At 51.5% G+C, this 57671-nt stretch carries 52 protein-coding genes and 1 CRISPR repeat array (1 of these 53 running past the window's edge); of the genes, 29 read left to right on the top strand and 23 right to left on the bottom strand.

Annotation, left to right across the window (positions count from 1 at the left end; translation table 11 throughout):
* From fucP to ACFE8Q_RS27310, 4 genes are all read right to left on the bottom strand, one after another.
* Positions 1 to 591 carry the beginning of an L-fucose:H+ symporter permease gene (gene fucP, locus ACFE8Q_RS27325; protein ID WP_375448635.1) on the bottom strand. 696 nt of this gene lie to the left of the window's left edge, so 591 of the gene's 1287 nt are visible here — the first part of the coding sequence; its start codon is at positions 589 to 591; the stop codon falls past the left edge of the window.
* A 126-nt stretch (positions 592 to 717) separates the two neighbouring features.
* Positions 718 to 1500, bottom strand: coding sequence for an SDR family oxidoreductase (locus tag ACFE8Q_RS27320; protein WP_375448634.1), 783 nt, complete (start codon positions 1498 to 1500; stop codon positions 718 to 720).
* Positions 1501 to 1550: 50 nt separating this feature from the next.
* Entirely contained in the window at positions 1551 to 2375 is an 825-nt protein-coding gene (locus ACFE8Q_RS27315) for an amidohydrolase family protein (protein WP_375448633.1), read from the bottom strand.
* A 93-nt stretch (positions 2376 to 2468) separates the two neighbouring features.
* Positions 2469 to 3323: a fumarylacetoacetate hydrolase family protein gene (locus ACFE8Q_RS27310; protein WP_375448632.1), complete on the bottom strand. Its 855-nt coding sequence runs from the start codon at positions 3321 to 3323 to the stop codon at positions 2469 to 2471.
* Positions 3324 to 3436: 113 nt separating this feature from the next.
* Between ACFE8Q_RS27310 and ACFE8Q_RS27305 the strand changes: the two genes are divergently transcribed.
* Positions 3437 to 4126 (top strand): hypothetical protein, encoded by a 690-nt coding sequence (locus ACFE8Q_RS27305; protein ID WP_375448631.1) that lies wholly within the window; start codon positions 3437 to 3439, stop codon positions 4124 to 4126.
* Between the two features lie 30 nt (positions 4127 to 4156).
* On the opposite strand, the gene ACFE8Q_RS27300 is transcribed toward ACFE8Q_RS27305, so the two are convergent.
* Positions 4157 to 5059: a LysR substrate-binding domain-containing protein gene (locus ACFE8Q_RS27300; protein WP_375448630.1), complete on the bottom strand. Its 903-nt coding sequence runs from the start codon at positions 5057 to 5059 to the stop codon at positions 4157 to 4159.
* A 200-nt stretch (positions 5060 to 5259) separates the two neighbouring features.
* On the opposite strand from ACFE8Q_RS27300, the gene ACFE8Q_RS27295 reads away from it, so the two are divergent.
* The 3 genes from ACFE8Q_RS27295 to hemH are packed head-to-tail and all read left to right on the top strand — an operon-like array spanning position 5260 to position 8151.
* The gene (locus ACFE8Q_RS27295; RefSeq protein WP_375448629.1) at positions 5260 to 6024 is read left to right on the top strand and encodes a hypothetical protein; all 765 of its coding nucleotides are present in this window, start codon (positions 5260 to 5262) and stop codon (positions 6022 to 6024) included.
* Positions 6025 to 6054: 30 nt separating this feature from the next.
* Positions 6055 to 7026 (top strand): hypothetical protein, encoded by a 972-nt coding sequence (locus tag ACFE8Q_RS27290; protein ID WP_375448628.1) that lies wholly within the window; start codon positions 6055 to 6057, stop codon positions 7024 to 7026.
* Between the two features lie 48 nt (positions 7027 to 7074).
* Complete coding sequence (gene hemH, locus ACFE8Q_RS27285) at positions 7075 to 8151, top strand: ferrochelatase (protein WP_375448627.1); 1077 nt, start codon at positions 7075 to 7077, stop codon at positions 8149 to 8151.
* A 166-nt stretch (positions 8152 to 8317) separates the two neighbouring features.
* Here the strand turns inward: hemH and ACFE8Q_RS27280 are convergent, their stop codons facing one another.
* Positions 8318 to 8716: a Dabb family protein gene (locus ACFE8Q_RS27280; RefSeq protein WP_375448626.1), complete on the bottom strand. Its 399-nt coding sequence runs from the start codon at positions 8714 to 8716 to the stop codon at positions 8318 to 8320.
* Between the two features lie 102 nt (positions 8717 to 8818).
* Between ACFE8Q_RS27280 and ACFE8Q_RS27275 the strand changes: the two genes are divergently transcribed.
* A complete protein-coding gene (locus tag ACFE8Q_RS27275) occupies positions 8819 to 9853 on the top strand; it encodes a zinc dependent phospholipase C family protein (RefSeq protein WP_375448625.1) in 1035 nt (344 codons plus the stop codon).
* Positions 9854 to 9865: 12 nt separating this feature from the next.
* Here ACFE8Q_RS27275 and ACFE8Q_RS27270 read toward each other — a convergent pair whose 3' ends face one another.
* Positions 9866 to 10738 carry a sugar phosphate isomerase/epimerase family protein gene (locus ACFE8Q_RS27270; protein ID WP_375448624.1) on the bottom strand — a complete coding sequence of 291 codons (873 nt, stop codon included), beginning with the start codon at positions 10736 to 10738 and terminating at the stop codon, positions 9866 to 9868.
* A gap of 81 nt (positions 10739 to 10819) precedes the next feature.
* On the opposite strand from ACFE8Q_RS27270, the gene ACFE8Q_RS27265 reads away from it, so the two are divergent.
* From ACFE8Q_RS27265 to ACFE8Q_RS27240, 6 genes are all read left to right on the top strand, one after another.
* Positions 10820 to 12034 carry a class I SAM-dependent rRNA methyltransferase gene (locus ACFE8Q_RS27265; RefSeq protein ID WP_375448623.1) on the top strand — a complete coding sequence of 405 codons (1215 nt, stop codon included), beginning with the start codon at positions 10820 to 10822 and terminating at the stop codon, positions 12032 to 12034.
* Between the two features lie 131 nt (positions 12035 to 12165).
* A complete protein-coding gene (locus tag ACFE8Q_RS27260; protein WP_375448622.1) occupies positions 12166 to 13254 on the top strand; it encodes an AI-2E family transporter in 1089 nt (362 codons plus the stop codon).
* A 124-nt stretch (positions 13255 to 13378) separates the two neighbouring features.
* Positions 13379 to 14221, top strand: coding sequence for a sterol desaturase family protein (locus tag ACFE8Q_RS27255; protein WP_375448621.1), 843 nt, complete (start codon positions 13379 to 13381; stop codon positions 14219 to 14221).
* 97 nt (positions 14222 to 14318) lie between these two features.
* Entirely contained in the window at positions 14319 to 15413 is a 1095-nt protein-coding gene (locus ACFE8Q_RS27250) for a Gfo/Idh/MocA family protein (RefSeq protein ID WP_375448620.1), read from the top strand.
* A gap of 147 nt (positions 15414 to 15560) precedes the next feature.
* A complete protein-coding gene (locus ACFE8Q_RS27245; protein WP_375448619.1) occupies positions 15561 to 15803 on the top strand; it encodes a hypothetical protein in 243 nt (80 codons plus the stop codon).
* Positions 15804 to 16298 carry a GNAT family N-acetyltransferase gene (locus ACFE8Q_RS27240; RefSeq protein ID WP_375448618.1) on the top strand — a complete coding sequence of 165 codons (495 nt, stop codon included), beginning with the start codon at positions 15804 to 15806 and terminating at the stop codon, positions 16296 to 16298.
* A 5-nt stretch (positions 16299 to 16303) separates the two neighbouring features.
* On the opposite strand, the gene ACFE8Q_RS27235 is transcribed toward ACFE8Q_RS27240, so the two are convergent.
* The 9 genes from ACFE8Q_RS27235 to recG all read right to left on the bottom strand — a co-directional run bounded on the left by ACFE8Q_RS27235 (position 16304) and on the right by recG (position 24677).
* Positions 16304 to 16972, bottom strand: a complete 669-nt coding sequence (locus tag ACFE8Q_RS27235; RefSeq protein ID WP_375448617.1) for a hypothetical protein — start codon at positions 16970 to 16972, stop codon at positions 16304 to 16306.
* Positions 16959 to 17165 carry a XisI protein gene (locus tag ACFE8Q_RS27230; RefSeq protein WP_375448616.1) on the bottom strand — a complete coding sequence of 69 codons (207 nt, stop codon included), beginning with the start codon at positions 17163 to 17165 and terminating at the stop codon, positions 16959 to 16961. The genes ACFE8Q_RS27235 and ACFE8Q_RS27230 overlap by 14 nt, the downstream gene beginning before the upstream one ends.
* Positions 17166 to 17355: 190 nt before the next feature.
* Entirely contained in the window at positions 17356 to 17700 is a 345-nt protein-coding gene (locus tag ACFE8Q_RS27225; RefSeq protein WP_375448615.1) for an element excision factor XisH family protein, read from the bottom strand.
* A complete protein-coding gene (gene gpmI, locus ACFE8Q_RS27220; protein ID WP_375448614.1) occupies positions 17700 to 19277 on the bottom strand; it encodes a 2,3-bisphosphoglycerate-independent phosphoglycerate mutase in 1578 nt (525 codons plus the stop codon). Before gpmI ends, ACFE8Q_RS27225 begins: the two co-directional genes overlap by 1 nt.
* 131 nt (positions 19278 to 19408) lie before the next feature.
* Complete coding sequence (locus ACFE8Q_RS27215; protein ID WP_375448613.1) at positions 19409 to 19897, bottom strand: low molecular weight protein-tyrosine-phosphatase; 489 nt, start codon at positions 19895 to 19897, stop codon at positions 19409 to 19411.
* Positions 19898 to 20001: 104 nt separating this feature from the next.
* A complete protein-coding gene (locus ACFE8Q_RS27210) occupies positions 20002 to 20310 on the bottom strand; it encodes a septum formation initiator family protein (protein ID WP_375448612.1) in 309 nt (102 codons plus the stop codon).
* Between the two features lie 90 nt (positions 20311 to 20400).
* Entirely contained in the window at positions 20401 to 21678 is a 1278-nt protein-coding gene (gene eno / locus ACFE8Q_RS27205; RefSeq protein ID WP_375448611.1) for a phosphopyruvate hydratase, read from the bottom strand.
* A gap of 111 nt (positions 21679 to 21789) precedes the next feature.
* Complete coding sequence (locus ACFE8Q_RS27200) at positions 21790 to 22569, bottom strand: hypothetical protein (RefSeq protein WP_375448610.1); 780 nt, start codon at positions 22567 to 22569, stop codon at positions 21790 to 21792.
* The gene (gene recG, locus ACFE8Q_RS27195; protein ID WP_375448609.1) at positions 22569 to 24677 is read right to left on the bottom strand and encodes an ATP-dependent DNA helicase RecG; all 2109 of its coding nucleotides are present in this window, start codon (positions 24675 to 24677) and stop codon (positions 22569 to 22571) included. Before recG ends, ACFE8Q_RS27200 begins: the two co-directional genes overlap by 1 nt.
* A 157-nt stretch (positions 24678 to 24834) precedes the next feature.
* Between recG and ACFE8Q_RS27190 the strand changes: the two genes are divergently transcribed.
* The 6 genes from ACFE8Q_RS27190 (at position 24835) to ACFE8Q_RS27165 (ending at position 29914) form a co-directional block, all read left to right on the top strand.
* On the top strand, positions 24835 to 25737 hold the full coding sequence (locus ACFE8Q_RS27190; RefSeq protein WP_375448608.1) for a DUF1338 domain-containing protein: 903 nt from the start codon (positions 24835 to 24837) through the stop codon (positions 25735 to 25737).
* Positions 25738 to 25752: 15 nt separating this feature from the next.
* Positions 25753 to 25962: a hypothetical protein gene (locus ACFE8Q_RS27185; RefSeq protein WP_375448607.1), complete on the top strand. Its 210-nt coding sequence runs from the start codon at positions 25753 to 25755 to the stop codon at positions 25960 to 25962.
* Positions 25963 to 26109: 147 nt separating this feature from the next.
* Complete coding sequence (locus ACFE8Q_RS27180) at positions 26110 to 26325, top strand: hypothetical protein (protein ID WP_375448642.1); 216 nt, start codon at positions 26110 to 26112, stop codon at positions 26323 to 26325.
* Between the two features lie 6 nt (positions 26326 to 26331).
* Positions 26332 to 26757, top strand: a complete 426-nt coding sequence (locus ACFE8Q_RS27175) for a c-type cytochrome (protein ID WP_375448606.1) — start codon at positions 26332 to 26334, stop codon at positions 26755 to 26757.
* A gap of 92 nt (positions 26758 to 26849) precedes the next feature.
* The gene (locus ACFE8Q_RS27170; RefSeq protein WP_375448605.1) at positions 26850 to 27689 is read left to right on the top strand and encodes a sugar phosphate isomerase/epimerase family protein; all 840 of its coding nucleotides are present in this window, start codon (positions 26850 to 26852) and stop codon (positions 27687 to 27689) included.
* Between the two features lie 71 nt (positions 27690 to 27760).
* Positions 27761 to 29914 carry a S46 family peptidase gene (locus ACFE8Q_RS27165; RefSeq protein ID WP_375448604.1) on the top strand — a complete coding sequence of 718 codons (2154 nt, stop codon included), beginning with the start codon at positions 27761 to 27763 and terminating at the stop codon, positions 29912 to 29914.
* 95 nt (positions 29915 to 30009) lie between these two features.
* On the opposite strand, the gene ACFE8Q_RS27160 is transcribed toward ACFE8Q_RS27165, so the two are convergent.
* The 4 genes from ACFE8Q_RS27160 to ACFE8Q_RS27145 all read right to left on the bottom strand — a co-directional run bounded on the left by ACFE8Q_RS27160 (position 30010) and on the right by ACFE8Q_RS27145 (position 34992).
* On the bottom strand, positions 30010 to 31704 hold the full coding sequence (locus ACFE8Q_RS27160) for a S41 family peptidase (RefSeq protein ID WP_375448603.1): 1695 nt from the start codon (positions 31702 to 31704) through the stop codon (positions 30010 to 30012).
* Between the two features lie 111 nt (positions 31705 to 31815).
* Positions 31816 to 33783 carry an acetoacetate--CoA ligase gene (locus ACFE8Q_RS27155; protein ID WP_375448602.1) on the bottom strand — a complete coding sequence of 656 codons (1968 nt, stop codon included), beginning with the start codon at positions 33781 to 33783 and terminating at the stop codon, positions 31816 to 31818.
* 74 nt (positions 33784 to 33857) lie between these two features.
* Complete coding sequence (locus tag ACFE8Q_RS27150) at positions 33858 to 34448, bottom strand: YcxB family protein (RefSeq protein WP_375448601.1); 591 nt, start codon at positions 34446 to 34448, stop codon at positions 33858 to 33860.
* 121 nt (positions 34449 to 34569) lie between these two features.
* Positions 34570 to 34992 (bottom strand): DUF4783 domain-containing protein, encoded by a 423-nt coding sequence (locus ACFE8Q_RS27145; protein ID WP_375448600.1) that lies wholly within the window; start codon positions 34990 to 34992, stop codon positions 34570 to 34572.
* Between the two features lie 130 nt (positions 34993 to 35122).
* Here ACFE8Q_RS27145 and ACFE8Q_RS27140 point away from each other — a divergent pair, with 130 nt between their 5' ends.
* Both ACFE8Q_RS27140 and ACFE8Q_RS27135 read left to right on the top strand, forming a co-directional pair.
* Positions 35123 to 35626 (top strand): phosphoribosyltransferase family protein, encoded by a 504-nt coding sequence (locus ACFE8Q_RS27140; RefSeq protein ID WP_375448599.1) that lies wholly within the window; start codon positions 35123 to 35125, stop codon positions 35624 to 35626.
* Positions 35627 to 35632: 6 nt separating this feature from the next.
* Entirely contained in the window at positions 35633 to 36592 is a 960-nt protein-coding gene (locus ACFE8Q_RS27135; RefSeq protein ID WP_375448598.1) for an esterase-like activity of phytase family protein, read from the top strand.
* A gap of 119 nt (positions 36593 to 36711) precedes the next feature.
* Here ACFE8Q_RS27135 and ACFE8Q_RS27130 read toward each other — a convergent pair whose 3' ends face one another.
* Positions 36712 to 37014 carry a DUF4286 family protein gene (locus tag ACFE8Q_RS27130; protein ID WP_207331480.1) on the bottom strand — a complete coding sequence of 101 codons (303 nt, stop codon included), beginning with the start codon at positions 37012 to 37014 and terminating at the stop codon, positions 36712 to 36714.
* Positions 37015 to 37092: 78 nt separating this feature from the next.
* Between ACFE8Q_RS27130 and ACFE8Q_RS27125 the strand changes: the two genes are divergently transcribed.
* Together ACFE8Q_RS27125 and ACFE8Q_RS27120 are read left to right on the top strand one after the other, a co-directional pair.
* Positions 37093 to 37527, top strand: a complete 435-nt coding sequence (locus tag ACFE8Q_RS27125; protein ID WP_375448597.1) for a cytochrome B — start codon at positions 37093 to 37095, stop codon at positions 37525 to 37527.
* A 148-nt stretch (positions 37528 to 37675) separates the two neighbouring features.
* Positions 37676 to 39721 (top strand): IPT/TIG domain-containing protein, encoded by a 2046-nt coding sequence (locus ACFE8Q_RS27120; RefSeq protein WP_375448596.1) that lies wholly within the window; start codon positions 37676 to 37678, stop codon positions 39719 to 39721.
* 7 nt (positions 39722 to 39728) lie between these two features.
* Here ACFE8Q_RS27120 and ACFE8Q_RS27115 read toward each other — a convergent pair whose 3' ends face one another.
* Positions 39729 to 40730, bottom strand: coding sequence for a helix-turn-helix transcriptional regulator (locus tag ACFE8Q_RS27115; RefSeq protein ID WP_375448595.1), 1002 nt, complete (start codon positions 40728 to 40730; stop codon positions 39729 to 39731).
* Positions 40731 to 40847: 117 nt separating this feature from the next.
* On the opposite strand from ACFE8Q_RS27115, the gene cas6 reads away from it, so the two are divergent.
* A complete protein-coding gene (gene cas6, locus ACFE8Q_RS27110; protein WP_375448594.1) occupies positions 40848 to 41645 on the top strand; it encodes a CRISPR-associated endoribonuclease Cas6 in 798 nt (265 codons plus the stop codon).
* Positions 41646 to 41712: 67 nt separating this feature from the next.
* On the opposite strand, the gene ACFE8Q_RS27105 is transcribed toward cas6, so the two are convergent.
* Positions 41713 to 41856, bottom strand: coding sequence for a hypothetical protein (locus tag ACFE8Q_RS27105; RefSeq protein WP_375448593.1), 144 nt, complete (start codon positions 41854 to 41856; stop codon positions 41713 to 41715).
* A gap of 492 nt (positions 41857 to 42348) precedes the next feature.
* On the opposite strand from ACFE8Q_RS27105, the gene ACFE8Q_RS27100 reads away from it, so the two are divergent.
* Genes ACFE8Q_RS27100 through cas2 form a run of 7 tightly spaced genes read left to right on the top strand, consistent with a single transcriptional unit; the run spans position 42349 to position 50625 of the window.
* Positions 42349 to 44229, top strand: a complete 1881-nt coding sequence (locus ACFE8Q_RS27100; protein WP_375448592.1) for a hypothetical protein — start codon at positions 42349 to 42351, stop codon at positions 44227 to 44229.
* Between the two features lie 27 nt (positions 44230 to 44256).
* Positions 44257 to 45180, top strand: coding sequence for a type I CRISPR-associated protein Cas7 (locus tag ACFE8Q_RS27095; RefSeq protein WP_375448591.1), 924 nt, complete (start codon positions 44257 to 44259; stop codon positions 45178 to 45180).
* Positions 45177 to 46019: a type I-B CRISPR-associated protein Cas5b gene (cas5b, locus tag ACFE8Q_RS27090; RefSeq protein WP_375448590.1), complete on the top strand. Its 843-nt coding sequence runs from the start codon at positions 45177 to 45179 to the stop codon at positions 46017 to 46019. Before ACFE8Q_RS27095 ends, cas5b begins: the two co-directional genes overlap by 4 nt.
* Before the next feature lie 3 nt (positions 46020 to 46022).
* A complete protein-coding gene (cas3, locus tag ACFE8Q_RS27085; RefSeq protein WP_375448589.1) occupies positions 46023 to 48791 on the top strand; it encodes a CRISPR-associated helicase Cas3' in 2769 nt (922 codons plus the stop codon).
* A gap of 12 nt (positions 48792 to 48803) precedes the next feature.
* Positions 48804 to 49310, top strand: a complete 507-nt coding sequence (cas4, locus tag ACFE8Q_RS27080; protein WP_375448588.1) for a CRISPR-associated protein Cas4 — start codon at positions 48804 to 48806, stop codon at positions 49308 to 49310.
* Positions 49311 to 49344: 34 nt separating this feature from the next.
* The gene (gene cas1b, locus ACFE8Q_RS27075; protein WP_375448587.1) at positions 49345 to 50358 is read left to right on the top strand and encodes a type I-B CRISPR-associated endonuclease Cas1b; all 1014 of its coding nucleotides are present in this window, start codon (positions 49345 to 49347) and stop codon (positions 50356 to 50358) included.
* A 3-nt stretch (positions 50359 to 50361) separates the two neighbouring features.
* The gene (cas2, locus tag ACFE8Q_RS27070) at positions 50362 to 50625 is read left to right on the top strand and encodes a CRISPR-associated endonuclease Cas2 (RefSeq protein WP_375448586.1); all 264 of its coding nucleotides are present in this window, start codon (positions 50362 to 50364) and stop codon (positions 50623 to 50625) included.
* A 228-nt stretch (positions 50626 to 50853) separates the two neighbouring features.
* A CRISPR array of direct repeats spans positions 50854 to 57576; the repeat unit is 30 nt; unit sequence CTTCTAATCGTACCTGAGTGGAATTGAAAT.
* Between the last annotated feature and the right edge of the window lie 95 nt (positions 57577 to 57671).

Raw genomic sequence — 57671 nt, 5'->3', positions numbered from 1 at the left:
GTCTAGCTGGGTTGGCGTCATCGCCGCCAGTTCGCCCTGCGTGTGTTCGATACCGCTCAAGATTAGCTTCCCTCCTATTAGCGGAGCCAGAAACGAACCCAGCCCGTTGAACGACTGGCTCAGGTTGAGTCGCGTCGTAGCCGATTCAGGCGGGCCAAGCAGCGTTACGTATGGATTGGCCGCTGTTTCCAGAAACGCACAGCCCGACGCAATGATGAACAGTGCGCCCAGAAACAGCACATAAATTCGGGTATTGGCCGCCGGCACAAACAGCAACGCCCCCAGCGCGTACAAGGCCAGCCCCATCAGGATTCCCCGCTTGTAGCCGTACTTTTTCATAACCAGACCAGCCGGAATGGCCATCAGGAAGTAGCCCAGATACACCGCCGAATCGATCAGGGCCGACTGTAGATCAGAGAGTTGACACGCTTTCTTTAAGTGCGGAATCAGGATGGGTTCCAGGTTGTGGACGAAGGCCCACAGGAAAAACAGGCTCGTTACCAGCGCAAATGCCAGTGTATACGATTCGACCGGCGTTCCCGTCGGGGTGCCTGGTGGTTTAGAGGTAGGGGGTACAGGAATGGCAGCCATTTAAAAGGGAGTTTAGGAGATTAAGTCCTCCATCTTCTGTTCTCGGTCTTCTGTTGCGCTGCTGATTCAGAAATAGGTGTTTTAGCAGCGCAACAGAAGACCGAGAACAGAAGATGGAGGACATTTTTATGAAATAGACCGATCGAGGTGGGTATAGCCTCCGTCGACATAGACCAGTTGCCCGGTGGTATGGCTCGACTGCGATGACAGTAGAAACGCGACGGTGTTGGCCAGTTCGGTGGTAGTCGTCATACGCTGTTCGAGCGGAATTTTGCTGGTAATTTTTTTCAGCGTCTCGTCCGGGTCAGGCAGTGTTTTGATCCATTTTTCGTAAAGCGGCGTCCAAGATTCGGCCACGATCACCGCGTTTACCCGGATACCGTAGGGCAGCAGTTCCACCGCCCATTCGCGGGTGAGGGCATTGCGGCCACCGTTCGACGCTGCGTAGGCCGATGTGTTTCCCTGGCCCGTCGTAGCCACCTTGGAGCCAATATTCACGATGCTGCCTTTCGATGCTTTCAGCGCTGGCAACGCGTGGTGCGCCATGAGGTAGTAATGCACCAGGTTTTTGTGCAAGGAAGACATAAAACCTTCGTAACTACCACTTTCCAGGCCAACACCATCATTTTCACCCGCGTTGTTGACGAGCCCATCGATGCGGCCAAACTGGTTCATCACCTGTTCCACCGCCAGTTTACAAGCTTCCGGCTGGGTCAATTCGGCAACGACGCCAAAGGCCCGCCCGCCTGCTTCTTCGATGCTGGTAACGGTCGCGGTGTTATGGTCAGCACTGCGCCCTACAATGGCTACGATGGCACCTTCGGCCGCCAGCACCCGGCTGATACCTTCGCCAATACCCCGGGCACCGCCCGTAACGATGATTACTTTATCTGTAAAGTGTAGATTCATGATGTATAGGATGTCAGATACTGGATGCTGAAATCACAAAGTCTAAAATCTCATAATCCGTAAAATTTCACCGCGTTGCCGCCAAATACCTTGCTACGTACGTCATCCCCCCAGGGCAATACATACTCCTCAACTACGGTTTTTACCTGCGTGTAATCGGCGGCGACGAGGCAGACGGGCCAGTCGGAGCCGAACATGAGCCGATCGGGGCCAAACTGTTCGAAAACCACATCCAGATAGGGAAACAGGTCGGCTTTTTTCCAGTTTTGCCAGTCCGCTTCGGTCACCATGCCCGATACTTTGCAGGATACGTTTGGCTGTTTGGCGAGCTCGGCCATGAAGTTCGACCAGCGGTTTATTTCCTGTTTGCGAATCGCCGGCTTAGCCATATGGTCGATCACAAACTTCACCTCCGGCACCGCCCGTACCAGATGCAGAGCCGCCTTCAACTGCGCCGGATAGATCAGGATATCGTAGGTAAATCCAAACGCAGCCAGTTGCTTAATGCCTTTGATCACCTCGGGACGCATCAGGAACTCATCCGGTTCGGCCTGCGCTACATGCCGGAAACCGCGTATTTCCTCAAATTGCGAGTAGGCTTCCAGATGGTCATACAAGCCGGGCGACTGCAAATCGACCCAGCCAACTACACCCTTGACAGTATCGTAAGCCTGCGCCATACTGACTAGAGACATCGTTTCCTCGTCGGATTGCGACGCCTGTACCGCTACGCAACCGTCAATACCATTGGCAGCCAGTACCGGCTCCAGATCAGCGGGCAAAAAATCACGGCGAATCGTCGACATGTCGTCGGTGATCCAGCTATCGCGTTCGGGGTTATAGATCCAGAAATGTTGATGCGCGTCTATTGTCATGGTGTTACAATTATCAAGTGTCAATGACCAATTATCAGCTTTGCTGGTGCAACGGCAATGCCACGAAGCCGATAATTGGTCATTGATACTTGTTCATTGATAAGAGACGGCCAGTTGGCGTTGTTCGCCCAGGCCTTCGATGCCGAGTTCGACAACATCGCCGGGCTTGAGGTAGCGGGGTGGTTTCAGGCCGAGGCCAACACCCGATGGCGTGCCCGTCGAGATCACGTCGCCGGGTAGCAGCGTCATAAACTGACTAATGTAGCTGACCAGCGTAGGTACGTCGAAAATCATGTCGTCGGTGTTGGAATCCTGTAGTTTCTCGCCGTTCACCGACAGCCACAGGCCCAGCGCGTTTGGGTTAGGAACCTCCTCACGAGTGACCAGATAAGGTCCCATTGGCGCAAACGTGTCGCAGCCTTTGCCCTTGGCCCATTGTCCGCCCCGTTCCAACTGAAACGCCCGTTCGCTGTAATCATTCACCACGGCATAACCCGCTACATACTCCATCGCGGCATCGAGTTCAACGTAGCTGGCGCGTTTGCCAATGACCACGGCCAGTTCTACCTCCCAATCGGTTTTTTCTGATCGCTTCGGAAGCACGACATTGTCGTTTGGCCCGCAAAGCGAGGTTGTTGATTTGAAGAACAGAATGGGCTCTGCTGGCGGTGTAGCCCCCGTTTCAGCGGCATGTTTGGCGTAATTCAGGCCCACGCAAACGATCTTCGAGGGGCGTTTAATGCAGGGGCCAAACCGAGCATCGGCCGGTACGTGCGGGCAGGTGGCGGCGTGGGCCGTGAGCCAGTGGGCCAGTCGGTCGGGGCCGTTGGTGGCGAAGAATAATTCATCGTAATCGCCGCCGAAATGGCTGACATCAAGGTGGCTACCGTCCGGCATCAATACGCCGGGGTGCTCGTGGCCATCGGGGCCGAAGCGGAATAGTTTCATGCAAAAAGCTTTGCGGTAAAAGTAGCCAACCGGTACGCACTACTCCTATACAGCCAGCTACTTTTCGTACTGCTTTATATACGACCTGCCCAATATGACTCGTTGTTAGGGCAATGTCTTTACATCCAGCTACGTCACGCATTCCCTTGGCCACCGGTTTCTTCACCGTTTGCCTGCTCTTTGGGCTCTCCGCCTGCCAGCGTCCCGTTGCGCAATTTCAGCGCAGCAACCGGGTCATTTTTCACTCGCCTGTTGTCAAACCAGCCGATCGGGACGTACCTGATCGCGCAGCAACTGATTCCAGTGTCGATTCGGGCCATTATGCCGACCGGCAAACGCAGGCTATACCGGCCGACCGGGAACGTACCCAGACACCGGTTGCCTATGCCGAAGCCAGACCACCCGTTGAGTCGACGGAACAACCGACCAATGGGCCTGTTGGCAGCACGTACCCGACGGCCGAGCGCATCCGGCAGCACCAGAACAACGCCCGTCGTTTGCTAACCCCCGCCCCCGACACCGATACGCCGATTCCGGTGAGTGAACACCAGCCGGGACCGAAGCCCAAAAAAACATTACGGGAGATTCTCGGCCTGCCACCACGCAAGAAATTGAACTGGTGGCAACGCATTTCGTGGCAGCTAAAAGCCTCGGTCATTGTCATTCTGGTGGCCGTCGTATTCGCCATTCTGGGCATCACCGTGCTGGCCATCGTCTTCGGCATCATCGGCGCGTTGCTCCTGATCCGGGGCCTTAAGAAATCATTTAAGGTGAGACGCGGAATTTTTGGTTTGGGCGGATGAACAGGACATTGCCTGCGCAGGTACCTTTCGTCAGTCTTTCAACTCCGCTGGCAAATGGGTCAGAATTTCGCGCTTCAGAGCGTTAATCAGGCTTCGTTTCAGGAAACTCCGGTGCATAACCAGGCTAACGTCACGTACGGGCGCAACGCCCGAAAAGGTCCGCAGTCTTTTTTGCCGTTCCGAATCCAGATCGAGCGTGGCCAGATAAGGCAGCAGCGTAAATCCATCCTGCCGGTCAATGAGTTTAACCAGCGTTTCGAGCGAGCCCGTTTCATAGCGCAGGGCCGAATTTCCCTGAAAACCACCACCGCACAGATTGATTACCTGATCGCGAAAACAGTGCCCTTCCGATAGCAGCCATAGCCCTTCGCCCGTCAGGTCGCTGGGGTTGATCGTCTCTTTTTCCAACAGCGAATTTCCCTTCGCGGCATACACCATAAACGGCTCTTTGAACAGCGGAATATCGGTCATACTATTCTCGCGAAGCGGCGTTACCACAATACCCACATCGAGCAGGCCGGTTCGTAAGCGCTCCACAATCTGCTCGGTCAACAGTTCCTGCAACTGGATCGTGACGGACGGGTAACGCGCCATAAACGCGCCGATAAAGTACGGTAACAAGTACGGAGCCAGCGTTGGAATGATGCCCACCCGCAGTTCGCCGCCCACTTCATCGCGCGATTCTTTGGCCAGTTCAGGAATCCGGCGCGAAGCCTGCAACACCTCACGGGCCTGCGCCACAATGATTTGCCCCGTCTCGGTTGGCACCACCGGATGCTTCGACCGGTCGAAGATCAACACGCCCAGTTCATCTTCCAACTTCTGAATCTGCATACTCAGCGTGGGTTGCGTTACGTGGCAGTGGTCGGCAGCGGTAGCAAAATGGCGATGCGTATCAATAGCAACGATATAATCAAGTTGAGTAAGCGTCATGGATAGGCTACCTTCTGTTTACTGTTTAGTGTCTTCAGTTGCTTCGCTGTTGACACGCACCGACAAGTAGCGAAGCAACTGAAGACACTAAACAGTAAACTGTTCTATAGATAAATTCGATATAAATCTAAATCACATTGACTGAATAAATGCACCAAATCGACTTTCTTTGTTGTATCGTTCAAACCCCGTTATCATCGATGAGCACCTATCGCCCTCTACTACTGCTGCTTTTGCTGCTGACCTCGCCCCTGCTGGCGCAAAAGAAAATTAATAATCCCGCCGCCAAAGATTTCGATATGGCCGGTTCTGACGCCCGCGCCGTGCAGATCGCCGACGAGGTGATGGCCGCGCAGGGAGGTCGCAAAGCCTGGGACAATACCCACCACATTGCCTGGACGTTCTTCGGCGCCCGTCGACTGCACTGGGACAAGTATACGGGCAACGTGCGGGTCGATAACCTGAAGAATGACCAGACCGTTTTGCTGAACATTAACACGGATAAGGGTCGCGTTTTTCGGAACGGAAAAGAAGAAACCAACCCCGACAGCGTGGCAAAATTCGTAAAAGCCGCCAAAGGCGCATGGATCAACGATTCGTACTGGCTGCTGATGCCCTACAAACTCAAAGATTCGGGCGTGACGCTGAAAGACCTCGGCACCGCCAACACCGAAGCCGGCCAACCCGCCGACCTGATTCAACTGACGTTCAAGGGCGTGGGAAACACCCCCGACAACAAGTACCACGTTTGGGTCGATAAAACCACGCGGCTAGTGTCGCAGTGGGCGTATTACCCAAAATACACCGACGAAAAACCGGGCTTCGTTCTGCCCTGGACCGACTACCAGACGCTGGGCAAAATCAAATTGTCGGGCAAACGTGGCCCACGCGAACTGTCAGACATTAAGGTATACGACTCGTTATCTGACGCGATCTACGTGAATTTCGACCGGCCGAGCCTCTAAGGTTTCTGGTCTTACCGGTTGAAAAACGTGATGCTATCCCGTTCCTGTACTCTCTTTCTGGGTACGTTGCTCTGCTCCTCAGTCAGTTTCGGACAAACCGAATCAACGGCGCCGTTGAACCTCACGCTGGCGACGCCCGTTGATTCGGTCCGGTTCCAGAATCATCGCTACAACGAGTTTTACCGGGCCAATCGCGACTTTTCCTATATCTCGCCCAATGGCGAATTGGGAGCACCCAGCAAATACGTCATCAACGGCGAGCTGATTGCCAGTTATTTTCTGCTGGCAAGCCCGAAATCACGTCTGTCGATTGCCGTAACACAACGGTTTATGGCCCGGACCCGCACCGATCGGTCGTCGCCAATCCGCACGCCGAGCTTCCGGCTGGGGACGCAGGTGTTTTATCGGCTCAGTTCCAACGTGACGCGCTACAGGTACGTTGAAGCCCAGTTTTTTCATCACTCGAACGGGCAGGACGGAGATACCTTTCGGCCGAACGGCACCTACAATACAGAGACCGGCGATTTCTCGACCAACTACATCCAGGCAACGTATAACTGGGGCACACATTTCAGCCAGCGCCACGGCGCGTATTACAACCTGGGCTACCGCTGGCATGCACCGATTTTCAATAGTTCTGAAGGACTGACAGGTCACTACGGTTTCGGGCGCGTGCTGGGGCAGGCAACCTACCGGCTGCTGGCACGTACCCAGCCAGAACCGGTCTCGACCGTCACAACCGAGCGTATGCGGGTGACGCTGCAAGCCTCATATGCCGTCAATCAACTGGACGGCTGGTCGTTGACAGCCGCCCAACGCCGATTAAATGTTGAGCTTAGCGTTTGGTATATTCCTGCTTTTAGCCGTGATGCTGGTATTTTTGCCACGGCGGGCTATTACGGCGAAGACCCGTACAACATTTATTTCAACGATCGTTACGCGTTCGTTCGGCTGGGTATTGCGGCCGGTTTTACCCGCTATACCGACGAGCTTCGGAAGTGAACTGTACCCTACCGCAAACCGATTTCGGCCAAAAACCGTTACGAACTCATGGAAGCCACTGCTTTACAATCTCCCCATACAATAGCCACCGGAACAACGCCAAAGCCCTTCGGCAAAACTGGTGTTTTGCTGGTCAATCTGGGTACGCCCGATAGCCCGAGTGTACCCGACGTCAGGAAATACCTGCGCGAATTTTTGATGGATGGGCGCGTTATCGACATCCCCTATATCCCTCGTTTTCTGCTGGTTAACGGCATCATCGCGCCGTTTCGTGCGCCCAAGTCGGCGAAGATTTACCGCGAACTCTGGAATGAGAATGGATCACCGCTCAAACATTACGGGTATGTGGTTACGCGCCTGGTGCAGGAGCAACTGGGCGACGAGTATGTGGTTCGGCTGGCCATGCGTTACCAGAGCCCCAGCATCGACGCTGGTCTGGCTGAGTTCCAGAAGCTCGGTTTGAACGATATCGTGGTGGTGCCTTTCTTTCCCCAATATGCTTCGGCCTCGACCGGCTCGGTATACGAAAAGGTGATGGATATTCTGAAAACGTGGCAGGTAATTCCGCAGGTACGTTTTATCAACCGTTTTCTGGAGCATCCCAAGTTCATCGAGGGGTTTGTGGAACGTGGCCGGAAGTATATGAACGAGCGCGAGTATGACCACTACCTGTTCAGCTACCACGGCCTTCCCGAACGCCAGATTCGCAAAGGGGATGTAGATAAGACAGTTTGTAAATTCGGCGAATGCTGCGGCTCACTCCGCGCTGACAATCAGCACTGTTACCGGGCGCAATGTTTCGAAACTACCCGCCGCCTGGTGAAGGCGTTAGCCATTCCGGAAGGTAAATACACCACAAGTTTCCAGTCAAGATTAGGCAACGACCCGTGGATCAAGCCCTATACGGATGATGAGATAAAGCTGTTTGCGGGCAAAGGAATAAAGAGCGTGCTGGCTTTTTCGCCCGCGTTTGTGGCCGATTGCCTGGAAACGACTATCGAAGTGGGCGAAGAATACAAAGAGCTTTTCGAAGAACACGGCGGCGAGCACTGGCAACTCGTCGAAAGCCTCAACGACAGCCCTCTTTGGATCGAAGCCGTTGTTGATATGGTGAGGACGTGTTAAGGGTTCAAAGTTTAAAGGTCAAGGTCTAAAGTCCAACGTTGCTTTGCTAGTTAACCGACTTAACACCAGCAGAGCAACGCTGGACTTTAAACCCTTAGTCTGGATTTAGCCAAAATAAAAGGGCAGCCGATCAATCGGCTGCCCTTTTATTTTGGCTAAATCCAGACTAAGGCTGTATCTCTGCGTTCACTACTAACGTCTTATCCCAGCTTGCTTTATTTTCGTTGACGAACGTTTTGTAGGCAGGATTTTGCTCGAACGCTTTCATGTCTGCTTCATTCTGAAAAGTCAGATAATGCATAACATCATACTCGGAATTGGCAGCACCGACCAAAAATGTCTTGCCGGCGGTGTAACCAACGACCTGTGGAATTTCGTGCCGAAGAGCTGCAAAATCGCGCATATGCTTATCTATAGCTTGCGGATTTGCCTCATTTGTGAAAGAAAAACAGAATATCTGCTGTTTCTGGGCTTTACGGGCGGGTGAATACGCTCCGTAGATTAATAAACCGAGGATGCAAAATAGACCTACAATGAGGGCATATCCTTTAGTTTCGCGTTGCATTGATTTGGAATTTATGTTGTTTGACAGAATATTGTTCGCTTTTTGTCGAGGTTTTATTCGATGTGTCTCATTGAGTCTTCAAATAGTACCATGACTTGACAAATGTACAAGAATAGAATTTGGTTGGGTATTATCTCGGGAAAATATTTCCGAACACTTCTTTTTGGTAGCTTACTGTTACTGGTAACGGGGGTCGGCTTTGCCAGACCCAGGCCAGTATGTCTGGCACCCAGGTGGGGATTTTATGCGCATCAGCAGATCAACCGACTCGCCGTTTTTACGCTGCCCCCGGAGATGATGCCGCTCTACAAAAGCCGTATTCAATTCCTGGCCGATAATGCCGTAAACCCCGACAAGCGCCGCTATGCCGTTGTGGGTGAAGCACCACGCCACTTCATCGATCTCGACGCCTATGCCGATACAACCCGCGAAACCTTGCCCCGCAGTTGGAGCGCAGCCGCAGACCGGTACGGAGCCGATACGCTGGCCATGCACGGCATTGTGCCCTGGCATATTCAATTGGCTAAATACCAGTTAACCGAGGCGTTTAAAGAACGAAACGTACCCAAGATCCTCCGCCTCTCGGCCGACATTGGGCACTACATTGCCGACGCTAACGTACCGCTGCACACCACGCGCAACTACAACGGCCAGTTGACGGGCCAAACCGGTATTCACGGCTTTTGGGAGTCGCGGTTGCCAGAGTTATTTTCGGGCAATTATGATGTGATCGTGGGTGCGGCCGAATACGTTGAGCGACCCCAACAGCGGGCCTGGCAAGCCGTTTTCAAGGCCCACGCTGCCCTGGATTCGGTGCTGGCTATGGAGCGCGACCTGACCATCGAAGCGGGCGACAGCCGAAAATGGAATTTTGAAGATCGCAACGGACAAACCGTGAAGGTCTATTCTGAAGCGTTTGCCCGGCAATACCACGACCGGTTGCGCGGACAGGTGGAGCGACAGATGCGGGCATCGATAAAAATGGTGGGCGATTTCTGGTATACCTGCTGGGTCGACGCCGGGCAGCCCGACCTGAGGAAACTGGCCCGTCAAGTACCCGATGAGGCTGAAAAAACAGAAACAGCCGCCGAGCAACGTAGTTGGCTTCAGCGACTGTTTAAGGTCAGAGAGGAGTGACGGATGGTTCCGTTAAAACTTGAATTTTTTCATGTAATCGGCATCGGCTTTTAAACTCACCATTGACGGGCCGGGGTATTCTTCCTGCTCGATCAGGTAATACTTCATGCCACTCTTACGAGCCTGTTTCAGAATGGCTTTGTAGTTGACAGTGCCCTTGCCCATATCCTGCTGAACGACCTTACCGTTGCCTTCTTTCTTGTAATCTTTGATATGGCACAGTTCGTAGCGGCTGCCGTACTGTTTCAGGTGGTCGACCGCACTTTGTCCGGCGGCTTCGATCCAGCACATGTCCAGTTCAAACATAACATTGATTGGGTCACAGTGCGTTAGCAGGTAATCCTGCGGCAGTTTACCATCCAGCGGGCGGAATGAATAATCGTGGTTATGGTAGCCAAATTTCAGGCCGCCATTGCGAACAGCCTCGCCCACCCGGTTGAAACTATCGGCCACCCGCTTCCAGTCGTCCCATGTTTTTTGGGGGCCAATATAGGGGCAGAGCATGTAGTTCAGACCAGCCCCATTGGCCATATCGATGTATTTCTGAAGTGTATCGGCATTTTCGGATGCGCCTTTAAAATCGAAGTGCGTGCTAACCATTTTCACGCCAATTCCATTCAGGAACGACTTCATGGCGGCGGGTTCCATACCCCACAAAAAACCCTTATCGCCCTGGTAGCTTTCAAACTGTTTATAGCCCATACTGGCCAACTGTGTCATAATGCCCTTAGGATCAGCAGGCAACACGTCACGTACACTATAAAGTTGCAGGCCATATGTTTTTATAGAAGCCCCCAGCGCGTCGGTCAGGGTTGAACTTAGCGCAACGGCACCCGCAGGCAGTAGGCCCGCCTGCTTCAAAAAATCACGTCGATTCGTTTGCATTGGTTAGTTTATTTAACGGAGTGAAAGTAGCAGAATCGCCGGATTTACCATTGCCCGCCGCCGCTTCACTACCTTTGCCTTATGAATTACCCCAAGATTTTTCTGCAAAAAGGTCGCGACGAAGCCGTGCGCCGGTTTCATCCCTGGGTCTTCTCGGGAGCTGTTGCCCGCCGGGAAGGTGCCGCACCTGACAATCATATAGACGACGGCGACGTGGTTGAGGTCTTCGATAGCAAGGCAACGTACCTGGGAACGGGGCATTTCCACGATGGCAGTATCCAGGTACGTCTGTTCTCGTTTGCCGCCCATACTAATGGTCAGACTGTGGTGCCCGATGTGGCGTTCTGGGAACAGAAACTGACCCGTATCCGGGCGGTACGGGCCAGCGTGATTCCCCCTCAAACGAATTGCTACCGGCTTATTCATGGCGAAGGCGACGGCTGTTCGGGCTTAATCATCGACATATATAACGGCGTGGCCGTATTGCAGGCTCATTCGATCGGCATGCACCGGCAGCGGCAACCCATTGTGGATGCGCTGCAACGCGTTTTTGGCCCTGAGCTCATCGCCGTGTACGATAAAAGTGCCGAAACCCTGCCCGATCAGTATGCGGCGGGTGTTCAGAACGGCTATCGCTACGGCCGGGCCGAGACGCCCAGAGCCGTGCAGGAAAACGGCCACACATTTCTGGTCGACTGGATTACGGGGCAGAAAACGGGCTTCTTCCTCGATCAACGCGACAACCGGCAACTGCTGGGCCGGTATGCACACGGCAAGAGCGTACTGAACGCGTTTTGCTATTCGGGTGGCTTTTCGGTCTATGCGCTGGCCGCTGGCGCTTCGCTGGTTCACTCGGTCGACGTGTCGAAGAAAGCGATTGAACTGACCAATCAGAATGTGGCGGCCAATCCCGGTTTTGCCGGTCAGCACGAAGCCATTGTTGCCGACGTGATGGATTACCTGAAAGAGCCCACTACGCCTACCTACGATGTTGTGGTGCTCGATCCACCGGCATATGCCAAAAGCCTGTCGGCGCGGCACCGGGCGGTGCAGGGCTACAAACGCCTGAACGTCGAAGGTCTGAAGCGGGTGGCACCGGGTGGTATTCTGTTCACGTTTTCGTGCTCGCAGGTGGTCGATAGGGAATTGTTTTACAACACCATCGTGGCAGCAGCCATTGAGGCGGGTCGCCAGGTACGTGTGCTGCATCACCTGAGCCAGCCCGCCGACCATCCGGTAAGCCTGTTTCACCCCGAAGGAGGTTACCTCAAGGGATTGGTTCTGTGGGTAGAGTGAACAATTTCTACTGTACAATGTATAATTGACGTTAGCTACCGAATGCTGGATATTGGCCAATAGCTTTTACAGAGCATGTCATCCAACCAGCCAGTGTTCAGCAGCTAACGTCAATTATACATTGTACACCTATGGCATCTTCTACAATTTATACCCCTAAACAGCAGCGCATACTGCTTATTACCAGCTTATTAATTCTTGGCGGCTTTATCATTGCTGGTCTTCGCGGGTACGTCTCGGCTTTTTTCGGAGCAGGTATTCTTTATGTCATCTTCCGCCCTCTTTTCTATGGGCTGGTTCACCGCAAGAAATGGAACCGGAATCTCGTTACGGCGGGTATTATCATATTCTCCCTATTTGTTATTGTGCTGCCGTTTCTGGTGCTGAGTTTTCTGCTCATCGACCGCATCCAGTACTATTCACAACATACCGACCAGATTCTGGGGCTGGTGAAACAAGCCGAGAACCTGACTGGATTCAAGATTACCAGCCAGCAGAATATTCAGAAAATGTTACAGCAGGGCGGCACCTTTGCGTCGCGTCAACTGCCTTCACTCGCGGGCGGCGCGCTGGATTTCCTGGTCATCATCGGCCTGATGTTCTTCACGCTGTTTTACATGTTTACCGAAGAAGAATCGTTCCTGGAAGGCCTGCGTAAACATTTGCCTTTTAAGCGCGACACGCTCAAAGAACTGGGCGAACAATTACGAAATAACGTAAATGCCAACGTGTTAGGTCAGGGCATTGTCTCTTTAGTACAAGGCATTTTGACCGGCCTGACGCTGCTCATTTTCGGCGTTCCAGACGCTGCTTTCTGGGGAACCGTCGCCTTTTTCCTGGCCTTCATTCCCGTGCTGGGTACGCCGCTCGTCTGGCTACCGGCGGGCCTGATTCAGCTCTCGCAGGGTAACACCACAGACGGTGCTGGTATTCTGATTGTTGGGGCCGTTGTCATTACAAATATTGATAACCTGCTGCGTATCATGCTAGCCAAGCGCATGGGCGATGTACACCCGCTGGTGACGCTGGCAGGGATTGTGATTGGTGTACCTATTTTCGGTATTCTGGGTCTGGTAATCGGGCCAACTATCCTGTCGTTTTTCATCGTGCTAATGCACGTATTTGCTAAAGAAAACAGGGAATCACGCGCCGAGGTAGCCGAAGACGAAGCCAGCCTAGAACAACACGCCGAAGTGAAGGCGGAGAAAGCGGTGAGGTAAGTTTTAAGTTTGAGGGTTTCAAGTGCGTTCCCAATGAACTGTCCCGGTGATTGGCAGTGCACTTGAAGCCTGAAACTTATTTTATTCGTATTTTGTGAAATAATCCAACAAAACCATGATTATAATGGAACGTATCGTTGATTATTTCGCGCACATTCCCTCATCACACCGAAGTTTAATTCTGGTTGGTGGTATTGCCTTTTTCTGGCTACTGGAAAGCGTTGTTCCACTGATGCGCTTCGATTACCGCAAGACACGCCACGCAGGGATCAACCTGTTTTTTACGTTCACGACCATCCTGGTCAATTTCGCGCTGGCATTCATCCTCGTAAAAACCAGCGATTGGGCCGTATCCAGCCACGTTGGCCTGTTACAATGGATCGTACTGCCAGTCTGGGCGCAAGCCATCGCAGGCCTGTTGTTGCTCGACCTGATCGGGGCCTGGCTGGCCCACTGGACCGAGCATCATGTTAAATGGATGTGGCAATTCCACTCGGTTCATCACTCCGACAGGTACGTTGATACCACCACCGCCAACCGGCATCATCCCGGCGAAAGCGTGATCCGGTTTCTGTTCACGACAGCGGCCGTGCTGGTTGTGGGTGCGCCTATGTGGCTGGTGTTCATGTACCAGGCGTTTTCGGTCCTGCTGTCGCAATTCAACCATGCCAACATCGAGTTGCCCCGCTGGGCCGATCGGGCGATCAATTGGCTGGTGGTGACGCCCAACATGCACCATGTGCATCATCATTACGTCTTGCCCTACTCGAATACCAACTATGGCAACATTTTTTCGATCTGGGACAGACTATTCAGCACCTACGCAGTTCGGAAAGGCAAAGATCTGATTTACGGACTGGATACGCACCCCGACCCGCACGAACACAGCCATGTCGGCGGCATCCTGAAAGTACCCTTCCAACCGTATAGAGCGCCCGTTGGCGAAAAACAGGAGCTTCAGGTTTAACCCATAGCGGTCAACGTTCAGGGTTGCGTTGTTACTTTAGCAGTAGTCTCGTAAGCATCGCCACTTTAGACATCGACCATCAAACCTGAACCACATAATGACCTCTCGTCGTACTATTCTCCAAACGCTCACACTAGCTTCAGCCTCTACGCTGGTGTCGCCGCATACCTTGCTGGCCGCCACATCACCCAAGAAAGACAAATTGGGCGTGGCCCTTGTCGGATTAGGCTACTACAGCACCGATTTGCTGGCTCCTGCGCTGCAACTAACGGCCAACTGCTATCTCGCTGGTATTGTAACGGGTACACCCGCCAAAGCCGAGGCCTGGAAAAAGAAATACAATATTCCCGACAAGAACATTTACTCGTACCAGACCTTCGATCAGATTGCCAACAACCCCGACATTGATGTGGTATACGTGGTGCTGCCCCCTTCGATGCATGAAGAATATGTGGTACGAGCCGCTAAAGCGGGTAAGCACGTCTGGGTGGAAAAGCCAATGGCTGTCACCGCTAAAGAGTGCCAAAATATGATTGACGCCTGCCGGAAGAACAAACGGGTGCTTACGGTGGGTTACCGCCTGCATCACGAACCCAATACGCAGGCCTACACCAAGTATCTGCGTGACGGAGGCATTGGCAAAATCAGCATGGTAAACTGTGCTGCTGGCTATTATGACGCCCGCACCGACCACTGGAAGCAGAAGAAAGAGATGGGAGGCGGCGTGATGTACGACATGGGCGTATACGCTATTCAGGGTGCTCGTCTATCCACGGGCGAAGAGCCGATTGCTATCACGGCCCAGCAGTATACCACCCGCCCGGAGGTGTATAAGAACGGGCTGGACGAGACGAGCATGGCGCAACTGGAATTTCCCAGCGGTGCCCGAGCGTCGATCCAGACCAGCTATGGCATGAACATGAATTACCTGCACGTGACGGGGCAAAAAGGGCAACTGGAAATGGAGCCCTATTCAGCCTACAACGGCGTGAAAGGCGAAGGCAGCAATGGCTTCAAAACGGACGTTCCGTACAAAGCACCTATGCAGCAGGCCATGCAAATGGACAATGATGCCAAAGCCATCATGTCTAATTCGCCCGTACTCGTTCCCGGCGAAGAAGGCCTGGCCGACATTCGCGTTGTGGAAGCGATTTACAAAGCCGCGAAAGACGGCAAGCGGGTAACCTTATAAAAAATGTTTTCCGTTTACCGTTTGCTGTTTTTTGTTGCTTCGCATTGATAGTCAAGCCAGAATGCGAAGCAACAGAAAACAGCAAACAGTAAACGGAAAACATTTTCAAATACCTTCGCCTATCTTCGCTGGGAAATCGCTCTTTCTATGACTCCAGCCCACTTTACCAGCCTCGATACCGACGACCAGTTGAACGCCCTGTACTTTGAGGCAAACATTCTGGCGAACCGGTATGAAGACGATTTCATCTACCTGCTCTACAGCCTCGACTCGTTCTACGTGGAGGTTCGTCACGACGCCTACACCAACAAGGTGAAGCAGATTTCGGCGTTCAAATCAACCGACAAGCTGGAGCCATACCTCCCCTATTTGACCGAGGCCACTCAGTAAATGGCTGCCCTTCTCCGCTCACTTACCGAAGCTGACCTTTCCGCTTACCGAGCCTTGCTGATGCCGGGGCTGGAACAGGATGCCGACAGTTTTCGTATTGCGCCAGCCGACGAACAGGACGCGCCTTTTCCAACCCACAACCGACCCGACAGTTTTACGCTGGGTACGTTCGTAGACAATCGGTTGGCGGGTGTTGTCAGTTTTCAGCGCGAAGGCGCCGACCGGGTCAAGCTCCGGCACAAAGGACTATTATTCAGGATGTACGTTTCCCCTGATTTCAGGGGGCAGGGGCTCGCGGGCCTGCTTATTCAGGCCGTTGTTGACCGGGCGCGGCAGCTCGACGGCATGGAGCAGATTAACCTGACGGTGGTAACGACAAACCCGGCCAAACGCCTGTATGAACGGTTCGGTTTCCGGTCTTTTTCGCTGGAAGAAAAGGCGATCAAGTGGCGGGGAACGTACCTGACTGAAGAAGCGATGAAACTGGTGCTCTAGGTACGTTATCGTAACACTGTTCCTTCGACATCGAAGGTATGTTTGTCTGAAATGCTCAGGTGCTGAAACCCCTGCAAGCGGTAGTGCGTTACGCCCCAGTTCTTTCCGGCTGTGGGGCCGCTTTCCAGCGAAATCTGCCGCTCTGCCGTATACAACGGGTTCTCTGTCGTCAATACAGCGTCGATCTGGCGTGGCTGGTGCGTAGCCGAATCGAGTTTAACCGTCAAGGCGCGGACAGTCAGGTTTTTCTCGCTGGGTTTAAGTACATAACGGTAGGTCAGCGAGTCGGGGCGGGCGATGGTGTAGCTATTGCGCAAAGCTGGTTTGTTGATATCCGCCTGTGCAAATAATTCCAGTTCACGACTCCAGTTGATCGTACTGGTGGTTTGTTTTTCAAGCTTCTCCCCCATCTGCAACCGTTTTGTTACGCTCGGTTTTTGCTTCGACAGCTCGTCGATCTGGCTTTTAACGTACCCGGCCACGTCGAAGTAAACGGGCTTTTCGGTGCGTTGGGCCGTATTGTCAGCGCAGGCGGTTAGTAAGGAAGTTGCCAGTAGCAGGAAAGCGTATTTCATAAACAAAAAAACCGCCCGTAGCGACAAAGCCACGGGCGCGTTGATAAACGTGCTGCTGAATAAACAGCGGTCAGGTACGTTGCGTTCAGCGAACGGCAAAGCCCGTATACGCCCGCATGTTTTCGGGATAGAAAGCCAGCACAATATCCTCCTTAGGCACGCCTGCTTCTACCAGTTCATCGGCAATAGGCCGATCGGTGCCGTCACGTTGAATCCAGATTTTATCGCCAATAATATCCAGATGCAAGCTAGCTCCGTGAACTCTATGATTCTTAAGCCAGCCTACCCGCACAACCTGAAAGTGATTTTCAGAAGGATCAATTAATAACTCCGTATCAATTTCGCCATATGCTGGTTATAAACCAGCATATGTAGTCAGTAGCGAACGGACCAATTGCCGATAATGAGTCAGTTTATCCATTGTGTAACAGATTGTTGTTCTGCATTAAAGATAACTAGTCGCATACGTAGTCTGGCAATCATCAGTTCGCCAATTGGTTCAGAAAATATCCCATCATACGTCTGCTGATCAACGGCAAAAAGACAACTCGCTCTGGGTCTGTTTCTCTAAGAAGAACATCGTAAAACGTGTACTGTCCTATAGCCCTATGTAGGTCTGTAACTGGCGAAGACGTGCCAAACCTTTTAACTTCAACCGCGATTTTCTGGCCCTGCCTATCCAATGCGACTAATGATCGCTCAACTCCAATATCGACAAATACTTCTCGAGTTGTATAGACTATTGTCAGCGGGTCATGCGTAATTAACCAACCATCTTTCTTCAACGCCTCAACTACAGCATCGTGGTATAGGTCGCGGGCGGCCATTATTGGATCAGCAAGCTGTCACCAGTCATTTCGTAGGGTTTTTCAATACCCATCAAGGCCAGAATCGTGGGCGCAATGTCGCCCAGTTTACCGTTTTTCAAGGCAGGCTGGTAGTCGTTATCGACCAGGATACAGGGTACCAGACTGGTTGTGTGCGCTGTATTGGGTGTGCCATCGTCATTAACCATATAATCGGCGTTGCCGTGGTCGGCAATGATGATCGAGGTGTAGCCGTGTGCCAACCCGGTTGTCACTACGTCACGGGTGGTGGCATCGACAGTTTCGGCGGCTTTGACCACCGCTTCAAATACACCCGTATGGCCCACCATATCGGTATTGGCAAAGTTGAGACACACGAAATCGACCTCGCCTTTTTCCAGTTCAGGAATAATTGCGTCGCGAATACCAAAGGCCGACATTTCCGGTTTCTGATCGTAGGTTTTTACCGGAATGGTGATCGTTTCACCTTTTTCGTTGGTCACCGTCATCTCTTTCGGCGAAGGTACGAGCAGGCGCGCTTCACCCGAAAACGGCTCCTCACGGCCACCCGAGAAAAAGAAAGTTACGTGCGGGTATTTCTCGGTTTCGGCAATACGAATCTGCTTCCGACTGGCTCCCGCAACCACCTCACCCAGGGTTTTGGCCAGATTATCTTTTTCGAAAATCGCCTTCACACCAACAAACTCGCTATCGTAGTTTGTCATGGTGATGTAATTGAGATCGAGCTTGTGCATATTTTGCTCCGGAAAGTCGCGCTGCGTGAGGGCAAGCGTAATTTCCCGGCCCCGATCTGTGCGGAAATTGAAGCAGATCACCACGTCGCCGTTCTCAATCTGAGCCACAGGCGTATGATCCTCGTTTTCCATCACAATCGGGTTGATGAATTCGTCGGACGTACCTGCTTCGTATGAATCGCGAATTGCCTGGAATACGCCGTCGCCCTGTGCCCGGTCACCAACTGCGTTGACCATGGCGTCGTAAGCTATTTTCACGCGTTCCCAGCGATTATCGCGGTCCATCGCGTAGAAGCGGCCCACCACAGTGGCCAGTTTACCCGTGGTTTTGGCCATATGTTCACAAACATCGGTCAGAAAGGCCAGCCCACTCTTCGGGTCAGTATCGCGGCCATCCGTAAAGGCATGCACGAATACGTCTGATAATTCCTGCTCGTGTGCGATGGTCAGCAGGCCCTTCAGGTGGGTAATGTGAGCGTGAACGCCGCCATCAGATACCAGTCCAATCAGATGAACTTTTTTGCCGTTTGCTTTGGCATACGTCAATGCGTCAGACAGGATAGGCTCTTTCTTCAGGGTGTCATGTTCAACGGCCAGATTGATTTTCACCAGATCCTGATAGACGATCCGGCCCGCGCCGAGGTTCATGTGGCCAACTTCCGAGTTACCCATCTGTCCATCGGGTAACCCAACGGGCAGCCCCGATGCTTCAAGGGTGCTGTGTGAATAACGATTCCAGGCGTCGGTGACAAAAGGGGTTTTCGCCGCCGCCAGGGCCGACCGGTCGTTCTGGGTGGTGATGCCCCAGCCGTCCATAATGAGGAGAATGACTTTCTTATTCATAGAGTGAAAGAATGAAAGAGCGAAAGGCGAAGAGCGGAACGATGAGCATATGGTATAAATCTACTAAGTAGCCAGTCGCTATACAGCGAAGCTACTTTCACTCTTTCGCCACTCACTCTTTCACTCATTGCTTATAGGTTATGCCGCTTTCGCAGGTACGTTAACAGTTCTTCACAACAGCGGTAGGCAATCTGGTATACCTCTTCAAAGACTTCGGGGCCTTCATAATACGGATCGGGCACGCTGGGCTGGTCATTAACGGCGGGGTCAAATTCGCGGAGCAAAAAGACCGTGTCGTCGTGGACAAGCCCAACCGAACGCTGGCTTAGTTTCATGACCGCTTCGAAGTTCATCTCGTCCATCGTGATGATGTACGTAAACCGGGCCAGGTCTTCGCCGGTCATGCGGCGGGCGCGGTGGGTGAGCTTTATGTCGTGAGTAAGGGCGTTCTGGCGCGTACGCAGGTCGGGCAGTTGCCCGATATGATATGACGACGTACCTGCGGAATCGCATTCGATCTGCCCGGCTAGTCCCGCTTCATCAACTAATTGCCGAAACACGCCCTCCGCTAGCGGCGACCGGCAAATATTTCCAAGACAAACGAACAGGAGGGAGATCATAAAATCAGTTTACAGTTTTCTGTTTACCGTTTACTGTTGCGCTGCCAGCAAATCGATTCGCTCATCGGCGGAGCAACGGCAAACTATAAACGGTAAACTGTAAACTACTTTTCAATCGGTTCACCGTTCTCATCAACGAGCACATATACGTCTTCGTGGCGCTTTTTCATCAGGTACTTCTCGCGGGCGTACTTGATCCGAAGTTGCTGGCTACCCAGTACTTCTTTACGCTCGGCCCGGACGGCCTCGATCTGGGTCTGAAAATACGCTTTCTCTTCCTCCAGTTCCTGCGCTTTTCGCCAGTTACGAAACTGCGAGCGCAGGTCATTAGCGTCGAAAAACAGCATCCACAGCAAAAACCCTACGCCCGTCAGGATGTAGAATCGATAGCGATTGTTGAGGAGACGGTTCATAAATGGTTATTAGTTGCTGGTTATTGGTTACTGGCCTCGTTCAGGTACGTTCCAGAACTGATAGCCAATAACCAGTAACCAATAACTGCATTAGAATTTAAGCCCTGGGAAGTAGGCCATTTCGCCTAGTTCTTCTTCGATGCGGAGCAGTTGGTTGTACTTCGCCATCCGGTCGGAACGCGACGCCGAACCCGTTTTGATCTGGCCTGTGTTCAGGGCAACGGCAAGGTCAGCGATGGTCGAATCTTCGGTTTCGCCCGAGCGGTGCGACATAATGTTTTTGTAGCTGCTGCGCTTGGCCAGATTCACCGTGTCAATGGTTTCGGTCAACGAACCGATCTGGTTTACCTTCACCAGAATGGCGTTGGCAATACCCTTGTCTATACCTTCCTGCAACCGGGTAACGTTGGTTACGAACAGGTCGTCACCCACGAGTTGAATCTTGTTGCCAACCAGTTCGGTCTGCCGTTTCCAGCCATCCCAGTCATCTTCCGACATACCATCTTCGATCGACATGATGGGATATTTCGACACCCAGTCAGCCCAGTACTGCGCCATTTCGGGCGACGTCAGCTTATCGCCGGTCGATTTTTTAAAGTGATATTCTTTCGTTTCGGCATTGTAGAACTCCGATGCAGCGGCATCCATAGCGATCCAAACGTCTTCGCCCGGACGGTAACCCGCCTTCTCGATCGCCTCGATCACGATCTGAATCGCCTCTTCGTTCGACTTGATATTTGGGGCAAAACCGCCTTCGTCACCAACGTTGGTGCTCATGCCTTTGCCTTTCAGCACTTTCTTCAGCGTGTGGAAGATTTCGGTACCCATCCGCAGGGCTTCAGCGAACGTTGATGCGTTGGCCGGCATCACCATAAACTCCTGGAAGTCGATTGAGTTATCGGCGTGCGAACCTCCGTTCAGGATGTTCATCATCGGCACGGGGAGCGTGTTGGCGTTTACCCCGCCAATGTACCGGTATAGGGGCATTCCGCAGTCGATAGCAGCGGCTTTAGCAGCAGCCAGCGACACGCCCAAAATAGCGTTGGCACCCAGACGGCCTTTGTTTGGCGTACCATCCAGATCAAGCATAATCCGGTCGATCATACCCTGCTCCAACACCGAAATACCAACCAGCTCAGGGTAGATCAGTTCGTTAACGTTTGATACGGCTTTCAGCACGCCTTTACCAACGTACACGCTATTGTCGTCGTCGCGCAGTTCAACGGCTTCGTGCGTGCCCGTCGAGGCACCCGATGGCACAGCAGCGCGGCCCAGGGCACCAGTTTCAGTACGTACGTCGACCTCAACGGTCGGGTTGCCGCGCGAGTCAAGAATCTGGCGGGCATGGATGCTTTGAATGGTACTCATTGTGCTTTACGAACAAAAATTTAGATTAATCTCCTAACAACAACTAAAAGAGGGTCGATCACCCTTTTTCACGCCACAAATAAACGGAATTTCAGGTAGCAGGCGGTGTGGTTATTGTAACCGATCTTCAGCCCACCGCAATGGATTGGTACGTATGTACTCGTCGATCTGATTATAAGCGGCTTCTGTTCGGATTATATGCTCGTAATAATTACGCTGCCACAGCCGCCGATCAAACGCCGGAAAGCGTTTCTCTTTCACGCCCCTGATGTAATAATTCGTGGTACTCGCCTTAAACCACCCGACCACATCGGCTGCGCTGGGTACGTTAATTATCGGATCGATATGATCAATCGCCGGATCGTTCAAATTACTGGCCCGACCAATCGCCGGATCGTTCACATCACTGGCGCAACCAACCGCCGGATCGTTCACGTGTAGGGGCGGGCCATCGTGCCCGCCCGCTTTCGGGCCGATAGGACCGCCAAACCCCAGCCAATCCAAATTGGCCGGTATTGTTTCTGGATTAGGGCTGTCTTCTTCGATTGATAACACATCTGGGCGGCCCTGTCGGTCCGAGATCGGGCGGCCACGATGGGCCGCCCCTACATATCTACCATTTGGGTTATAGCCCAACAAGGTGATGATGAAATGGATATGGTTGGGCATCACCACATATGAGTCGATCAACGTACCTGGAAACTTTGAAGAAATGGCTAGAATACGTTCTGAGATCATTTGGCCTGCTTCGTTTGGCCACATTGTACCATCCGTGATGTGGCCGAAGCGGTGTTCCTTACGCTCTACACAGATGGTGATGAAATACGATCCTTCAAGCGAGTAATTGTATTCGTCAAGGCGAATAGAGCGGCGACTGGCAACAGGCTCCATCAAGAGATCCGGCTCCAGTCGGATTGGGTACGGCCGATGGCGTCGATGTGGTTGCGAATGGTGGCGTGTTCAGGCAGAATCAGGTTGGGATCGGTTTCCAGGATGATCTGCGCCGATTCACGGGCGGCGGTCAGGACGGCACCGTCTTTGGCCAGGTCGGCGAGGCGCAGGTCCAACAGGCCACTTTGTTGCGTGCCGGCCAGGTCGCCGGGGCCGCGTAGTTGCAGGTCGACGTCGGCAATCTCGAAGCCATTGTTGGTCCGTACCATCGTTTCGAGGCGCGTTTTGGTATCGGCGCTAAGTTTGTAACCCGTCATCAGTACGCAGTACGATTGGTCGCTTCCCCGGCCAACGCGTCCCCGCAACTGATGCAACTGCGACAGGCCAAATCGTTCGGCGCTTTCAATAACCATTACGCTCGCGTTAGGTACGTTCACCCCTACTTCGATCACGGTTGTCGCCACCAGAATCTGCGTTTCTCCGTTGGCGAAGCGCGTCATCTCGTAGTCTTTACTGTATGAATCCATTTTACCGTGCAGAATACCGACCTGGTATTTGGGCTGTGGAAACGCCCGCTCAATACTCTCGTGCCCGTCTGTCAAATCCTTATAATCCAGCGTTTCCGACTCTTCGATCAGCGGATACACCACATATACCTGCCGACCGAGTTCAATCTGCTGGCGCATGAAGCCAAACACCTCGGCCCGGTGCTTATCGGTCTTGTGTACCGTTTTGATGGGTTTCCGCCCGGCGGGCATTTCGTCGATGATCGAAATGTCGAGGTTACCGTAGAGGGTCATCGCCAATGTGCGCGGAATGGGCGTGGCCGTCATGACGAGGATATGCGGTGGTACGACCGGGTTTTTCGCCCACATTTTGGCCCGTTGTGCCACGCCGAAACGGTGTTGCTCGTCAATGATGCACAGGCCCAGATTGCGGAACTGCACCACATCTTCGAGCAGGGCGTGGGTGCCTACCAGAATGTGCATCCTGCCAGTTAGCAGTTCGTCGTGTAGCACCCGGCGGCGTTTGGTGCGCGTGCTCCCGGTCAAGATGCCGAGGTTCAGGCCCATTGCATCGGCAAAGGGTTTGAGGCCGTTGTAGTGCTGGTCGGCCAGGATTTCGGTAGGCGCCATCAGGCAGGCCTGCGCGCCGTTGTCGATCGCCAGGAGCATCGTGATGAACGCCACGATAGTCTTACCGCTGCCTACATCGCCCTGCAACAGCCGGTTCATTTGCCGCCCCGTCAGGCAATCTTTATGAATTTCGCGCAATACACGCTGCTGCGCCCCCGTAAGCGGGAAAGGCAGCAGGGTTTTGTAGAAATGCGAGAGAAGGCTGGTTTTCTGAAAAATCTGACCGGGGTGTTCTTCCTTCTGAATCAGCTTGTTGGAAATCAGCCGAAGCTGATTGTAGAATAGTTCCTCGAATTTCAGCCTCCGTTCGGCCTGCCGCAGCCAGGCGGGGCTTTGGGGCAGGTGAATGTTCCAGACAGCTTCCCGTTTACCCACCAGTCGAAACTTCTCGATCAGGCTGGCCGGTAGGGTTTCGTGGATATGCGGCCAGGCCAGTTCAAGCAGCGACCGCATGGCTTTGGCCATCACTTTGTTATCGACAAACCGCTTGCGGAGCTTATCCGTCAGGTTGTATACGGGCGACAGCGTGGCTTCGGGCTCCACATCAGGCCGCACCGCATCGAGTTCGGGGTGCACGATACTAAACTTGCCCTGAAACTCCTGCGGCTTCCCGAACGCAATGTATTCCCCGTCGCGCCGAAGCGATTTTTCGAGCCAGGAAATACCCTGAAACCAGACCAGATCCATGGTGCCGGTACCATCTGTAAAATGACCAACAAGCCGTTTTTTCGGTCCTTCGCCTTCCGTATGCCAGTCGCGGAGGCGACCACGTACCTGCGCCGAGGGCATTGATTCCAGCAATTCGCTGACGGTGTAAAAGCGCGTACGGTCTTCGTACCGGAAGGGGTAGTACTGAATCAGATCGGCAGCCGTAAACAGGTGCAGTTCTTTATTCAGCAACTCAGCCCGCTGTGGGCCAAGCCCTTTCAGGTATTCCAGGCGGGTGTCGAAGAAGGTGGTACGTTCGGTCATTCGGTCATTGAGGCAACCAGGTAGTAAAAATAACAGTTTGATGTTGTACCCCCAACCCTCTGAAGGGGGCTAATGCGCTGCTTTATTACCTTTGCAACGCTTTATCCCCTTCAGGGGGTTGGGGCGGTCCCGCGTTTGGGTAAACAAATTAATAGCCATGACTCCTCTCGATACTGTACTGGCCGGACTGATGCGCCGGTATACCGAACGTGTTCCTGACGTCAAGAATATTCTTTACGCGCTTCAACAGCATGAAGTCATCAAAAGACCCGAAGATATTGAGAACGATCATATTGCCTTCCGCACCATGGGCGTTCCGAACCTGGGGTTGGCTTCGTTCGAGAAAATCTTTCTGCATTATGGCTACGAAAAACGCGAGCCGTACAATTTTGCCGAAAAGAAACTGAACGCCTACTGGTACGCCCCACCAGCCGACCGCGCCGCCGACAATCTACCGCGCATTTTTGCCAGCGAATTGCGCGTCAACGACCTGTCGGACGAAGCACAGCGGATCATTCACAAATACACCGATACCGTAACGAGCGACCCCATCGATGCGCTCGATCTGGACAATGGCGAAGCGGTCGACGCTTTTCTGCACCAGCCCCTCTGGAAAACCCCAACCCTGGCCGACTATAAAACACTACTGGCCGAAAGCGAATATGCCGCCTGGGTGATTTACAACCGGTATTACCTCAACCACTTCACCATCAGCGTGCACAACCTGCCCGAAGGCTACAATACCATCGACGAATTCATCTCGTTTCTGGAAAAGCGTCGCTTTAAACTGAATTCGGCGGGTGGTATTATCAAAGTCAGTCCCGATGGTGGTTTGCGGCAGGCGTCGACGGTAGCGCAGATGGTCGATGCCAAATTCGCAGGAGGAGACACCTTCCGCATTGCGGGCTCCTACGTTGAGTTTGCCGAACGCCGCGTGCTGCCTGAATTCGCCGATTTACCCGCCGACCAGATCACCCGCAAACATCGCCGTGACGGATTTGAAGCCGCCAACGCCGACAAAATTTTCGAAAGCACGTTTACGAAGCAGACGGGGTTATAAGCCAAATCGAGTTCTATGGAAACACTACTTATCGAAGTCCGCGATCAAAAAGCGATGACCCTTTTGCGCGACCTGAAGGCCTGGCAGATTACTCGGTTCGTTGATCAGAAACAGACAGAGAAGCCAAAAGCAGCAGATTGCTTCGCGGGAAAACTCTCAGCCAGGACAGTCGGCCTACTCGACAAACATATTCAGCAAAGTCGCGACGAATGGGGTCGTATCTGATAGACAGCAATGCTGTATCGCATTATCTGTCAGGTAAATTCTCAGCATCAGCTACGGACTTTATAAATGAGTTGGTTGATTCCGGAGCGATTATATCGGTAGTAACCCGTATAGAACTACTGGAGTTTAACGCGCCAAAAGAAGACGCTGTTCCGTGAATTTGTAAACGACAGCCAGGTTATTGAACTTGCTGAACCAATTATTCTGCAAACAATCGCTTTACGGAAGTCCAGAAGTACCAAAATTCCTGATGCAATCATTGCGGCCACTGCGCTAGTTAACGAGTTAACACGTTTGACTAGTAACACAAAAGATTTCATTGACATACAGGGTCTTACTGTTATGGATCCACGAACGCTATAACTCAACATGCGTTATCTCATCATTTTGTGCAGTTTTGTCTTTGCACAAACAGCATTTGCCCAAACCAGAAAACCGGCAACAACTACGCCGCCCAAAAGCCAGACGGTAGCCGCTCTGCAGCCCGGCCTGGCGATTTATAAGCAATATTGCCTCACCTGCCATCAGATAGATGGTGGTGGCGTGCCCAATATGAATCCACCGTTGCGGGGCACCGACTGGGTAAACGGCGACAAAGCGCGGCTGATCGGTGTCTTATTGAAAGGCCTGAAAGACGCGGAAGTTGAGGGCGAACCCTACGACAACGTGATGCCCGCCCATGACTTTTTATCCGATCAGCAAATCGCTGATGTGCTGACGTTTATTCGTAGCAATTTCGGCAATAAGGCCACTTCTATTTCGGCCCAGGAAGTAAAAGAGCAACGGGGTAAATAGCCGGGCATTTGCCGTTTACGAGGTAGCCACTTCTCCGTTAATGATGACGCAGAATTGGCTACTTTTACCTATTGAATCCTGAACCGAACCCTATGAAAATTCTTTCGCTTTTTCTAACCACCCTGCTGACAACCAGCATGCTGGCGCAGTCTGCTCCGCCCGCCCCGGTGGGTCTTGAACTCTACAGTTTTCGCGACCAGTTCAAGGCCGACGTACCTGGCACAATGGCGAAGGTGAGGCAGATGGGCTTCCGCGAGGTGGAAGTGGCCGGTACGTATGATCTTTCAACGGCTGCTTTCAGGCAGGAACTGGACAAAAATGGCCTTAAAGCCATTAGCGTCGGCGCTGATTTCGATGACCTGGAAATGAACATCCCCAAAGTCATTGCGGAAGCCAAAGCACTGGGTGCCAGGTACGTTGTCTGCGCCTGGATTCCACACACGGCAGATCTGTTTACGATTGGCGATGCTGATCGGGCTATCGACGTGTTTAATACGGCTGGTCGGCTACTGACCGATGCCAAACTCACGCTCTGCTATCATACCCACGGCTACGAGTTTCAGAAAAACCCCAAAGGCACCACCTATTTCGACTATCTGGCCCAAAACCTTGATCCGAAATATGTGAACTTCGAGATGGACGTGTTTTGGGTGAAAGCGCCCGGCGAAGACCCTATAAAACTCCTGCAACAATACCCAAAACGCTTTCTGCTGGCCCATCTAAAAGACCGTAAACCCGGCACGCCCAACACCATGACGGGCCACGCCGACGTGGAATCGAACGTGGTACTGGGCGACGGCGATATTGGTATTGCGGCTTTTATGCAGGCGGCTAAGAAGGCGGGCGTCAAGCACTTTTTTATTGAAGACGAATCGTCGCGATCAATGGAACAGATGCCGAAAAGTCTCGCCTTTCTGCGGGGTTTAAAATAAGCCTCGCAAAAACTTATAAGGTTAAAAAAAATCAACTTCATAGCCGTGTCATAACGGCTTTTTCTGTCTCTATGATTCGCCTTAAGCATACTGGAATACCCTTCGCAGGTACAGCTCGCCCCGCGCTGGCTGGGTTGCTCGCAGGCCTGCTGGCCACATCGCTCAGTTGGGCGCAGGCACCGTCGGCAACACTTAACCCCGATACCGTTCAGGCGGGCCCGTTCGACATGGGCAAGATGTGGACCTTCGATACGCCCCCGACTGATTACTTCAAGAAGACCTACAACTTCACCCCCGACGCCAACTGGTTCCGGGAAGTTCAGTTGGCGTCGTTGCGCTTTGCCGACTATTGCTCAGCGTCGTTCGTATCAGCCAATGGGTTGGTCATGACCAATCACCACTGCGCCCGCGAATCGGGGACGGGCGTGGCGCGTCGGGGCGAGGATTTGAACAACACCGGGTTCTTTGCCAAAACAGCCGCCGAAGAACGGAAAGTAGACGGTCTGTTTGTGGATCAACTGGTGAAGATCGAAGACATTTCGAAGCGGGTACAGGATGCCGTTACGGCGTCGGGGGCCGATGAGAAAGCGCAGGTGCAGGCGCGTGAACAGATCTTTGCCAGTATTAAAGACGAATACGCCGCCAAGGCCGACTGGAAAGGGCTGGAACTACAGACGATCACGTTTTACGACGGTGGCCGGTATGCGCTTTACGGGTTCAAACGCTTCACCGACGTTCGGCTGGTGTTCATGCCGGAGCTAAACCTGGGCTTTTTCGGTGGCGACCCCGACAACTTTACGTACCCACGCTATGCGCTCGACTGCTCGTTTTTCCGGGTATATGATAAGGGAAAACCACTTCAGACGACCCACTTTTTCAAGTTCAACCCGAACGGCATCCGCGAAGGGGAGCCTACGTTTGTAACGGGAAATCCCGGCAGTACCGAGCGCCTGAAAACGGTGGCGGAACTGGAATATGACCGTGATTTGCAGTTTCCGTATACTCTCTCTCTACTCCGCAGCCGCTCGAATGCATTGCAGGCCTACAATGCAACGGCCAAGAGCGACAGCGTTCTGAACGAGATTTTCAACCTGGAAAACAGCTATAAAGCCTCGAAAGGCCAACTCGACGGCCTCCGCGATCCGTACCTGATTGCCCGGAAGGCCGCTTTTGAGCGTACTTTTAAAGCCGATGCGCAGAAGAAAGGAATCTCAACAAAAACTTGGGATGATCTTGCCGCCGACGTTGCCGCCCAACGAAAAGCATTCAACGATTATACGTACCTGGCCCCCAACCCAATGGCGCTTGGCGAAACAATGACCTTTGCCATGACGCTGGGATTCATTAATCAGGCGGTAACCGACAACCCGGCTATCTGGCAACAGGCAAAAGGCGTATTCGAGGAGATGCCCAGGCCAAAGAGCCGGGCCCTGGAAGAAGCCTTTCTGGCGGCTCATTTCAGCGAAGCACAGGCAGCATTGGGCAACGATGACCCGTATGTGAAAGCAGCCCTCACCGGACCCAACGGTCAGGTACGTTCGCCTCGCGAAGCTGCCGCCGCCTTACTGGCCGCTACAAAGCTCATAAATCGGGGCTTTGTCACGATGTTGCAGGATGGTGGAGCCAACGCCCTGGCCACCAACAACGACCCACTGCTGGCCCTGGGCCGCCTTGGTGGAAAGCGTTTTCTGGCCGTCAATGCCACCGTGCGCGATTTAACAACACGCCAGCAGGTGCTTCGCAGCCAGTTGGGTCGGGCGCTGTACGATACCTACGGCACAAGCATTCCGCCCGACGCTACGTTTTCGTTACGGATCAATGACGGCGTGGTGAAAGGATATCCGTACAATGGCACGCAGGCGCCAATCATCACCACCTTTGCCGGGCTGTATGACCGCAGCTATTCGTTTGGCAACAAAGCGCCCTGGAATCTTCCCGCCCGCTGGGCCAATCCACCGGCGGAGTTGCTAAAACAACCCATGTGCTTCATATCCACCAATGACATTATCGGGGGCAATTCAGGCAGTCCAATGATCAATAAAAACCGGGAGGCCGTGGGGCTGGTATTCGATGGCAACATGGAAAGCCTGCCTGGCTCGTTCATCTTCGTGCCCGACGCCAACCGGGCCATTTCTGTCCACGCGGGGGGGATTCTCGCCGCTATGCGCTACATCTACAAAGCCGACCGGCTGGTGCAGGAGTTGACAGGAGTGGTGAAGAAGTAAAAAGTAGTCAAACACAGAGACGCCGAGTACACAGAGTTTTCCTGCTAAAGGAAATGAAACTCTGTGTACTCGGCGTCTCTGTGTTTGACTACTTTTTACTTCTTCCCAACCGCTTTCGGGCCAAACTCCAGTTCCTGAGCTTTGTTGAACAGCGACAGGGCTTTTACGTAGGTGTTATCGGCGGTATTCATGATGCGGTAGAACTCATTGTTCTGGCCGCCTTTGCTGGCCTTCTGGTAGACGTACCTAGCAATGAGCGCTTTGGTTTGGGTACGTATATAATTCTTCGAGCGGGCAAACTCAGCCGCGTTGAGTTTAACCCCTTCTGCCGCCGCGGCTTTATTCATGACGGCCAACTGGTCGTCGGTCAGGTTCACTGCTTTGTCGAACTCAGCGAAAGGCAGTTTTTCCAGACTGGCCCGGTTGTCATTGGCGTAGGACAATGCGTATTCACGAATGATGTTCTTAGCGTATAACTGGCCCAGGTAAGCAGTCTGCCAGCTCGAATCGCGGGGAACGAAGTAATCGGGCGTGATGCCGCCGCCGCCGTAGACGGTGCGGCCCTTGTCGGTTTTGAACACATTCTTGGGATCGTTCTTGATGCTGTCGGCGATGTAGTATTCGCCCCGTTTCGAGCGCAGCTCAAGCTCTTTCTCGTAATCACCCTCCTGACCGGGAATGTACGGCTTCTGAATGCTGCGCCCCGTTGGCGTGTAATAGCGCGATATGGTCAGGCGGAGTTCCGATCCGTCGGTGAGTTGCACCGGCATTTGCACCAGGCCTTTTCCGAACGAGCGGCGGCCCACGATATAGCCCCGGTCATGGTCCTGCAAGGCACCAGCCAGGATTTCGGAGGCAGAGGCGCTGCCTTCATCGATTAGCACGATCAGGGCACCGTCTTCAAACTGTCCGTTGAGTTTGGCGTAGTATTTCCGGTCGTAGCGATCTTCTTTCCCATCGGTGTACACCAGCAGTTTGTTACCGTCGATAAACTCATCGGCCATGTTGGTAGCCCGGTCCAGATAGCCACCGGGGTTGCCGCGCAGGTCGAGCACCAGTTGCTTCATGCCCTGTTGCTTCAGCCCCGCCAGCGCATTTCTGAACTCCTCATAAGCCGAGTCGGAGAAGCGGTTTACTTTCAGATAACCCGTTTGCGCATCGGTCATGTAGGCGGCATCAACGGCGTAGGTCGGAATCCGGTCGCGGGTAACGGTGACCACGCGGGGCTGTTGCCCTTTCGACAGCACCGTCAGCCGAACTTCAGTGCCGCGTTTACCCCGCATGGCTTTGTACACGGCCGTGTTGTCGACACCCTTAGCGGTCAGCGGGGTATCATCGACTTTCAGGATCTTGTCGCCGCTGCGAATACCGGCGGCTTCAGACGGGCCACCCGCCAGGGGCGTAACCACGTAAACGGTATCGGCAAAGATGTTGAACTCAACACCGATGCCATCAAAGCCACCTTCCAGTTGAGACCGGGCCGCCACGGCGTCGGTTGGGTTCAGGTAAGCCGTGTGCGGGTCAAGTTTTTCGAGCATCTTCGTGATCGAATAATCAACCAGATCATCTGTATTAACAGAGTCAACGTAGTTGTTTTCAATCAGTTGCAGAATTTCTTTGTACTTGGTATAGCCCCGACCAATTGAGTTTAATCCTTTTGTTCCGCCAAAAAAAGAAGCACCAATCAGCACGCCGCCGGCGAGGGTTAGCCCCAGCAGCATAGGCAACCGAACGATGGTCCGGTTATTGTCAATTCGTTCGGGTGTTGGCGTAGCGCCATTGGTTGCCATACAGGTGTTCGTCAGATTGTTGCGTATAGAAGCGTAACACGAAAAGGCTTCATTAATGTTTGCCCAACCGTGATAAACTGAGCGAAAACTAATGGTCTTTTAAAAAGGTGATCAAATGTGCTCAAAAGCCGCCAGGGCACCGGGGTTTCGCATGGTATCCGGGCTGGCAACCCGGTCGGCCTGCTGCCCCATCAGGATCTTCTTCACCGGCGTTTCCATCTTCTTCCCGCTGATGGTATACGGCACCTCAGTGATCTGGTAGATGCTGTCAGGTACGTGCCGGGGACTATACTGCGTCTTCAGCGTTTGCCGGATGCGGGTAATGAGTTCATCGGTCAGCGTATACCCCTCGCGCAGGACCACAAAGAGCGGCATGCGGTAGTTGCCATCGGGCAATTCGATACCCACCACTAAGCTATCGGCAATATCGGGAAGACTTTCTACCGCTGAATAAATCTCGGCGGTACCAATGCGTACGCCGTCGCGGTTCAGGGTAGCATCTGACCGCCCGTAGATGATGACGCTGCCCCGATCAGTGATCTTGATCCAGTCGCCATGCCGCCAGGTGTCGGGGTCGTTCTCGAAATAACTGCTTCGGTAGCGGTCGTTGCTGGGGTCGTTCCAGAAGTAGATGGGCATCGACGGCATTGGCTCCAGAATCATCATTTCACCCAGCACCTCGCGCACCGGTTCGCCCTCCTCGTCATAGGCCTCCACTTTGCAGCCCAGCAGGCGGCACTGGATTTCGCCCGCTACTACCGGAGCCAGCGGATTACCACCCACAAAACCGCTGCAAATGTCGGTGCCGCCGCTGAACGAAATCAGCCAGACGTCGGCCCGCACCGATTCATAAACCCAGCGAAACCCTTCGGGGGGCAACGGCGAGCCGGTGGCACCAATGGTCCGCAACGACCGCAGGCCGGCAATCTTGACGGGCGTGAGGCCCGCGCGCATGCAGGCCATGAAATAGGCCGCGCCACCGCCAAAATGGGTGATCTGAGCCTGTTCGATAAGCTGCCAGAGCCGGTTCATGTCGGGGTATGCCGGTGAGCCTTCGTACAACACCAGCGTGGCCCCCACCAGCAGCGAGGCGACCGAGAAGTTCCACATCATCCAGCCGGTGGTCGAATACCAGAAATACCGCTCGCCGGGCCGTACATCCTGGTGCAGGGCCAGCACTTTCAAATGCTCGATCAGGCAACCGCCCACGCTATGCGTAATGGCTTTGGGCTTGCCCGTTGTGCCCGACGAAAACAGCACCCACATGGGATGATTGAACGGAACGGGTGTAAAGGTCAGTTCGGTAAAAGGTGTTTGCTGCACCTCGTCCCAGGCTATAACACCGCCGGGCGTTGGTGAACCCGGGTTCAGGAAAGGCACCCAGATAATCTGTTGCACTGTAAGCAGGCCCTGGCGTAACGTACCCAGATCGCTTGTTTTGCTGATCGGCTTGCCATTGTAGGTGTAGCCGTCGGTCATCAGGAGAACCTTTGGTTCAATCTGCCGGAAACGATCAAGCACACTGGCCGTGCCGAAATCGGGCGAACAGCTCGACCACACGGCACCCAGCGACTGCGTAGCCAGAAAGCCCACAACGGCTTCAGGTACGTTGGGCAGCAACGCAACCACCCGATCGCCGATACCGACGCCCTGATTACGCAAAAACTGCGCCAGTGCGCCAACCTGATAGGATAACTCGGACCAGGACAGGCCACGAAGCCGATTTTTTTCGGATGCAAACAGCAGGGCCGGGTACTGGCTGTTGGCATTGCGAAAGATATGTTCGGCGTAATTGACGGTGGCACCGGTAAACCAGCGCGTGCCGATCATTCCGTGGCGGGGCCTCTCAATAACGTTCTGATACGGTGTGTGAAACTGCACCTCAAAATAAGCGGCAACAGCTTCCCAGAAATCATCTAGATTCGTCACCGACCAGTTCCACAGGTCATCGTAGTGGCGCAGGTACAGGCCGTGCTTGACGAAAAGATGGTCGATGAAATGCTTAAGTCTGGACTGGTGCTGGAATCGGGCATTGGGCGTCCAGATAGGCCCATTAGGGGAGTCGGTGGGTTGGAGCATGGGCAAAAAAGAACGGGCTTCGACGTTCCATAGAAGGTAACGCCGAAGCCCGTTCGGTTCGCGTATGCTTTTTTTTATTTGGCTTCTTTCACCTCTTTGGGCTCATCGGCCAGCAGCCCTTTCCGGCGGAGCAGCAGATCCATGAATCGCTGATCGCTTTCGCTGGTAAAAATGGAGTAAGGCAGATACAGGAACTGAGCCCGACCCATTTGTTTGGCCAGGTATTTCATAAAGAAATTCATGGTGGGCGAATTAGCTCCGTCGAGGCCATTGCCTAACTGAAGTACGTAAGCGTTTTTATCCTTGACCGCCGCCTTGATCATATCCCATTTGAGCATACCGCCTTCTTTGGCATTCAGCTTCATCATGATATGCCGACTGTCGATCTCGTAGACGTACTTCTCAAACATAGGCTTGAACTGCTCTGACTGGGAAACGCCGGTGAACTGAACGGCCCAGAACAGCACGTAAATGATCGTCAGCAGAATCACGACGATGTATATCCAGTAGTTGGGATAGGCTCCCGTAAGGTTCAGGATGGCATTTATCAGAATTAGAGCCAGCGGTATGCCGCTCCAGAGCCAGTTATCACGTACCCACTGCCGAATAGCTAAGTTGATGTACGTTTTTTGATCTAACGCGTATTTCTTGGTTTTAATGGTCATTGCGAACTTCCAGAAAGAAAGCGCAAAGATAGGGGGAGGAAATCAGAAAAGTTGGAATAGTCATTGGTCGCGTTGCCAGATTGGCCATTCCCAAGCGAAGCAACCAATGACTACTGACCAATTATTCATTCACCTGAATCGAATGGATCCGGTATTGGCCGGGTGTTGCCTGCCGCATCAATACGTTGATATGAAACGACCGGGAGCCAGACCAGTAGGTACCGGTGGCATAGCGAAGGTGCGGCGTGCTGCCCTGCTCGTCGGTCCTGAACCGCAGCGGTGGGTATTTTCTGAAGAACGAGCGCATGATAAGCTCCGCCTGACCGGCCTGCACCGAGGCAAAGTCGACGCCCACCGGGTCTATGCGTAGTTCCAGATCTTTGTCGAAGTAAGAAGCAAGCTGATGGGCTTCTCCCGACTGAATCGAGACGCCAATAGCCTGAGTAGGATCTGCAGTGGGCGTGAAACACGACAGTGTAGCCCAAAGGATTCCAATAAGCAAACCGATCGATTTTGCTTTTAAAAACATGATAATGCGATTCATTATACTACGGTTGTGTCTGGATGGGTAATTACCTGTTGGCGAAAACTGTGCCAAATAAGCCGTACCAAACCCTGATAATTTCCGCATTTTTGTAGCGAAATTTTCGCCCGCTTTGGCCGGGTCTTTGCTAATGAATCCCGTACAAATTTTATCGGCCGACCAGATCCGCCAGAAAATTCGCCGCATCGCCAGTCAATTATACGAGACCAATTTCGACGAGGCCGCCCTGGTACTGGCCGGCGTGGCCGGTGAAGGGTATGAACTGGCTCGACGCATTGCCGACGAACTGCGGCAGATTGCCCCTTTTTCGGTCACCCTTGTTCAGATCGAGCTCGACAAAACGCAGAAGGCCCAGCCCAACATTCAATTACCCGGCGGATCAGGTACGTACACCGACCGCGTGGTGGTGCTGATCGACGACGTGCTGTATTCGGGCCGGACGCTGGCGTTCAGTCTCCAGCCGTTTCTGTCGGTGCCCGTTCGGAAGATACAGGTGGCTGTGCTGGTGAACCGCAATCACCCGCGCTTCCCCATTGCCGCCGACTTCATCGGCCTGGAACTGGCCACTACCCTCAACGAACACGTAGACGTTATTCTGAGCGATTCGGCTCGTGAGGGTGTTTATCTACAGTAGCCAGCCATGCCTATTTCATTCAAGAAAATCGGTTGGGTACTCTGCCTTTACTGGAGTATCGCCGGGCCAGCTTTTGGCCAGGGTTTTCAATTAGACACCACGATCTACGTACCCAGGGAGGCTGGGTTGCACACCGTTTCGGGCATCGAGTTCATTTCCCCGGCTGGGGTCTGGCAACTGGTTGGCGACCGGGGCGAACAGTGGCGCACGCCCGACCTGAACCGTTACGAACTGGCCATACGCGGGGCCAACACGGGCCTGCAACTGGAAGCGTTGCGCTACGACGCGGCCAGTCATACGTATTTCGGTACGGTCGAGGGGAACAACGCATCGGGCGGCTACGCTTTCTTCTGCCGCGATTCGCTACCGCGAGTGGGTGGAGTAAGCCACATTACCGAGTTTGACCGGGTAACGCCCCTTCCCTTCGACAATAAAGGAATTGAAGGACTGGCACTGGGTGCCGATTCGACGGTTTGGCTGGCTCCCGAAGCAGGCTGGGCACCCGCCGATAGCAGTCAGGCGACCGTTTTGTTTTACCGCTACCACTGGTCAGGTACGTCGTTGAGCACTAAAAAAGCATTCGCTTACCCGCGCGACCGGATGCCGCAACTGACTACGTCGGAGCGGTACGGCGGCATTTCGGAGATTGTGTGGTCGGGCAAAAACCGGCTGCTGGTGCTGGAGCGTTTCTACGACAGCAAGCGTGATACGTCCTACGCCAATTTGTATGAGGTATCTTTTTCTGAAGCCAGTCCGACGGTGGCACCAACGAAAACGCTTGTGTTCAACATGAACACGATGCTCAGGGGCAATCGGATCGATAACCTCGAAGGCATGGCCTGGGTGCCTACCCAAACGGGCCGCCAGGTACTCGTCATTATTTCAGACGACAACGGCGGTCAATGTCCCCGGCCCAATGGCAAGAAATGCCAGCAGACCCAGCTTATTTATTTGAGCCGTAATTAACGCTTACGCTGTCATTTGTAGTCATTAGCTGCGCGTCATTCGTGGTCATTCGTCGAGTAAACTATAAATGACCACCTAATGACGCACAGCTAATGACTACAAATGACAGCGTAGCATCGTCATATCTCCTCCAGCAGGGTGCGGAAGGATACATACCGGTTGGCATACCGGTCAGCCACCTGTTGTTGCAGGGCGGGTTGATGCAGACTCTGGTAGGTAACAAAATCTTCCATGGTCTGAAACCAGTACTGGAAGGTGTAGGTAGCACCGCCGTTTTCGATCTCGGTCAGTAGTTTCAGCGCGTTATTCTGCATGGTAAGGCCGGTAGCCACCACGGCAGGTACGTGTTCATCTTTCATCCAACGCAGCCACTCGCGCTCGATCTGCTGGTCGATGTTATACGTAATGTTGTAAAGAATCATTGAATCTTGGGCAGTTGGGGCCTTAATCGGTCGTTTGTCCGTTTCTTTGCACCCACATTAAGTTGATAAACCTACACTATGTATACCGGATTAGTTCATGCCCACTCGGGCCTTCGCTGGGTCGCTCTAGTGCTGCTTTTGGCGGCTGTTTTCGTATCGGTTAGCCGTTGGATGGGGAATAAATCATTCACCGACGGAAATCGTAAATTGTATCTGTTTACGCTGATTTCCGTACACACGCAACTGGTACTGGGCTTGATTTTATACGTCATCAGCCCCAGGGTTAATTTTAGTGGTATGGGCGATCGGGTTATCCGGTTCTATACGGTTGAGCACATCACCATTATGTTGCTGGCAATCATCGCCATTACCGTTGGCTACTCACGCTCGAAGCGCGCCACCGGCGATACGCAGAAGCACCGTCTGGTCGGTATCTTCTACGGTGTCGGTCTCATTCTGATTCTGGCGGGTATTCCGTGGGCCTTCCGCAACCTCGGAGCCAGCAACTTTTGATAATGAACAATTAACAGTTATCAATGATCAATTATCAATTATCAGCGTTGCTCAGGTACGTTTACTACTAGAAAGCCTAATTGATAACTGATAACTGATATAAGGTCGATCGATGAGAAAGGGGGTACAAAGTAGGTGGTTGAGGCTGTTGCTCTTTGGAGTAGCTATAATTGGTATAGCCCTGGGGTGTAAAGTCGAGCAGTTTCCTCCTGAGCTTTGGAGTGTCAGCCCGAATCGGTTCGATATAGGTCGGCAGGTCGAGTTAAAGGGCGCACAGTTTGGCGACAACCCGATTGTCACCTTCGGGCAGGCCGAGACGGCTGTTCAGGCAACGGTCAAGTCGAATTCATATGGTGTTCTGGTGGTCGAAGTTCCCCGGGTAGCTACTGGTCCCACGCAGGTTCAGGTGGCCAATAGCCAGGGCATGACCCCACCGCTTGGCTTCACCGTCATTCAGCCGGAGCCGCTGCTCAACGTTGATAATGCCGTTTTACCCACCAACGCTGCACCGGGGTCTACTATCCGTATCAGTGGAAACAACCTCGATCGGCTTCAGAGCATCCGGTTCGATACCACGCGGGTAACCTCGTTTACGGTTGTTTCTCCTTCCGAAGTTCTCGCTATCATTTCACCATTGCAGCCGCGTGGCTTTGCTAAACTGACGATCGTCACGGAGGGTGGAACCACGAAACCGTTTACCTATCTGGTGGCTGGCACGCCGGAAATTACCGGGTTTTCGCCCAAACGGGTTCGCGCCGGGCAGGAAATCATTGTGCAGGGCCGCTATTTTCTGGATGGCAACCTACTCATCAACCGCGCCACGCCCGACCCGGCCACAACCCGCGTTACGGATACCGAAATCAGAGCCATTGTCCCGGCCGATGCGAGCAGTGGGCGGCTCAGCGTGACAGTTTTTGATAGGCTGACTGGCCTCAGCGCCGACAGCATCTATATAGCTGGAACACCTGCTATAACCGGCAACCCAAGCCCAACTGAAGGTATTACCGGCGATAAAGTACTCTTGACGGGCCTGAATTTAAAAGACATAACCAGTGTCTCGTTTGGTCCTACAGCCGCCCAGTTTCGTATCCTGAGCGATACGCAGATTGAAGCCATCGTACCAGCCCGCAGCCAGGCTGGTGATGTTACCATCAGTATAACTGGTTTAGGCGGGTCGGCCAGTGCCACACAGCCATTCCTGTTTATACTCCCCCCATCCAATCTGGTGTTCACACCGCTACGGCGTGGCGTAAATAAACTGGTAGTGGTCACCGGTCAAAATTTGCTGCGCATTCAGCAGGTCACGCTGAACGGCAAGCCCATGACCATCAACGCACGGACAGAAGGCTCTGAAGTTCAGTTCTTTGTACCAGCAGATGCCACTACCGGACCCATCGCCGCCACTAACCGGGCAGGCACCGCCACGTCTGTTCGCTCGCTAACCGTCGTGCAAACTCCTGTTGTGACAGATTACCCGCGTCGCTGGCCTGCCGGCAGCCGAATGGTTATTAAGGGCAACTGGCTCCGCGACGCCGTAGTTCAGTTTACAGGCTCGGTCAACCCCGCCACCAACGACGGCCGTAACGACGACACTGAACTATGGATACGGGTTCCCGATGATGCGCAGCCCGGTCAGTTCCGCCTCACCACCGATTCTCCCACGGCGTTTACCTCCGATCTGTTCACCCCCATCCGACCTGTATCGGGCGTTGTGTTTACGCCAGCGAAAGGGCGCGTTGGTGACGAAATTACAGTGACGGGAAATTTTCTTGAAGACGTTACCGATGTTCGGTTTGGCGGTGGTGCTTCGTTACCAGCCTCGTTCCAGCGGCTGGGTAATGGACAGATGAAAGTGATTATTCCGGCCAATGCCGTCGATGGAACGCTTTGCTTTACCAACCCGGCGGGCTTTGCCTGCACTACGGCCCTTTTCGATGTGCAGCGGGTAGTGGCTGGCGTAGCATTCACCCCAAAAACGGGCAAAGTAGGCACTGACGTTACGTTCACAGGCCAGAATCTGGCCGATGTGGTAGAAGTCCGGTTTGGGGGCGGTTTATCAACGGCCGCTCGTTTCCGCATCGTTGGCAACACCCTGATCGCCACCGTACCTGATAATGCCACCAGTGGCACTGTCTGCCTCACCACAGACTCTGGCACCGTCTGCACCGCCGATAGCTTTATGGTAATTAAATAGCTAAAGATCAGCGCGATTCATACTGGTCAATGGCGTCACGCAGGTACGTCACCAGCTTTTGCTGAAGTGAAAGCGGTGAAATAACGCGCACTTTCGGTCCCAATCTGGCCAGTTCGTAGATCAGCTCGTCGTTAATAATGATCGTCAGACGTACCTGTAACTCGTCGGGCGTATCCAGCAACATATCCGTTGGCGCGTGGGGAAAGAATGGCTGCGCTTTGAACTGATGGTTTTCGGGTGCCCGGAGCAGCAGCACTATTTCTTCGGGCGGCTGGCTATAAATGGCTACACCCAGTGCCTGACGGAAGTACATGGCAGTATCGAATGGCGGCGCTTGTGCTACCAGCAGATGCTCCTGATCCAATACCACGACAGAGTCGACCTCGATACGATCCAGGCCAAATACCCGAACTTCCTGCCTGTACTCATCAAAGCCAACAACGTACCAGCGGTTGCGATGCTCCTTTACAACGTAGGGGAAGATAACCCGTTGCCGGGCTTGTGCGTCCGTGTATTTACGATGGCGAAACTGTACAGGCCGACCGTGCAGGCAAGCTTCCAGCATCGGCTCGATCAACTCGCTACCCCGCCCCGCTGGTGCCGATTCAAACGCAATAAGTGACCGGGCATTGGTTGCCTGACCCAGCCGAAAACGAACCGCCTGCCCAATTTTATCCACCGCCCCCCGAAAGTCAGCGAAGACCGACAGTTCCCGAAACTGGTTGAGCGTAGCCACGGCCGCCTGCAACGCCACCATATCCTGGTCGGTAAGCGTGATAGAGGCGGCCAGATCAAACGGTTTCGTGTAGTAATAGCCTTTGGCTTTCCGGTTGTAGGCAATCGGGGCGGCGTGGCAATCTTTCAGATAGGCGATATCCTGCTTAATGGCCGACTCCGACACCTGACATAGTCGGGCCAGCTCCTGAGTCGAAGCGGGGCGCCCTCCCCATCGGTTAAGTCGGGCATTGATACGCTGCAACCGATCTTCCCGATTTTTTATAACTGGCATAGCATCCGGTTACTAAATGGTGTAAATTTTCCGCAATAAAGTAAGTCTCGGACACAAAACGTGTACGGAAAAGAAGACACTTTTGTAACAACGATAAATTAATGATCGCCCCTCTTCATGCAGTTTACTCTTCGTCTGCTTGCCGCTGAACCTTCAACCCGGATTCCGTTCAACTACCAATACCTGCTAACGGGCTGGCTCTACCGCGTGCTGGCCGATGCGGATACGGCCTATACCGAATTTTTACACGGCCAAGGCTATCAGGCGGGCCGTAAAACGTTCCGGCTCTTTACGTTCTCTGACTTCAGGATGCACGGCTATGAGGTACGTCCCCGCGAAGGCTGTTTTGTGCTTACCTCGCCCATCGTTGATTGGACAATCAGTTTTTACGTTGAAAAAGCCGCCGAAGTGTTTATCATCGGCCTGTTTCAGGATCAGCAACTGACGCTGATGAACCGCCACCTCCGCGCCGACTTCACCGTGGAGCGCGTAGAAACCCTACCGTTGCCTCCGCTGACGAACGTGCTGACGGTACGGACCCTATCGCCCATTGTCATAGCCGAAAAAGATGAAACGGGAATGGACCAGTACCTGCATCCATACGACGACGCCTTCGGCCCGCTCCTACTGATTAACCTAATCGACAAGTATCGGAGCATCCAAACCGGGACGAATAACGGGGACAACGTACCTGAGTTGGGTGATTTTTCATACAAGCCCCTTACCAAAGCGAGTCTAATCCGATCAAGGCTGGTGACGATCAAGGAAGGCAGCCCGCAGGAGACCAAGCTACGCGGCTGGTACAACGTCGACTTCGAGTTACGCGGCCCCACCGAGGTATTGGAAGTAGCGTTACTGGCTGGTGTAGGTAGATATAACGCGGAAGGATTTGGGTGTGTGGGGGTAAGTGGCTGATGGAGTTTTATTGGAAAACGTTTTCTATAACATGAGACAACTATTTCACGACCGGGTATATGCGGCTCTATTTCATAGTCTTCATCTTCCTGATAGCCTCTTCACGCGAAATAGGCTTAGCCACTTTACGCATGTCATCCCAGGTCATTTCATCAATTGTTTTTCCCGTGAGCTTATTGACCGCAGTAGTCTGCTTCGATGTCGTCTTCATTTGCTACCTCGACTTGGTGAACCGTTATCATATTATCCTGATAACTCAAAGCTACCAATAGAGGCCGGAAATTCAAGCGACTGAACCCTATGACCTTAAAGAAACACTCATCTGTCGGAAAGTTTTCGAGGTTTGCCCATCGTGAGCGGGGGTTAACACAAACATCCTTAATGTCTTGACTTAGAACGCCTTTATCTTTCAAATCTTTAAGATTCAAACGAAATAGATTAAAGTCTGGCTTGAAGTCCTCGTAATCGCTAAAATCAATGTCTTCCATTTATAACTCAAAGTTTGGGGTTTATAGAAGTAGAGCCTTAGCTGGGTACGATTACAAACTTTCTGTGCTTACTCTATTTCAAAACCGATGCTAAGGCTCTTTGGCAAAAATAGGGCAAGTTGACCTGTAAAAACCAAAAATAGGCCTAATATTTTTTAAGCAATCTTTCGATTGCTTACTCTTGATAAACCAACATAGATTGACCTACTTGCACCATGCTCAGAGAACTCACAACCTTCACTCAATCCCTTGATGCCGACTTGAAAGAGATTGGCGTTGAACCCCGCGAAGGGTTGCATGTAGTACTGTCGCTGGAAGAATTACCAGAAGGTGATTCCCGGATTGCTGAGCAGTTCGAGTATGCATTGTTCCGTAAGAAAAAGACGGAACTGTCGGGAATGCTTAAGCGATGTGCGGCTTGGGCACGGACGGCATGGATGGTAGATACCAACAAATGTCTGGATTTACCGGGCAAGAAGATACACTCGGCCTCGCCATTTTGTCTCGCTTATAAGTTCGGCTCGTTGGTAAGTGATACCCAACTTGACGTTTACTTCAATAAAGCTGGCAAACTACTTCAGGACGAAAATGGGAGCCGACATGCTCAGGCGTTTCGGCTGGCGCTGAACAGTTGGGACAAAATTCAGCAGCTACTGGCGCAAGTACCGGAGGTAAATCCACCCGAAGAGATAGATAAAGAATTAAAAAGTAGGGGGCTGAAAGAAGGGGAATACATCATTTTCTACCTTGATGTTCCACTGGAAGTATATCAATCGCCAAATGCGCTCTACCTGAAAGACCGGCTTTTCAACACAGGTGAGCACAATGCGTCTGTCGGCGAAGAGGTGTTTGGCACAAGTGATTTCTTCAACAGCTACCCTAACAAAAAGCCATTTATGACGCATCAGTCGGCTACGTTTAACATAGCCGGTCGAATCTCAGCCAGCGACGCGCTAAGACTGCACGAGTTTAAGGAATTGATGGGGCGAAACATTTTCCCACGCCCACTGCCCATCTTCATCTACAATGACGAACTGCAAAAACACTCGTTCAGCCTCTTTAAGGAAGAAGCGATAAAAGACCCCACACAACGCAAAACCCACGCCCAGATTATCACAGAGTTGTACGATCAGCATAAAGGCGACTTGGGGAATTATTACCTGCTCTACTATCAGCAAGGCCAGATTAAAGACTTTGATTTCGTCAGCAGGTTCGAGTATCACCTATCGGATGACCAGGAAAAGCCCTGGATTGTTACGGACTGGTTTGGCGGTAATTACGCACCTGTTTTCGATGACGTTTTCAAGTTTCAGAACAGTCTGTTGCCGGTCATATTCAATAATGCGCTGGTGGTTCGGACGAAAGCCAAAAAGGGTGAGCAAGGTGGGTTTCAACTTCGCTTCTTCGATGAGATAGACCCACAGTATTGTAAAACAGACAACACATATCTGCTTGTAATCAAATATAGGCAGGCATTCTATGACTTCATCTACAAGTCGAAGCGGCAGGCAGTAACACAGCCAATGTTTGAGGACATTCTGCTTACGAGCATCCTCGACGATTTGCGCCTTGACCGATATGAAAACCGTCAACACAGCGAAGATGTCAACATACGGCGTAAACTCAACGTCCTGTTCAGCCTTCACCCTCATTTTCAGCCCTATAAAACCAATCCCGTTTTTATGCCAAATCAATTAACCGAGTTGCGCCCGTTCATGACTCAATTAGCCACGGGTGAAACCAGTATCGACACCGATGAACAATTTGCGTTCGCGGCCGGACAGGTGATTTACTACATCCAGTCGAAGAGCAAGTCAGAAGACCGCAGTTATGCCCGATTGGAGCCGTTTCTGCAACAAACAGATATAAAGCAATTTCAGCAGGCCGTTGTCAAGCTGTTCGACCGCTATAAACACGAACCCTATTCGGCCCGATTCCGGGAGCCAATGGCCAACGTTATCAGCTACGCGCCCAAACAACCCCTCAAATCGCTGATGCCACTCATGCTGGCCGGTTTCTTCTCGAAAAACGTTCTGTTTGGTGAGAAGTCAGCTACTAGCGAAGAGCAACAACCCTCTGAAACAAACGAACAATAACCTTTCCCCTTTCTTACAAACACAACTATGGCTACTGCCTTTACAAATCGCGTTTTCGGATGCGTCGTGATTAAATCGGTCAACTCAAACTACAACGCCGACTTCACCCACCAACCGCGTACCCTGCCCGACGGTACAGTTTACGCCACAGATAAAGCGTTGAAATATACTGTGCGGAACTACCTCAAAAAGGCGTACCCAGACGAAAAAGTATTTTACTTCAAGACATTCAGCGCGGAGTTACAGCCCAAAACGCTGGATGAAAATTACGAGCAGTATTTCGGGGCATACGCCAAAGAGAAAGATGCCCAGCTTCGCCGTTCGGTAGCCAAAAACCTGTTTGAATGCATTGATGTGCGGCTGTTTGGCGGCACATATGCCGGAAAAACGAACCTTTCAATCCACGGGCCACTGCAAATTACGCACGGCATAAACCGATACGTGGAAGGCATTATTTACTCCGAGCAAATCATGTCGCCGTTTCGTAATCCCGGCGAAAAAAGTGCCGACTCTACCATGAGTACGTTGGGTACGCAGTCAAAACTTAGTGAAGGTCATTACGTACATGGTCTGTCGCTGAATCCGCACAATATCAGCGACCTGATCGAACTATCCGGTGGTCAGACACTGAACAGCGACGACATTACCAAAGTCAAGAAAGCCCTCACGCAGGGAGCGACACTCTACGACTCAGCCGCTAAATCGGGTACGGAAAACGAACTGATGCTATGGGTGCAACTAAAGCCCGGTTCTATGCTCGTGTTGCCCTCGTTCGTCGAACTGATTTCGGTAGATGTTGACCGGATTATTCATCTGGAAAAAGTTGCGGAGATTCTGGCACGCCCAGCAGTGAGTGAGCAAATCGAGAAAATCGAATTGTATTACGACTCAACGGCAACGAATATTTCGGGCGCACCTGCCAATGCTACCATTTTGGAACTAACCCAATGACCGATCAGATGACGCTCGATTTCACCGGAACAAGCAACGTACCTGTGCCGGAGAGAAAGCCTGAAAGCCTGCGGTTGATTTCGTTCGATTTGCGGGCTGACTTTGGTTTTTTTCGAAAGCCCGACGTGAATGACGGGCTGCAACTCTCTTATAATATGCTCCATAAACCGGCTTTACTGGGTGTTATGGGAGCTATTGCAGGCTTGAAAGGCTACGAAAAAAAGGGACAGTGGCCAGAATATTACAAGTTGCTAAAGTCGGTACCGGTGGGTATCGAACCGCTCTATCACGAACGGGGAAACTTCACTAAAACGGCCATTACCTACACCAACACCGTCGGTTACGCCAACGTCGACGGCACCCTAATTGTGCAGGAGAGTACGCTACGTTCACCAGCTTACCGGGTGTATGTGCTCTTAAACGAAGCCGACGAAGTTCAGGGCAGATTGCTTACTCGTATCCGAAACCAGGAAGCGGAGTTTGTACCATACCTGGGCAAGAACGAGTTCACTGCCTGGTGGGAGCGCACGACAGAATATACAATAGACCAATTTAGCACTAAAACAGATTTTACAATTTCGTCACTTTTTATAAGAGAATACCCGATAAGAAGACAACGACAGAAACCCCGCATTTCACCCTCAACAAGAACAATATCGAACCGATCTACATTCAGCTATTTTGAGCGATTACCTGTTGGCTTTGATGAGCGGTTGATGCAATACGAACTAGCTGAGTTTGCTTTTACAGACTGGACATTACAGGCTGGAACGCAGATTGATGATTTATATGAGGTCAGCGATTCAGAAGGTGCAAAGCGAATCATACAACTATTCTGAGCTATGCTGAACCTACTGACTCAGTTTGACCAGGCATTGCGGGTAGACACCTGTTTAACTGAGCACAAAAATTATCTGGCCCACCGGCCTGGTACCCAAATGGCTGGGTCGGTGGCAGATGAAACATTGGCAGAGCATATGGATGTGGTACTTCGGCTGGCCAAGCGGTTAAGTATCGAACATGGCCTTTCTCCACTGGTTGAACAATTGATTGACCACTTGGTATCGACCCGTCCAGAAGTTCACCAGCCTGTGTTGCGGGCGTATATTCTCGATCTGTTTATCGGAGCTACTGCGTTCCATGATTTTGGCAAAGTGAACGAGCACTTCCAGAAAGAACGGATGCAGAATAGTTTATTTCAAGCCACGTACCCACCGTTGCTACAACCTGCCCACGGCCACTCAGAACTGAGTGCTTACATTTTTGCAGTCTATCACCTGGAACGCATTGAGCAAACGTTGATAGACCTGCCAGAGGACGAGCGCGTTTGGCTTTCAGCAGTGGCATTGCTGTTCACAAACCCTATTTTCCTTCATCACAGCTCACGCTTTGAACCGCCACAACGTCGAATTGGTCGTAGTCAGGTCTTGAAACTGGCTGATAAGCTGGAAGCCTACTTAGCTCTTTATCAGTTCTCTTCGCCTGATGTCTCAACTTTCTACTTTAACGAGTGGCAAGCCATCTGGGATACGTTCATTGAAGACACTACCGATGCATTTTCTATTCTTGCTTTGCTTAGGCTCAACTTCTCACTGCTCACAGCCGCCGATTACTTAGCGACATCAGAGTATATGAATCAGTCGGGCATAAACGATTTTGGGGTGCTGACACATGAATTACGGACTAAACTGATCGACGCCGCCCGAAGTAGCAAATCCTACAATACCGACGCATTTCGGTTAGCCGATGACCCGGCATGGCAGCCGACCGTACCCATCGAACGCAATAACGAAACGCTGAACCTGCTGCGTTTAGAGATGGCCGTGCAAGCCATTCGGCAAGTGCGGCAATACCAAAATCAGCGGTTGTTTTACCTCGAAGCACCAACAGGGGGCGGTAAAACAAATATATCGGCGGTGGTAACGGCGGAATTGCTCCGGCTGGACCCATCGTTGAATAAGGTTTTTTATGTTTTTCCGTTCACAACGCTCATTACGCAGACTCATCAGGCACTCCGCGATACTTGGCAGTTAGATGATTCACAGATGGGTCTATTGCATTCGCGGGGCGGCTTTCAACAGCGTGAGGACGTACCTGCCGAGTTAGAAAGCAACTATGGCAAACAGTGGAAAAATCAGTTAGCCAATCTGTTCGCATTTTTCCCTGTCTGTCTGCTAACGCACATTCGATTCTTCGACATCCTGAAATCGAACGAAAAGGACAGCATTTACCTCATGCACCGGCTTGCTAACTCGGTAGTCGTGATTGATGAGTTGCAGTCTTACCCACCAAAACATTGGGATAAGATGCTGTTCTGGCTTGACCACTATAGCCGTGCGTTTAATATCCGGTTTGTGCTGATGTCGGCCACATTACCACGCATCGACGGGCTAACTATTGGGTTGACCAATCCCCCCAAATTTGAGAATCTGTTACCGGATGCCAAATGGTATTTCCAGAACCCTAACTTTAGCAATCGGGTACGGTTTCGCTTCGATTTGCTGGAAGGCGCCAATGGCAAAGCACGGACTATTGAGCCTATTGAACTGGGTAGAGCCGTTTTGGCCGAATCTCAGTCATACGCCAATGAACACGGCGGACGCGTGTTTACGATCATTGAGTTCATCTATAAAAAGTCGGCTACTGAATTTGCCAATCAGATTGGCCATGAGTTTTTTGATACGGTCTTTGTGCTGTCCGGTACAATACTGGAACCACGTCGGCGCGAAATTATCAATTTCCTAAAACGAGAGGGCAAGAAGGAGAACCCGCAAAAAGTGTTGCTCATCACGACACAGGTGGTTGAAGCCGGGGTGGACATTGATATGGACCTCGGTTTCAAAAACATCTCGCTCATCGACAGCGACGAACAGTTGGCGGGTCGGGTAAACCGTAATGTAACGAAGGATGTCTGTGACGTATTCCTGTTCAAGCTCAATGAGCCAGGCATCTTGTACAAGCACGACGACCGGTTTGATATTACCCGCGACAAACTGACCATAACTGACCACCGTGCTATTTTAGAAACCAAAGATTTTGGTCGCCTTTACAATCAGGTATTGGCCGGGCGTAATAATCTAAACCAGAAGGTTGGTATTGATAATTTTTCAACAAAATACCTGCCTAGTGTTCAGCAGCTTGATTACGAAGCGATTCACAAGGACTTCCAGTTGATCGAACAGCGCAACCTGTCTGTATTTGTGCCTTTGTCGTTGCCAATCAAAGTTGAGGGTGAACAGGAAGATAAATACGAGACCATTTTCTCAGAAGCCGAACTTGGCTTTCTGAACCATCATCAATGCTATTCTACCGGTAATAAAGAGGTGAATGGGGTAAGCGTTTGGACCTTGTATCGCCAGTTGAACGACATGAAAATGGGTATGACTGAATCGCAAGTGAGCAAAAAAATCATGCAGGGTATTCTGTCGAAGTTTACGTTTTCGATTTTCCATACTGATAAGTTAAAAAACGAACTACGGCCACGCTTTACGGGTCCGGCCGAAGATGGATTTGAAGATTATCTGTACTTGAAGCACTATGATGAAGTCTACGATTACAAGACTGGGCTTGATCAAAGCCGGTTTGAGTCTTCTGAAAACGCAATACTCTAAATCCAAGCACGTATGACCGTTACTGGCTCACTCATCGGAATGTACCACATCTGCCAACGTGAACTCTGGCTGCATGCCAACCATATCCGTATGGAACACAACTCGGAGCTGGTCAGCGAAGGAAAGCAATTACATGAATTTGCCTATCCTCAACGCGCTGAACGGTATCGCGAAATCCTATTGGATGGGTCGAAGATTGATTTTTATGACCCATATGACAAGGTCGTGCATGAGATCAAAAAGTCAGACAAGTTTGAGCCCGCCACGGTGGCACAGGTGCAGTTCTACCTGTATCTGCTGCGTAAAAATGGGATCGAGGGCGCTACAGGGCTGATCGAATACCCCAAGCTTCGGCAAACGCAGACGGTTACGCTGACAGAGGAGGACGTACCGGTGGTAGAAGGCTGGGTACGTGCCATTGAGCAGCTAACAGACAGTGAGCAATGTCCGCCCCGGCTGACGAAATCCAAATGCCGGTCGTGCAGCTACTTTGACTTTTGCTACACCGAGGAGGACTGAATTCGAGTCGAAAAACACAAGCCATCCCACGTTTATGAAACAGACCAAATACCTGATGAATCCGGGGCGCATGAGTCGGCAGGACAATACGCTAAAGTTTACGCCCGTAGATGAGAACGGCGTGGAAGGAACGCCGCGCTTTCTGCCCGTTGAGCAGGTGTCGGATCTGTACGTGTTTGGCAACCTCGACGCTAATAGTGCGCTCTACAATTTCCTGGGTCAGGAAGGCATTGCTGTCCACTTTTTCAACTACTACGAACACTACACCGGCTCGTTCATGCCCCGCGAATACCTGCTGGCGGGGAAAATGCAGGTAGAGCAGACAAAGCATTATATGGCGGCCAAAAAGCGGATGGTGGTGGCGCAGGCGTTTGTAGAAGGAGCCGCCTGTAATATTCTGCGGGTGCTGAAATACCACCACAGCCGCGACAATGCCAAAGACCTAGGCCAGGCCATTGCGACCATCGAAGGCCTATTGGCCAACGTACCTGCCACCACCGACGTACCTATGCTGATGGGCATTGAAGGTAATATTCGTCAGACCTACTACGATTGTTTCGACGCCATTGTGGGCGCTACCTTCACGATGGACGGACGAAGCAAACGACCACCGCAGAACGAACTGAACGCCCTGATCTCATTCGGCAATATGCTCTGTTACACGGCCTGCCTGGGTACGATCTACCACACCCAGTTGAACCCGACGATCAGTTTCCTGCACGAGCCGGGCGCAAGGCGGTACTCACTGGCACTCGACCTGGCCGAGGTATTCAAGCCAATTCTGGTTGACCGACTCATTTTTCGGATGATCAACAAACGGCAGTTGCAACCGTCGGACTTTCGGGTGGAGGTGGGCGGGTGCGTGATGAAGGAAGCCGCCCGTAAACGGTTTGTTCAGGGTTTCGACGAGTTGCTGAAAGAGACCATCAAGCACCGGTCGCTGGGGCGTAGCGTTAGTTACCGACACCTGGTCAAGCTGGAGTGTTATAAGTTGCAAAAGCATTTGCTGGGCATGGAAACCTACAAACCGTTTAAGGCCCTCTGGTAAGCGATGTATATTATTCTGGTGTATGATATGGGGCAGAAGCGGGTCGGCAAGATGCTGAAGCTCTGCCGCCGTTACCTCAACTGGATTCAGAATTCGGTCTTCGAGGGCGAATTAACCGAGGTGCAGCTAAAGGCGTTATTGCACGAGGCCAAGGCTCTGATGAACGACGAGGAAGACAGCCTTATTCTGTTTAAGAACCGCGACAAAAAGTGGCTCGACAAGCAGATTGTGGGCAAAGAGAAGCAGTCGACCGATGATTTTCTGTAGCACCGACCGACGACGTGTTGTCGTCGGTCGCGTCTTTTGTTCTTTGACAAGCTGTACTAACTGAAGCGCTCGGCTCATTCCTGGCCCTTAACCTGCTGTCAGTCAGAGTGTCGTCAATCGACGGGGGTTTTCGTACTATTGTTGACCGACGACAAAAAGCTTCTCTTCTGGGGCTTTCTAACCGCCACCAGGCCTTGGAAAGCCCCTTTTTACGCCCTAATTTAACGCCTTCTAATCGTACCTGAGTGGAATTGAAATGTTTTGGCCCTTTAAGCAGGCTAGAAGTTGGGTACCTTCTAATCGTACCTGAGTGGAATTGAAATAGAGACTTGCTTTAACTCCTAAACCAATATGGATTCCTTCTAATCGTACCTGAGTGGAATTGAAATGGGACTATGGTTATCAAGTTAGTTTCCATCCGTCTGCCTTCTAATCGTACCTGAGTGGAATTGAAATTCAAGAAAGGCGCTGATGGGTGGGCATCGGTCGATAACTTCTAATCGTACCTGAGTGGAATTGAAATAATAAGGTCCGCTGCGCTTTATTGCCCAGGTCCATTCTTCTAATCGTACCTGAGTGGAATTGAAATTAGTCATAAACTGGTCGATATCCCCCTGGAACACCTCCTTCTAATCGTACCTGAGTGGAATTGAAATGCCGTAGCCGAACGCGAACGCCATCAGGCCGAGAACTTCTAATCGTACCTGAGTGGAATTGAAATGGGAGTTTTACACAAGTAGCAACCATACCCGAATAACTTCTAATCGTACCTGAGTGGAATTGAAATAAACATGGGCGGCAAAGCCCCTAGTGAGTTAATCGACTTCTAATCGTACCTGAGTGGAATTGAAATATTCGGGTTCACGCAATCCATCACCACGGACGTGCTACTTCTAATCGTACCTGAGTGGAATTGAAATGCAGCTTTTGCCAGAACGCTTCGTGGCGCATGTCGCTTCTAATCGTACCTGAGTGGAATTGAAATAAGCCCATCCGTGCTACCGACTGCTTCACACCCAGCTTCTAATCGTACCTGAGTGGAATTGAAATATGTTCGAGACCTCTGCCCTTCGTAAAGCGCTGGCTTCTAATCGTACCTGAGTGGAATTGAAATCTGCCGCTTGTATTCCCGTTATAGACCGGTCGCCAGCTTCTAATCGTACCTGAGTGGAATTGAAATAAAACAGACCAGAAAGGGTAGTGTCTCAAGTCCAGATCTTCTAATCGTACCTGAGTGGAATTGAAATGATATTAGATTCTATGCTATACCGGTTCGCCCTCTCGCTTCTAATCGTACCTGAGTGGAATTGAAATTTGAGCGATGCCGCCGCGTTTGCGGCCTTTTTGGCCTTCTAATCGTACCTGAGTGGAATTGAAATGGTATTGTGCCAAAACTTACTGTCGATGGCAGCACCGCTTCTAATCGTACCTGAGTGGAATTGAAATGGGGTTAAATCTATGCAGCTATCTAGCGCCTCGTACACTTCTAATCGTACCTGAGTGGAATTGAAATAAGCACAGGGAGAAAGCTTTGTATCGACCGCCAAAAACTTCTAATCGTACCTGAGTGGAATTGAAATAGGAAGTAGAAAGCTTTGCCCAGCGTGTTGGTGTCCTTCTAATCGTACCTGAGTGGAATTGAAATTCCATCGAACCTCCTCTAAGGGCAATCCCGGCATATCCTTCTAATCGTACCTGAGTGGAATTGAAATATTCGTGGGAACAGGCAACCCTTGGCACACCAGCGCCTTCTAATCGTACCTGAGTGGAATTGAAATAAACCCAGCCCCCTCACATCGAAGGGGCTGACACCGCTTCTAATCGTACCTGAGTGGAATTGAAATGGATGAAAAGGCAGACTTAGACGCTTTTCTTGTACGCTTCTAATCGTACCTGAGTGGAATTGAAATGGGGTTAAATCTATGCAGCTATCTAGCGCCTCGTACACTTCTAATCGTACCTGAGTGGAATTGAAATCCGCACCCCGACTCTTGGTGTCGTTGTAGTCTAAACCTTCTAATCGTACCTGAGTGGAATTGAAATGGGTGAGCGAGAATACGAGATCCAAACTTGGTAATCTTCTAATCGTACCTGAGTGGAATTGAAATCCTTTGTGGTAAACCTGTCCATTCCCAGGGGTCAACTTCTAATCGTACCTGAGTGGAATTGAAATGGGTGAGCGAGAATACGAGATCCAAACTTGGTAACTTCTAATCGTACCTGAGTGGAATTGAAATTTGTTCAGTGCCGAAAAGGCTTCGTATACCTGCCGGCTTCTAATCGTACCTGAGTGGAATTGAAATTTGGTTGAGGTCTTCACGCTGTATCCAACCATGAACCTTCTAATCGTACCTGAGTGGAATTGAAATTGAGTGGAAGAGTGCGGTTTGGGCTTTGTGAACGGGCCTTCTAATCGTACCTGAGTGGAATTGAAATCTATGCGTATTGTGGGCTGTTGCAGGCGGAAGGGAACTTCTAATCGTACCTGAGTGGAATTGAAATGGATGTGTTCAACGATATGCGCGACAAGCAGTTGGCTTCTAATCGTACCTGAGTGGAATTGAAATTGCTTACAAACGGGTAGGCCGGTTTGTTGAGGCTACCTTCTAATCGTACCTGAGTGGAATTGAAATGCAGCTTGCCCACATCGAACGTTTTGGCCTCATCTTCCTTCTAATCGTACCTGAGTGGAATTGAAATAGGCTCATTGAGTGCTTGCGGGCTCTGAGCATGTACACTTCTAATCGTACCTGAGTGGAATTGAAATGTTGCAACGGGCCGCATTAGACCCTACCAGTGATCCCTTCTAATCGTACCTGAGTGGAATTGAAATAAAGGCCAATACCTGCTTAATTTCTTCCTGAAGAATCTTCTAATCGTACCTGAGTGGAATTGAAATGTATGAAAGTGGCAGTTCTGGTATTCCACCGCCGAGGCTTCTAATCGTACCTGAGTGGAATTGAAATGAGGCTACCAGGCGGGCCATGTACTGCTTGCCTTCTTCTAATCGTACCTGAGTGGAATTGAAATTTGAGCGATGCCGCCGCGTTTGCGGCCTTTTTGGCTCTTCTAATCGTACCTGAGTGGAATTGAAATGGGGTTGGTCGGGGGCGCGTGATAACGAGCCGCTCCGCTTCTAATCGTACCTGAGTGGAATTGAAATTCGGCAAGGGTTCGCAAAGGTGGAGGCGAACGCTACCCTTCTAATCGTACCTGAGTGGAATTGAAATGGAGGCCCAGCACAAAAACGGATATACCGAGAATAACTTCTAATCGTACCTGAGTGGAATTGAAATTGGGCCAATATTGCTTCAACGCTGACCACATTTCAACTTCTAATCGTACCTGAGTGGAATTGAAATAAGGCTTTTAAACTGAGAAAATCAGACGATTCAATGCTTCTAATCGTACCTGAGTGGAATTGAAATACGGAAACAAGATTGGGGTCGAGCAGCAAACCGAACTTCTAATCGTACCTGAGTGGAATTGAAATCGGGATTTCGACGGAAATCGTCGGGCAGAGGGGGTACCTTCTAATCGTACCTGAGTGGAATTGAAATAAGCCAATCAGCCCTCGGCTGACCAGCACCAGACGGGCCTTCTAATCGTACCTGAGTGGAATTGAAATCCCGATGCCCGGCTTTTGCCAGCCCAACGTTCAATCTTCTAATCGTACCTGAGTGGAATTGAAATGGGTATGCTCGGATTACGTGCCGGTACTCCAACATGATCTTCTAATCGTACCTGAGTGGAATTGAAATGTTAAAAAACCCTACACCGTTGACGTTCGATATGGTCTTCTAATCGTACCTGAGTGGAATTGAAATGCCAACTTGGTAATGCTGTCTGATACGTCACAACTGAACTTCTAATCGTACCTGAGTGGAATTGAAATGGTTTTTGCGGACAAAGACGAAATGCCACAAGCCGATTCTTCTAATCGTACCTGAGTGGAATTGAAATAGAAGAAAAAGAAGGGCAAGCGGTAGGCCGTAACGCCTTCTAATCGTACCTGAGTGGAATTGAAATGCAGTGGATAACAGACAACAAACTGACTAAGCTAGCTTCTAATCGTACCTGAGTGGAATTGAAATACTGGCCGGCGAGATTGAGCCGGATCGGGGTACTGATCTTCTAATCGTACCTGAGTGGAATTGAAATCGAAACTCAGTTGGCAAGGCAACTAACAATTCCGACACTTCTAATCGTACCTGAGTGGAATTGAAATACGAAGGCCGGGCTAAAGTGGGCCAGCGGGATGCCGCTTCTAATCGTACCTGAGTGGAATTGAAATCCAGTTCAGCCGGGCCTGCAACTACGGCATGGCACTCTTCTAATCGTACCTGAGTGGAATTGAAATGTGACGACTACGCCCGGTTTTTCGCCGCCTCGAAACTTCTAATCGTACCTGAGTGGAATTGAAATGTAGTGAGACAACAGAGCCTATTGCACGACACGAACTTCTAATCGTACCTGAGTGGAATTGAAATATGCTTTTTTTAAGTTGAACGTAGAGTAAAGCAACTACTTCTAATCGTACCTGAGTGGAATTGAAATTCCTACATGTCGACTGGTCTTGTCTTTTCGTGTTCCTTCTAATCGTACCTGAGTGGAATTGAAATAGCACAGAGTAAACCAAATCTTCGTTTCCGAGCGCATGGCTTCTAATCGTACCTGAGTGGAATTGAAATGTTCACTAACCTGCTGGGCCAGAAATTCACCTGGACGGCTTCTAATCGTACCTGAGTGGAATTGAAATGCGGCATGGTCGGGGCTGTTAAGCAGCACGCGCAGAAGCTTCTAATCGTACCTGAGTGGAATTGAAATAGCGTACAGATGTAGACACGCCGGGGAGCTTGGCACTTCTAATCGTACCTGAGTGGAATTGAAATTATCGTCGGGGTCTGGTGTTCCTTCTGGCAGCCCTCTTCTAATCGTACCTGAGTGGAATTGAAATACTGAGAATTGCCTGGCGGTATTGCAAAAGCTGTGTCACTTCTAATCGTACCTGAGTGGAATTGAAATACTGCAGTAGAGGCCCAAGTCAAGCAGGTACGTCGTCCTTCTAATCGTACCTGAGTGGAATTGAAATAGCTATAACAGGCAGATTAACGGCTTTCTGGTTGATCTTCTAATCGTACCTGAGTGGAATTGAAATCGTTTATCCATCGCAAACATTCTGAACGCTTTTACCTTCTAATCGTACCTGAGTGGAATTGAAATAACGGCGCAAGCCGAACGGGGCGAAAACAGAAACCACCTTCTAATCGTACCTGAGTGGAATTGAAATACGCAACAGCACCACAAACTGACGAAAAGGCAACGGAACTTCTAATCGTACCTGAGTGGAATTGAAATAAATTACGCCCGCCCTGTGTCAAGGGTTTCAGGACTACTTCTAATCGTACCTGAGTGGAATTGAAATTGGCGGGTTCAGTAGGACAAACCCCTATCACGGGTACTTCTAATCGTACCTGAGTGGAATTGAAATACTATGAGCTAACCGCCACCATTTGCGGTAAGAATCCTTCTAATCGTACCTGAGTGGAATTGAAATTCTACTGCATCGAGGTAAAAGGCGGCTTGCCGGTCTTCTAATCGTACCTGAGTGGAATTGAAATGTGGTGGTTTCTTCTATCGTCCTGCGGTAGCCAGGTAGCTTCTAATCGTACCTGAGTGGAATTGAAATTCATTCACGTTCTTATGTGTCACCCCAATTGCCCAACTTCTAATCGTACCTGAGTGGAATTGAAATTTACGTCAACGACCTTGCAGCCGGGAACGCCACCGCGCTTCTAATCGTACCTGAGTGGAATTGAAATATGGTGCCCAGCACCGCGAATGCTTCCAGGTGGGCACTTCTAATCGTACCTGAGTGGAATTGAAATAGCGGCACAACGGATGACGCAAACTACTGGCGGGCCTTCTAATCGTACCTGAGTGGAATTGAAATCGGTTTAACGGCTATCCCGCAACCATGAAACGCACAGTCTTCTAATCGTACCTGAGTGGAATTGAAATCTACGAAAGCCTCGATTGACGCATTGATGATGTCAACTTCTAATCGTACCTGAGTGGAATTGAAATAGGGGTACCAGTGTCGTTTGCGCCCAGACTTTCGCCCTTCTAATCGTACCTGAGTGGAATTGAAATTGGCTATTTAAGGACTTTCAGTCCGTTGAAGGTGCGGCTTCTAATCGTACCTGAGTGGAATTGAAATGACATTCGGCCGGCAACACACGCTAGTTGACCTCCGCCTTCTAATCGTACCTGAGTGGAATTGAAATGGGGTCAGCTTCTCAGGGCATAGGCGGGCCACTGGCCTTCTAATCGTACCTGAGTGGAATTGAAATAATGGTGGCGGTTAGCTCATAGTCGGCATCGTTCCCGCTTCTAATCGTACCTGAGTGGAATTGAAATACGAAACATTACCACCCATTGCGCCAGATATGGCCTTCTAATCGTACCTGAGTGGAATTGAAATTACGCTTTTGCCGGCATCGTCGGTGATCTGCATTACGGCTTCTAATCGTACCTGAGTGGAATTGAAATTGGTAGATAGAATTGACTACTGAGGCCTCTGTAGTTGCTTCTAATCGTACCTGAGTGGAATTGAAATTCGTTTTGGCGGTGATGCCTGAGGCGGGGCCGATCACTTCTAATCGTACCTGAGTGGAATTGAAATACTTAGATTTCAACTCTAACCCTGTGGCTGGGTCTTCTTCTAATCGTACCTGAGTGGAATTGAAATGAAAATAGAAACTTAAAGCGTTCGACGAGTCGCGCCAACTTCTAATCGTACCTGAGTGGAATTGAAATGGAGCAAAAGCCAGAATTTTCGACGAGTCGCGCCAACTTCTAATCGTACCTGAGTGGAATTGAAATATAACCGCAGCAAGAGCAAGAGCAGAGCAAGCTCGACTTCTAATCGTACCTGAGTGGAATTGAAATAAGTGTTTGATCTCGGCCAGTGCATCAGACTTGCCCCTTCTATGAGATGGTCCAGGTTTGGCGGACAGTCTAAGTGCTTAACTTAGTCGATCATG

Source organism: uncultured Fibrella sp., assembly GCF_964250085.1.
Classification (GTDB): Bacteria; Bacteroidota; Bacteroidia; order Cytophagales; family Spirosomataceae; genus Fibrella.
The sequence above is the reverse complement of the archived record's forward strand: the minus strand, read 5'-3'. Positions and strand labels throughout refer to the sequence as shown.

Excerpts from the sequence above, each read along its gene's own strand:
- ACFE8Q_RS27320 (WP_375448634.1), bottom strand. The coding sequence starts at position 1,500 with ATGAATCTACACTTTACAGATAAAGTAATCATCGTTACGGGCGGTGCC.
- ACFE8Q_RS27315 (WP_375448633.1), bottom strand. The coding sequence starts at position 2,375 with ATGACAATAGACGCGCATCAACATTTCTGGATCTATAACCCCGAACGC.
- ACFE8Q_RS27310 (WP_375448632.1), bottom strand. The coding sequence starts at position 3,323 with ATGAAACTATTCCGCTTCGGCCCCGATGGCCACGAGCACCCCGGCGTA.
- ACFE8Q_RS27305 (WP_375448631.1), top strand. The coding sequence starts at position 3,437 with ATGTCTTTACATCCAGCTACGTCACGCATTCCCTTGGCCACCGGTTTC.
- ACFE8Q_RS27300 (WP_375448630.1), bottom strand. The coding sequence starts at position 5,059 with ATGACGCTTACTCAACTTGATTATATCGTTGCTATTGATACGCATCGC.
- ACFE8Q_RS27295 (WP_375448629.1), top strand. The coding sequence starts at position 5,260 with ATGAGCACCTATCGCCCTCTACTACTGCTGCTTTTGCTGCTGACCTCG.
- ACFE8Q_RS27290 (WP_375448628.1), top strand. The coding sequence starts at position 6,055 with ATGCTATCCCGTTCCTGTACTCTCTTTCTGGGTACGTTGCTCTGCTCC.
- hemH (WP_375448627.1), top strand. The coding sequence starts at position 7,075 with ATGGAAGCCACTGCTTTACAATCTCCCCATACAATAGCCACCGGAACA.
- ACFE8Q_RS27280 (WP_375448626.1), bottom strand. The coding sequence starts at position 8,716 with ATGCAACGCGAAACTAAAGGATATGCCCTCATTGTAGGTCTATTTTGC.
- ACFE8Q_RS27275 (WP_375448625.1), top strand. The coding sequence starts at position 8,819 with ATGTACAAGAATAGAATTTGGTTGGGTATTATCTCGGGAAAATATTTC.
- ACFE8Q_RS27270 (WP_375448624.1), bottom strand. The coding sequence starts at position 10,738 with ATGCAAACGAATCGACGTGATTTTTTGAAGCAGGCGGGCCTACTGCCT.
- ACFE8Q_RS27265 (WP_375448623.1), top strand. The coding sequence starts at position 10,820 with ATGAATTACCCCAAGATTTTTCTGCAAAAAGGTCGCGACGAAGCCGTG.
- ACFE8Q_RS27260 (WP_375448622.1), top strand. The coding sequence starts at position 12,166 with ATGGCATCTTCTACAATTTATACCCCTAAACAGCAGCGCATACTGCTT.
- ACFE8Q_RS27255 (WP_375448621.1), top strand. The coding sequence starts at position 13,379 with ATGGAACGTATCGTTGATTATTTCGCGCACATTCCCTCATCACACCGA.
- ACFE8Q_RS27250 (WP_375448620.1), top strand. The coding sequence starts at position 14,319 with ATGACCTCTCGTCGTACTATTCTCCAAACGCTCACACTAGCTTCAGCC.
- ACFE8Q_RS27245 (WP_375448619.1), top strand. The coding sequence starts at position 15,561 with ATGACTCCAGCCCACTTTACCAGCCTCGATACCGACGACCAGTTGAAC.
- ACFE8Q_RS27240 (WP_375448618.1), top strand. The coding sequence starts at position 15,804 with ATGGCTGCCCTTCTCCGCTCACTTACCGAAGCTGACCTTTCCGCTTAC.
- ACFE8Q_RS27225 (WP_375448615.1), bottom strand. The coding sequence starts at position 17,700 with ATGGCCGCCCGCGACCTATACCACGATGCTGTAGTTGAGGCGTTGAAG.
- gpmI (WP_375448614.1), bottom strand. The coding sequence starts at position 19,277 with ATGAATAAGAAAGTCATTCTCCTCATTATGGACGGCTGGGGCATCACC.
- ACFE8Q_RS27215 (WP_375448613.1), bottom strand. The coding sequence starts at position 19,897 with ATGATCTCCCTCCTGTTCGTTTGTCTTGGAAATATTTGCCGGTCGCCG.
- ACFE8Q_RS27210 (WP_375448612.1), bottom strand. The coding sequence starts at position 20,310 with ATGAACCGTCTCCTCAACAATCGCTATCGATTCTACATCCTGACGGGC.
- eno (WP_375448611.1), bottom strand. The coding sequence starts at position 21,678 with ATGAGTACCATTCAAAGCATCCATGCCCGCCAGATTCTTGACTCGCGC.
- ACFE8Q_RS27200 (WP_375448610.1), bottom strand. The coding sequence starts at position 22,569 with ATGGAGCCTGTTGCCAGTCGCCGCTCTATTCGCCTTGACGAATACAAT.
- recG (WP_375448609.1), bottom strand. The coding sequence starts at position 24,677 with ATGACCGAACGTACCACCTTCTTCGACACCCGCCTGGAATACCTGAAA.
- ACFE8Q_RS27190 (WP_375448608.1), top strand. The coding sequence starts at position 24,835 with ATGACTCCTCTCGATACTGTACTGGCCGGACTGATGCGCCGGTATACC.
- ACFE8Q_RS27185 (WP_375448607.1), top strand. The coding sequence starts at position 25,753 with ATGGAAACACTACTTATCGAAGTCCGCGATCAAAAAGCGATGACCCTT.
- ACFE8Q_RS27175 (WP_375448606.1), top strand. The coding sequence starts at position 26,332 with ATGCGTTATCTCATCATTTTGTGCAGTTTTGTCTTTGCACAAACAGCA.
- ACFE8Q_RS27170 (WP_375448605.1), top strand. The coding sequence starts at position 26,850 with ATGAAAATTCTTTCGCTTTTTCTAACCACCCTGCTGACAACCAGCATG.
- ACFE8Q_RS27165 (WP_375448604.1), top strand. The coding sequence starts at position 27,761 with ATGATTCGCCTTAAGCATACTGGAATACCCTTCGCAGGTACAGCTCGC.
- ACFE8Q_RS27160 (WP_375448603.1), bottom strand. The coding sequence starts at position 31,704 with ATGGCAACCAATGGCGCTACGCCAACACCCGAACGAATTGACAATAAC.
- ACFE8Q_RS27155 (WP_375448602.1), bottom strand. The coding sequence starts at position 33,783 with ATGCTCCAACCCACCGACTCCCCTAATGGGCCTATCTGGACGCCCAAT.
- ACFE8Q_RS27150 (WP_375448601.1), bottom strand. The coding sequence starts at position 34,448 with ATGACCATTAAAACCAAGAAATACGCGTTAGATCAAAAAACGTACATC.
- ACFE8Q_RS27145 (WP_375448600.1), bottom strand. The coding sequence starts at position 34,992 with ATGAATCGCATTATCATGTTTTTAAAAGCAAAATCGATCGGTTTGCTT.
- ACFE8Q_RS27140 (WP_375448599.1), top strand. The coding sequence starts at position 35,123 with ATGAATCCCGTACAAATTTTATCGGCCGACCAGATCCGCCAGAAAATT.
- ACFE8Q_RS27135 (WP_375448598.1), top strand. The coding sequence starts at position 35,633 with ATGCCTATTTCATTCAAGAAAATCGGTTGGGTACTCTGCCTTTACTGG.
- ACFE8Q_RS27130 (WP_207331480.1), bottom strand. The coding sequence starts at position 37,014 with ATGATTCTTTACAACATTACGTATAACATCGACCAGCAGATCGAGCGC.
- ACFE8Q_RS27125 (WP_375448597.1), top strand. The coding sequence starts at position 37,093 with ATGTATACCGGATTAGTTCATGCCCACTCGGGCCTTCGCTGGGTCGCT.
- ACFE8Q_RS27115 (WP_375448595.1), bottom strand. The coding sequence starts at position 40,730 with ATGCCAGTTATAAAAAATCGGGAAGATCGGTTGCAGCGTATCAATGCC.
- cas6 (WP_375448594.1), top strand. The coding sequence starts at position 40,848 with ATGCAGTTTACTCTTCGTCTGCTTGCCGCTGAACCTTCAACCCGGATT.
- ACFE8Q_RS27105 (WP_375448593.1), bottom strand. The coding sequence starts at position 41,856 with ATGAAGACGACATCGAAGCAGACTACTGCGGTCAATAAGCTCACGGGA.
- ACFE8Q_RS27100 (WP_375448592.1), top strand. The coding sequence starts at position 42,349 with ATGCTCAGAGAACTCACAACCTTCACTCAATCCCTTGATGCCGACTTG.
- ACFE8Q_RS27095 (WP_375448591.1), top strand. The coding sequence starts at position 44,257 with ATGGCTACTGCCTTTACAAATCGCGTTTTCGGATGCGTCGTGATTAAA.
- cas5b (WP_375448590.1), top strand. The coding sequence starts at position 45,177 with ATGACCGATCAGATGACGCTCGATTTCACCGGAACAAGCAACGTACCT.
- cas3 (WP_375448589.1), top strand. The coding sequence starts at position 46,023 with ATGCTGAACCTACTGACTCAGTTTGACCAGGCATTGCGGGTAGACACC.
- cas4 (WP_375448588.1), top strand. The coding sequence starts at position 48,804 with ATGACCGTTACTGGCTCACTCATCGGAATGTACCACATCTGCCAACGT.
- cas1b (WP_375448587.1), top strand. The coding sequence starts at position 49,345 with ATGAAACAGACCAAATACCTGATGAATCCGGGGCGCATGAGTCGGCAG.
- cas2 (WP_375448586.1), top strand. The coding sequence starts at position 50,362 with ATGTATATTATTCTGGTGTATGATATGGGGCAGAAGCGGGTCGGCAAG.